The organism is Myxococcus sp. CA051A (assembly GCF_013336705.1).
Classification (GTDB): Bacteria; Myxococcota; Myxococcia; order Myxococcales; family Myxococcaceae; genus Myxococcus; species Myxococcus llanfairpwllgwyngyllgogerychwyrndrobwllllantysiliogogogochensis.
The window spans coordinates 1-57,671 of sequence record NZ_JABUMS010000001.1; the positions used below are offsets into that span (position 1 = coordinate 1).

Annotated in this window: 42 protein-coding genes and 3 pseudogenes (1 of these 45 running past the window's edge); 17 read left to right on the forward strand and 28 right to left on the reverse strand. The window is 68.8% G+C overall.

Annotated features, from left to right (window positions below; genetic code table 11):
• The 4 genes and pseudogenes from HUA74_RS00005 to HUA74_RS00020 all read right to left on the reverse strand — a co-directional run.
• A pseudogene (locus HUA74_RS00005) lies at positions 1-3,010 on the reverse strand (hypothetical protein); the annotation flags it as partial.
• Positions 3,011-3,150: 140 nt separating this feature from the next.
• Positions 3,151-4,584 carry a peptidase MA family metallohydrolase gene (locus HUA74_RS00010; RefSeq protein ID WP_174452934.1) on the reverse strand — a complete coding sequence of 478 codons (1,434 nt, stop codon included), beginning with the start codon at positions 4,582-4,584 and terminating at the stop codon, positions 3,151-3,153.
• 45 nt (positions 4,585-4,629) lie between these two features.
• A complete protein-coding gene (gene ilvA, locus HUA74_RS00015; protein ID WP_174452935.1) occupies positions 4,630-5,847 on the reverse strand; it encodes a threonine ammonia-lyase in 1,218 nt (405 codons plus the stop codon).
• A 130-nt stretch (positions 5,848-5,977) separates the two neighbouring features.
• Positions 5,978-7,207, reverse strand: a complete 1,230-nt coding sequence (locus tag HUA74_RS00020; protein WP_141640722.1) for a Glu/Leu/Phe/Val dehydrogenase — start codon at positions 7,205-7,207, stop codon at positions 5,978-5,980.
• Between the two features lie 96 nt (positions 7,208-7,303).
• On the opposite strand from HUA74_RS00020, the gene HUA74_RS00025 reads away from it, so the two are divergent.
• Entirely contained in the window at positions 7,304-7,801 is a 498-nt protein-coding gene (locus tag HUA74_RS00025; RefSeq protein WP_174452936.1) for a helix-turn-helix domain-containing protein, read from the forward strand.
• 118 nt (positions 7,802-7,919) lie between these two features.
• Here the strand turns inward: HUA74_RS00025 and HUA74_RS00030 are convergent, their stop codons facing one another.
• The gene (locus tag HUA74_RS00030; RefSeq protein ID WP_174452937.1) at positions 7,920-10,361 is read right to left on the reverse strand and encodes a DEAD/DEAH box helicase; all 2,442 of its coding nucleotides are present in this window, start codon (positions 10,359-10,361) and stop codon (positions 7,920-7,922) included.
• A 68-nt stretch (positions 10,362-10,429) separates the two neighbouring features.
• Between HUA74_RS00030 and HUA74_RS00035 the strand changes: the two genes are divergently transcribed.
• Together HUA74_RS00035 and HUA74_RS00040 are read left to right on the forward strand one after the other, a co-directional pair.
• Entirely contained in the window at positions 10,430-11,542 is a 1,113-nt protein-coding gene (locus HUA74_RS00035) for an RNA polymerase factor sigma-32 (protein WP_141640719.1), read from the forward strand.
• A gap of 77 nt (positions 11,543-11,619) precedes the next feature.
• Complete coding sequence (locus HUA74_RS00040; protein WP_141640718.1) at positions 11,620-12,189, forward strand: hypothetical protein; 570 nt, start codon at positions 11,620-11,622, stop codon at positions 12,187-12,189.
• Positions 12,190-12,208: 19 nt separating this feature from the next.
• Here HUA74_RS00040 and HUA74_RS00045 read toward each other — a convergent pair whose 3' ends face one another.
• From HUA74_RS00045 to HUA74_RS00060, 4 genes are all read right to left on the reverse strand, one after another.
• Positions 12,209-13,777, reverse strand: a complete 1,569-nt coding sequence (locus HUA74_RS00045; RefSeq protein ID WP_174452938.1) for a beta-ketoacyl synthase N-terminal-like domain-containing protein — start codon at positions 13,775-13,777, stop codon at positions 12,209-12,211.
• Between the two features lie 24 nt (positions 13,778-13,801).
• A complete protein-coding gene (locus tag HUA74_RS00050; RefSeq protein ID WP_174452939.1) occupies positions 13,802-15,271 on the reverse strand; it encodes a hypothetical protein in 1,470 nt (489 codons plus the stop codon).
• Between the two features lie 93 nt (positions 15,272-15,364).
• On the reverse strand, positions 15,365-16,075 hold the full coding sequence (locus HUA74_RS00055) for a hypothetical protein (RefSeq protein WP_174452940.1): 711 nt from the start codon (positions 16,073-16,075) through the stop codon (positions 15,365-15,367).
• 72 nt (positions 16,076-16,147) lie between these two features.
• Complete coding sequence (locus HUA74_RS00060) at positions 16,148-16,411, reverse strand: molecular chaperone DnaJ (protein ID WP_174452941.1); 264 nt, start codon at positions 16,409-16,411, stop codon at positions 16,148-16,150.
• A gap of 57 nt (positions 16,412-16,468) precedes the next feature.
• Here HUA74_RS00060 and HUA74_RS00065 point away from each other — a divergent pair, with 57 nt between their 5' ends.
• The 3 genes from HUA74_RS00065 to HUA74_RS00075 all read left to right on the forward strand — a co-directional run bounded on the left by HUA74_RS00065 (position 16,469) and on the right by HUA74_RS00075 (position 21,196).
• On the forward strand, positions 16,469-17,227 hold the full coding sequence (locus HUA74_RS00065; RefSeq protein ID WP_141640713.1) for a DUF4159 domain-containing protein: 759 nt from the start codon (positions 16,469-16,471) through the stop codon (positions 17,225-17,227).
• A gap of 27 nt (positions 17,228-17,254) precedes the next feature.
• The gene (locus HUA74_RS00070) at positions 17,255-19,534 is read left to right on the forward strand and encodes a glutamine amidotransferase (protein WP_141640712.1); all 2,280 of its coding nucleotides are present in this window, start codon (positions 17,255-17,257) and stop codon (positions 19,532-19,534) included.
• Positions 19,535-19,606: 72 nt separating this feature from the next.
• The gene (locus tag HUA74_RS00075) at positions 19,607-21,196 is read left to right on the forward strand and encodes a serine hydrolase (RefSeq protein WP_141640711.1); all 1,590 of its coding nucleotides are present in this window, start codon (positions 19,607-19,609) and stop codon (positions 21,194-21,196) included.
• A 58-nt stretch (positions 21,197-21,254) separates the two neighbouring features.
• Here HUA74_RS00075 and HUA74_RS00080 read toward each other — a convergent pair whose 3' ends face one another.
• The 4 genes from HUA74_RS00080 to HUA74_RS00095 all read right to left on the reverse strand — a co-directional run bounded on the left by HUA74_RS00080 (position 21,255) and on the right by HUA74_RS00095 (position 24,704).
• Positions 21,255-21,845 carry a superoxide dismutase family protein gene (locus tag HUA74_RS00080; protein WP_174452942.1) on the reverse strand — a complete coding sequence of 197 codons (591 nt, stop codon included), beginning with the start codon at positions 21,843-21,845 and terminating at the stop codon, positions 21,255-21,257.
• 116 nt (positions 21,846-21,961) lie between these two features.
• Complete coding sequence (locus tag HUA74_RS00085; RefSeq protein ID WP_174452943.1) at positions 21,962-23,545, reverse strand: class I SAM-dependent DNA methyltransferase; 1,584 nt, start codon at positions 23,543-23,545, stop codon at positions 21,962-21,964.
• A gap of 185 nt (positions 23,546-23,730) precedes the next feature.
• Positions 23,731-24,150 carry a DUF6691 family protein gene (locus tag HUA74_RS00090; protein WP_371745501.1) on the reverse strand — a complete coding sequence of 140 codons (420 nt, stop codon included), beginning with the start codon at positions 24,148-24,150 and terminating at the stop codon, positions 23,731-23,733.
• Positions 24,147-24,704, reverse strand: coding sequence for a YeeE/YedE family protein (locus HUA74_RS00095; protein ID WP_371817173.1), 558 nt, complete (start codon positions 24,702-24,704; stop codon positions 24,147-24,149). Before HUA74_RS00095 ends, HUA74_RS00090 begins: the two co-directional genes overlap by 4 nt.
• A 58-nt stretch (positions 24,705-24,762) precedes the next feature.
• Here HUA74_RS00095 and HUA74_RS00100 point away from each other — a divergent pair, with 58 nt between their 5' ends.
• Positions 24,763-25,350, forward strand: coding sequence for an RNA polymerase sigma factor (locus tag HUA74_RS00100; RefSeq protein WP_371745499.1), 588 nt, complete (start codon positions 24,763-24,765; stop codon positions 25,348-25,350).
• A gap of 91 nt (positions 25,351-25,441) precedes the next feature.
• Here the strand turns inward: HUA74_RS00100 and HUA74_RS00105 are convergent, their stop codons facing one another.
• The 9 genes from HUA74_RS00105 to HUA74_RS00140 form a co-directional block, all read right to left on the reverse strand.
• Positions 25,442-27,070, reverse strand: coding sequence for a sodium/solute symporter (locus HUA74_RS00105; RefSeq protein WP_174452946.1), 1,629 nt, complete (start codon positions 27,068-27,070; stop codon positions 25,442-25,444).
• Between the two features lie 13 nt (positions 27,071-27,083).
• Entirely contained in the window at positions 27,084-27,362 is a 279-nt protein-coding gene (locus HUA74_RS00110; protein ID WP_141640705.1) for a DUF485 domain-containing protein, read from the reverse strand.
• Between the two features lie 39 nt (positions 27,363-27,401).
• Positions 27,402-29,366 carry an acetate--CoA ligase gene (gene acs / locus HUA74_RS00115; protein ID WP_174452947.1) on the reverse strand — a complete coding sequence of 655 codons (1,965 nt, stop codon included), beginning with the start codon at positions 29,364-29,366 and terminating at the stop codon, positions 27,402-27,404.
• A 29-nt stretch (positions 29,367-29,395) separates the two neighbouring features.
• Positions 29,396-30,505 carry a hypothetical protein gene (locus tag HUA74_RS00120; RefSeq protein ID WP_174452948.1) on the reverse strand — a complete coding sequence of 370 codons (1,110 nt, stop codon included), beginning with the start codon at positions 30,503-30,505 and terminating at the stop codon, positions 29,396-29,398.
• A gap of 200 nt (positions 30,506-30,705) precedes the next feature.
• Positions 30,706-32,073 carry a sigma-54 dependent transcriptional regulator gene (locus HUA74_RS00125; RefSeq protein WP_174452949.1) on the reverse strand — a complete coding sequence of 456 codons (1,368 nt, stop codon included), beginning with the start codon at positions 32,071-32,073 and terminating at the stop codon, positions 30,706-30,708.
• Positions 32,070-33,392 carry a PAS domain-containing sensor histidine kinase gene (locus HUA74_RS45290; RefSeq protein ID WP_371817195.1) on the reverse strand — a complete coding sequence of 441 codons (1,323 nt, stop codon included), beginning with the start codon at positions 33,390-33,392 and terminating at the stop codon, positions 32,070-32,072. The genes HUA74_RS00125 and HUA74_RS45290 overlap by 4 nt, the downstream gene beginning before the upstream one ends.
• A gap of 215 nt (positions 33,393-33,607) precedes the next feature.
• Positions 33,608-34,984, reverse strand: a complete 1,377-nt coding sequence (locus HUA74_RS45295; RefSeq protein WP_254624853.1) for a hypothetical protein — start codon at positions 34,982-34,984, stop codon at positions 33,608-33,610.
• Positions 34,974-35,174, reverse strand: coding sequence for a hypothetical protein (locus HUA74_RS00135; protein ID WP_174452950.1), 201 nt, complete (start codon positions 35,172-35,174; stop codon positions 34,974-34,976). The genes HUA74_RS45295 and HUA74_RS00135 overlap by 11 nt, the downstream gene beginning before the upstream one ends.
• Positions 35,175-35,392: 218 nt before the next feature.
• Entirely contained in the window at positions 35,393-36,304 is a 912-nt protein-coding gene (locus tag HUA74_RS00140) for a LysR family transcriptional regulator (RefSeq protein WP_371745498.1), read from the reverse strand.
• A gap of 52 nt (positions 36,305-36,356) precedes the next feature.
• Here HUA74_RS00140 and HUA74_RS00145 point away from each other — a divergent pair, with 52 nt between their 5' ends.
• Both HUA74_RS00145 and HUA74_RS00150 read left to right on the forward strand, forming a co-directional pair.
• Positions 36,357-37,232 (forward strand): SGNH/GDSL hydrolase family protein, encoded by an 876-nt coding sequence (locus tag HUA74_RS00145; protein ID WP_371817174.1) that lies wholly within the window; start codon positions 36,357-36,359, stop codon positions 37,230-37,232.
• The gene (locus HUA74_RS00150) at positions 37,229-38,068 is read left to right on the forward strand and encodes an NAD(P)H-binding protein (protein ID WP_174452952.1); all 840 of its coding nucleotides are present in this window, start codon (positions 37,229-37,231) and stop codon (positions 38,066-38,068) included. The genes HUA74_RS00145 and HUA74_RS00150 overlap by 4 nt, the downstream gene beginning before the upstream one ends.
• A gap of 126 nt (positions 38,069-38,194) precedes the next feature.
• Here the strand turns inward: HUA74_RS00150 and HUA74_RS00155 are convergent, their stop codons facing one another.
• Positions 38,195-38,599, reverse strand: a complete 405-nt coding sequence (locus HUA74_RS00155) for a hypothetical protein (RefSeq protein WP_254624854.1) — start codon at positions 38,597-38,599, stop codon at positions 38,195-38,197.
• A 208-nt stretch (positions 38,600-38,807) separates the two neighbouring features.
• Here HUA74_RS00155 and HUA74_RS00160 point away from each other — a divergent pair.
• The 4 genes and pseudogenes from HUA74_RS00160 to HUA74_RS00175 all read left to right on the forward strand — a co-directional run.
• Positions 38,808-38,938, forward strand: a pseudogene (locus HUA74_RS00160) (IS5/IS1182 family transposase); the annotation flags it as partial.
• A gap of 148 nt (positions 38,939-39,086) precedes the next feature.
• Positions 39,087-40,463, forward strand: coding sequence for a hypothetical protein (locus HUA74_RS00165; RefSeq protein WP_174452954.1), 1,377 nt, complete (start codon positions 39,087-39,089; stop codon positions 40,461-40,463).
• 240 nt (positions 40,464-40,703) lie between these two features.
• Positions 40,704-42,413 carry a DUF1592 domain-containing protein gene (locus HUA74_RS00170; protein WP_246136946.1) on the forward strand — a complete coding sequence of 570 codons (1,710 nt, stop codon included), beginning with the start codon at positions 40,704-40,706 and terminating at the stop codon, positions 42,411-42,413.
• Complete coding sequence (locus tag HUA74_RS00175) at positions 42,410-43,834, forward strand: DUF1552 domain-containing protein (RefSeq protein ID WP_174452955.1); 1,425 nt, start codon at positions 42,410-42,412, stop codon at positions 43,832-43,834. The genes HUA74_RS00170 and HUA74_RS00175 overlap by 4 nt, the downstream gene beginning before the upstream one ends.
• 57 nt (positions 43,835-43,891) lie before the next feature.
• Here HUA74_RS00175 and HUA74_RS00180 read toward each other — a convergent pair whose 3' ends face one another.
• Complete coding sequence (locus HUA74_RS00180; protein ID WP_174452956.1) at positions 43,892-45,220, reverse strand: M12 family metallopeptidase; 1,329 nt, start codon at positions 45,218-45,220, stop codon at positions 43,892-43,894.
• Positions 45,221-45,678: 458 nt separating this feature from the next.
• Here HUA74_RS00180 and HUA74_RS00185 point away from each other — a divergent pair, with 458 nt between their 5' ends.
• Positions 45,679-48,117: an FG-GAP-like repeat-containing protein gene (locus HUA74_RS00185; protein ID WP_174452957.1), complete on the forward strand. Its 2,439-nt coding sequence runs from the start codon at positions 45,679-45,681 to the stop codon at positions 48,115-48,117.
• A gap of 184 nt (positions 48,118-48,301) precedes the next feature.
• Entirely contained in the window at positions 48,302-48,856 is a 555-nt protein-coding gene (locus HUA74_RS00190; protein ID WP_174452958.1) for a dihydrofolate reductase family protein, read from the forward strand.
• 71 nt (positions 48,857-48,927) lie between these two features.
• On the opposite strand, the gene HUA74_RS00195 is transcribed toward HUA74_RS00190, so the two are convergent.
• From HUA74_RS00195 to HUA74_RS46755, 3 genes and pseudogenes are all read right to left on the reverse strand, one after another.
• Positions 48,928-51,405 carry a GH25 family lysozyme gene (locus HUA74_RS00195; protein WP_174452959.1) on the reverse strand — a complete coding sequence of 826 codons (2,478 nt, stop codon included), beginning with the start codon at positions 51,403-51,405 and terminating at the stop codon, positions 48,928-48,930.
• A gap of 105 nt (positions 51,406-51,510) precedes the next feature.
• Positions 51,511-52,161, reverse strand: a complete 651-nt coding sequence (locus tag HUA74_RS00200) for a TetR/AcrR family transcriptional regulator (protein ID WP_174452960.1) — start codon at positions 52,159-52,161, stop codon at positions 51,511-51,513.
• Between the two features lie 25 nt (positions 52,162-52,186).
• Positions 52,187-52,288 (reverse strand): annotated as a pseudogene (locus HUA74_RS46755) (IS5/IS1182 family transposase); the annotation flags it as partial.
• Between the two features lie 209 nt (positions 52,289-52,497).
• Here HUA74_RS46755 and HUA74_RS00205 point away from each other — a divergent pair.
• Positions 52,498-54,429 (forward strand): hypothetical protein, encoded by a 1,932-nt coding sequence (locus tag HUA74_RS00205; RefSeq protein ID WP_174452961.1) that lies wholly within the window; start codon positions 52,498-52,500, stop codon positions 54,427-54,429.
• A gap of 259 nt (positions 54,430-54,688) precedes the next feature.
• Positions 54,689-56,239 carry a GspE/PulE family protein gene (locus HUA74_RS00210; RefSeq protein WP_174452962.1) on the forward strand — a complete coding sequence of 517 codons (1,551 nt, stop codon included), beginning with the start codon at positions 54,689-54,691 and terminating at the stop codon, positions 56,237-56,239.
• A gap of 116 nt (positions 56,240-56,355) precedes the next feature.
• On the opposite strand, the gene HUA74_RS00215 is transcribed toward HUA74_RS00210, so the two are convergent.
• Positions 56,356-57,671, reverse strand: the final stretch of a protein-coding gene (locus HUA74_RS00215) for an Ig-like domain-containing protein (RefSeq protein WP_174452963.1). Its footprint extends 2,026 nt past the window's final position; 1,316 of the gene's 3,342 nt are visible here — the last part of the coding sequence; its start codon lies off the right edge, out of view — the gene reads right to left on this strand; the stop codon is at positions 56,356-56,358.

Sequence of the window (57,671 nt, forward strand, 5' to 3'; positions counted from 1 at the left end):
CTTCGCCAGTGGACGTGGCCCACTCGGTCTGGACCGCGTCGGCGGGGAGTTCTTCCGTCGTGGCCCATTCGGGCTGCGCAGGGGTGGCTTCGCCAGTGGACGTGGCCCACTCGGTCTGGACCGCGTCGGCGGGGAGTTCCTCCGTCGCGGCCCACTCGGGCTGAGCGGTGGCGGGGGCTGCGTCACTCGTTGCTGCAGACCACTCGGTCTGGACTGCGTCGGCGGGGAGTTCTTCCGTCGCGGCCCACTCGGGCTGCGGAGCGGGAGTGCCGGTTGCGTCCGTGGTGGCCCACTCGGCCTGGACTGCGTCGGCGGGGAGTTCTTCCGTCGCGGCCCACTCAGGCTGAGCGGTGGCGGTGGCTGCGTCGCCGGTGGTGGCGGACCACTCGGTCTGGACCGCGTCGGCGGGGAGTTCCTCCGTCGCGGCCCACTCGGGCTGTGCCTCGGTCGTCGACCACTCCGACTGAGCGGCCTCGGGCGCGAGCTCCGTCGGCGCTGCCCATGCCTGCTCGGCATGGCCTTGCTCGGCCGTGGATGCGGCAGCCCACTCGGATTGGAGCTCGATGCCCTCGGAACTCGCCGGGGCGGAGTCCCCCGTGGACGCGTCGGAGGACACCCACTCGGGTTGCAGCTCGATGGGCGCGCCCTCTTCCGTTGCTCCGACATGCTCCGAAGCGAGGCTCGCGCTGCTCGCCAGGGGCTCCAGGTCACCCGACTGCGTGCCCCATTCGCCCTCGCCGGAAGCGTCGGCCGGAAGGTCCAGTCCTCGCTCATCCGAAGTCGAGAACTGTCCAGGATCGAGGAACTCGCCAGCACTCGCGAGAGGCACGGCCTCCTCGGGATTGCCACTCAGGTCGAATCCATCCTGCGAAGCCGCCGCACTGAGCGACGCCGCTGTCCCCGTGAAGTCGGTCGCCGCGTCGGTGTCGACCTCGATGGTGTCGGCCTGGAGATCGGGCCCGACCTGCACAGCGCGAAGCTCCAGTGAAGGCACCGTGTCCGTGCTGAAGGGCGACTCCACGGCAGACGAGGCTTCCGCCTCCACGCCAAGGTCCCCCACCTCGAAGGTAGGGGGCTCACCCTGAGCCGTCGTCTCCTCGAAGGAGGCGGCGCTCAATCCTTCCTCGGTGCTCACCGGCTCGGCGGAGAGGAAGTCCTCGGACGCTCCTTCGGTGCTCACATCGCCGCCATCGAGCGCAATCTCCTCGACGGCGGGCGAAGTGGCGACGTCGGAGTCTCCCTGTGCGCTCTCTACCGACGGCGAGGCGTCCCAGTTGCTGGAAGTCGCGTCGAGAGACAGCTCCCCGGCATGCGACTCCGGAGCCGTCGCCGCGAACTCCTCCGCCGAAGCGGGCTCGAGCATGTCGGACGCATCGAGCGAAATCTCCGCGCCAGCGGCATCGTGAGCCGCCGCCGTGGAATCCTCGGTGCCAGCCTCCCGCGGCGAGAAGGTGGACTCGCCCACGCCAGGGTCCTCGGACGACTCGTAGGCCGAGTCGCTCAAGATGCCCGTGTCCTGGGCGGCGAAGTCCAGGTCAGCTCCCGCGTCGTGCGCGGCAGCGTCGCTCGCCGAAAGCTCCTCCGTCACATCGCTCGAGTCGAGCGACATGGGTTCGGCGTTCTCCATCGCCCCGACGTCGATGACGTCATTGGCGTCGGCGAGGTCCGTCGCGGACGACTCCATCGGGTCCACGGCCAGGGGCGCGGAGGCCCAGGCTTCGTCGAGGGACGAAGGGGCCTGTTCCTCGGCCAGCATCGGCTCGCTGTCCGCCGTGGCGTCGAGCAGTTCGACCTCCGAGGAGGGAACCTCCACCTCGGACTCGGAGGCGGTGAGCGTCGTTTCCTCGGAAGGCTGTGCCGCGAGGAGCGTGGACGTCGAGGGCTCCTCGGCCGATTCGACCTCCAGGGAGAGGTCGGCGAAGGACGACTCGAGCGAGGTCTCCGGCTCACGTCGCGGAGCGGCCTGCTCCACCTGCGTGTCGAGCTCTCCGAAGTCCTCTTCCGCGGCCAGCTGTGATGCCTCGCTCGGCGCGACGTCCTGGTGGCTCAGCGGCGGCTGTCCGCTCTCGAGGTCGTCGGTGGCGTCCTCGAATGCGTCCGTGGTGGGCACATCCGTTTCCGAGACCTCCAGCACGTCCTCGAACGACGAGGCGTCGGACGTGGCCACGGTCGGCGCGCCAGCAGGGGGCGTGGGACTCGGGGCCATCCACGGGGCCGGCTCACTCAGGGCGGGGATGTCGATGTCGTCCGCGCTGAGGGCCAGGTTCTCCGGCTCCGGGGCGGGAGGCGTGTAGGGGGCCTGGGCCGGCTGCTCGTAGCCCGCGTAGTAGGACTGCTGCGCGGGGTCGGTGGCCTGGGCCTCTTGAGGCTCGGCGGCGGGCCAGCCCTGGGTCGGATCATGCCCCTGCTGCTGCGCGTAGGCCTGATTCGGATCGTAACCCTGCTGCTGCGCGTAGGCCTGGTTCGGGTCGTAGCCCTGCTGTGCGTAACCCTGGTTCGGGTCGTAGCCTTGCTGCTGCGCGTAGGCCTGATTCGGATCGTAACCCTGCTGCGCGTAACCCTGATTCGGGTCGTAGCCCTGCTGCTGCGCATAGGCCTGATTCGGGTCGTAGGCCTGGTTCGGGTCGTAGCCCGGCTGCGCGTAACCCTGATTCGGATCGTAACCCTGGTTCGGGTCGTAGCCCTGGGCGGGGTAGGCGTACCACTGGCCGTCGGCGCCGTAGTAGCCCTGGGGCTGCTGCTCGTAGCCAGCGGGGTAGGCGTACCACTGGCCATCAGCGGCGTAGTAGCCCTGGGGCTGCTGCTCGTAGCCAGCGGGGTAGGCGTACCACTGGCCATCAGCGGCGTAGTAGCCCTGGGGCGCCGCCTCCTGCTGCTGCCAGGTGGAGGCGTCGGACGCGGGGGTGTCCTGGATGCCGAGGAGGCCACGCAGCTCTCCCCAGCGCGCCTCCTCCACGGGAGACAGGCTGCCCAGCTTCCGCTTCTCGTCGAGGAAGCGAAATTCTCTCATTGCTGCACGCGTGTCCGACATCCGTCACCTTGCTGCGGACGGCGGACTGCCCGGTTACCGTCGCAGCGCAAATGGGGGGGCTGCGAGTGTAGGAGACTCCCGGGGAGGGGTAAACCAAATGGACCAAGCTTGCCCGGCCGCTACCTCTGCCGGACGATCTTCTCGATCTCCGAATCGAGGTCTTCCAGGGTCATTCCATAGTGGGTCTTCAGCGCCGCCTCGAAGGGCACCTGCCGCTTGCACACATCCCGGGTGAGGGTCAGCAGGCGGTGGGCGCCCTCCCGGCGCATCAGCTCCTGGACCGCCATTCCGGAGATGGCATACGCCATGGTCGCGCTGGGGGTGTTGATGGGGGAGACCTTCATCATCTGCTTGACGCTGATGAGGGACAGGGCTGGGTCGGCGAGCACCGTCCGCATCTGATCCACCATCTCCAGGTCGGGGCCCGGGACGTCCAGGTACTTCCACTCCACGAACATGGAAAGCCCCTCGTTGTACCAGAGGGGAAGGCGGACCATGTCGCCGTCGCCCCCTCCGCAGATGTCGGCGACCGTGGCATGGACGTACTCGTGGATGATGGTGGCCTTGGTCTCCTTCGTCAGCTCCTTGGCGTTGTTGATGGCGATGGCGTTCTCGAAATACTTCCCAGCCACGACCCTCGCCACGCGCGGACCGAAGGCCGTCGCGAACTCCTGGCCGGTGTAGAGCACGACGGACACGGGGGTCTCGCGTGCCTCGCCCAGGACGCCTCGGGTGAAGTGGTAGGCATCGCTGAGAATCTCGACGATGTGCCCCTCGTAGTCAGCGCGTTGGCCGAAGTCGCGATCATTGTTGAAGTAGCTGATGACGAACCGGCTGTTGGAACGCACCCGCATGCCCCTGGCGTCCACCCCGGACTCGAAGCCGAGCTTGGGCCCCCGGATGCTCATCCCCGGCCGCGTCTCCAGTGACACGACGGAGGCCTCCTCGCCCCCCATCGCGCTCGCGGGACGTGTCTGCCCGGGCTGAGGGGCGGAACTTCCAAGGCGCCGGGAGATGCGCGTGGCCTCGGACCGGGCCGCGTCTTCCTGAAGTGTCTGCTGGCGGGCCTTCTGGAGCAGTCGTTTGGCCTCGGCCGACTCCTTCGCGCGGGGAGGCACCTTCTCGAACGCCGCCTGGGCGCCCACGAAGTCCTGCTCCTCCAGCAGCAGCTTGCCGAGCTCCAGCGGGAAGCTCCCGTCCTTGGGGAAGAGCGTCACGCCCTTCACCAGGGCGGACTCGGCCGCTGCCCGCTGCTCCGTCTTGCGCGCGGCGCTCGCCAGGCAGCGGATGGCCGGCGCGGACTCCTCGTACAGGATGGCGCGCTCTCCCATCGAGTACGCCATCACCGTGTCGTCCTTCATCAGCGCCTGGCAGCCCTTGACCAGCGCGCCGGAGACCGTGGCCCGCTGCTCCGCCGGAACCGCCTTCGCATCCCCTGACGCGAAGGCCAGGTACAGCTCCTCCCAGGACTTCTGTCCGGAGAGTTCTTTCGCCTTCTGGGCGGGCGTTTGCGGCGTGGTGGCGAGCAGGAGCGCGACGAACAGGAAACGCATGTCCCCAGTATGGCCGAGCCCCGCCGCGTGCGCGCAAGACCCCAGCTACTTGCGGGCCACCTGCCAGCCCAGCTCCTCCAGGGCTTGCTCCAGCTCGCGGATGTGGGCCGGGCCCGTCGTCTCCAGCGTCACCTCCACCATGGCCTCGCCCAGCCCCGCCTTCGAGAAGGCGCGCTCGTGGTGGAGGTCCACCACGTTGGCCCTCAGGTCGGCGATGCGCGAGGTCAGCCGCGCGAGCATCCCAGGCCTGTCCGGCAGCCGCACCTCGAGCTGGACCAGGCGTCCGGCCTTCACCAGTCCGCGCTCGATGATGCGGCTGATGACGTTCATGTCGATGTTGCCGCCGCTCAGGATGATGGCGGTGCGCTTGCCCTTGGCCTGGGGGACGCGGCCATTGAGCACCGCCGCCACGCCCACCGCGCCCGCGCCCTCCACCACGCTCTTCTCCTGCTCCAGCAGCGTGAGGATGGCGGCGGCGATCTCCTCCTCGTCCACCGACACCACCGCGTCCACGTACTTGCGCACCATGGGGAAGGTGAGCTCCCCCACCTTCTTCACGGCGATGCCATCCGCGATGGTGGTCCCCGCGGCGGGCAGCTCCACCAGCTTCCCGGCTTCAATCGACGCCTTCATGCTGTCGATGGTGGACGTCTGCACGCCCACGATAATGATGCCCGGCTTGCTCTCCTTCAGCGCGCACGCCACGCCGGAGATGAGCCCGCCTCCGCCAATGGGCACCAGCACCACCTCCACGTCCGGCCACTGCTCCAGGAGCTCCAGCCCCAGCGTCCCCTGGCCCGCGATGACATGCGCGTCATTGAACGGGTGCACGAAGACGAGCCCTTCCTCCTGCTGGATTCGCAGCGCCTCCGCGTAGGCCTCGTCGTAGTTGGAGCCCTTGAGCACCACGCGCGCGCCGTACTCATCCCGCGTGCGCGACACCTTGATGAGCGGCGTGCGCTCCGGCATGACGATGGTGGCCTTCACCCCCAACCGACGCGCGTGGTAGGCGACCCCCTGCGCGTGGTTGCCGGCCGACGCGGCGATGACCCCGCGCTTTCGCTCCTCCGGCGTCAGCGTCAGCAGCTTGTTGAGCGCGCCGCGCTCCTTGAAGGCGCCCGTGCGCTGGAGGTTCTCCAGCTTGAAGTACACCGCCGCGCACTCCGTCCGCTCGGTGAAGTAGTCCGAGGCGGGGCAGGGCGTGGGGCGGATGGCGTCGCGCAGACGCTCCCGCGCGGCGAGGATGTCCTGGAGGGTGACCATGAGCGTGCGCGTGTAGCGGAAGCGCGCCCCGGGCGGAAGGGACAGTCGGCACCGGAGTGCCCGCCCTCCCGGGTTGCCGCGATGCGGCAGGCTCGCCCGGCGGGAGGACGGACGAGCACGCCCGCGCGCGTCAGATGCCGCGCAGCACGGTGGCCTTGCCCACTCGGCCGATGGCGAGGATGTAGGCCGCCGTCCGCATGGAGACCTTTCGCGAGCGGGCAATCTGCGCCACGCGCTCGTAGGCCTCCTTCATCGTCTTCTCCAGCTCCGCGTTGACGCGGTCCTCTTCCCAGGACAGGTGCTGGAGGTTCTGCACCCACTCGAAGTAGCTCACCGTGACGCCACCGGAGCTGGCGAGCACGTCCGGCACCACGAAGATGCCGCGCTTCTCGAAGATTTCGTCCGCTTCCGGCTGGGTGGGGCCGTTGGCGCCCTCGATGATGAGGCGCGCGCGCACCGCGTTCGCGTTGTCGCGGGTGAGCACGTGGCCGAGCGCCGCGGGGATGAGGACCTCGCAGTCCGCCCCGAGCACGTCCTCGTTGCTACACGCCGTGCCGCCACCGAAGCCCGTCACCGTGCCGGTGCGCTTGACGTGCTCGAAGAGGGAGGGGACGTCCAGGCCCTGCGGGTTGCGCACGCCGCCCAGCACGTCCGACACGGCGACCACCACTCCGCCGTCTTCCCACAACAGCTGCGCGGTGTGGCTGCCCACGTTGCCGAAGCCCTGAATCGCGAAGCGCGTGCCCTTCACCGGCAGGCCCAGGTCCCTGAGGATTTCGCGGCACACGTACAACAGGCCGCGCCCGGTGGCCGCCTCGCGGCCCTTGGAGCCGTAGAGCTCCAGCGGCTTGCCCGTGACGACGGCGGGCGAGTGGCCGTGGTAGCGCGAGTACTGGTCCATGATCCACGCCATCACCTGGGGGTTGGTGTTGACGTCGGGGGCGGGGATGTCACGCGTGGGGCCGATGACGTCCTGAATCTGGTCGACGAACTTGCGCGTCAGCCGCTCCAGCTCCTTGAGGCTCAGCTGGGAGGGGTCGCAGGCGATGCCGCCCTTGGCGCCGCCGTAGGGCACATTCACGACGGCCGTCTTCCACGTCATCAGCGACGCGAGCGACGCGGACTCGTCCTGGTCCAGGCCGGGGTGGTAGCGCAGGCCACCCTTCATGGGGCCCCGGCTGTTGTCGTGCTGAATCCGGTAGCCCAGGAAGGTGCGAATCTCGCCGGAGTCCATCTCGATGGAGACCTGGACCTTCACCTCGCGCAGCGGCGTGGCGAGCAGCGTTTCGATGGGGGTGCCCACGTCCATGATCCGCGCGGCCTTGCGGAAGAAGTAGTTGGTACCCTCGACGGCGCTCATGTTTCGCAGTGCTCCTGGTGGCTGCGGTGGGTCCAACCGGTCCCGCCCCGCGCGAAAGACCTTAACAGAAGGGGTGCGCTACCATAGGAAACTGCCATGTCTCCCGGCCCTCCGGATGCTTCCGCGGTGAACGGACACCTGCAGGGCCTGGCCCGGCGGATTCGCGCGCTGCGAGAGCGACGCGGCCTCACCCAGGAAGACTTCGCCGCCCGGTGTGGCATCTCCGTGTCCTTCGCGTCACTGCTGGAGCGCGGAGAACGAGGCCCCAGCTACGAGACGCTCCTTCAGGTGGCCGTCGCGCTGGAGCTGCCCTTGTGGGAGCTGCTCCGGCTGGATGACGTGGACGACGCGGGAGCCCACCGGCTGGAGGGCTTCGCCCGGGCCCGTCGGCTGTCGCGACAGGACGTGGACCGGCTGCTGGAAGTGGCGGAGGTGATGTTCAGCGCGGGCCCCATGCCGTCGCGGCCCACCGGGCCCGAGCCCGCGCGCTGCGAGGAGCCCGAGTGCGAGCGGCCCGTGCTGGCCCGAGGCCTGTGCACCGCCCACTACCACCGGGCCCGACGCAGGAAGGCCGCGGAGCAGGAAGGCGCCTGACCCGAGAGGGGCGCATCCCCGAGTCATCTCGGAAGCGCCCAGGCCAGCAAGACGCCTGCTCCGAGTCCTGGCTCGCGGCGGCCCCGGGAAGCACGTGCCTCCCGGGGAACGCACCGGATTACTTCTTGCGAGCGCGCTCGACCTTCAGCGTGCGCTCACCGTGCTGCTTGCCGTGCGTGGTCTCGAACCCGGCGGCGTCCTCATCCGCGACGAAGACGTACGCGTAGGTCGGGCGCAGGTCCATCCGCGCGACCTTGCCGGCCGGAGCGCCCGCGGCCTCGAGCGCGGCGGTGACGCCCGCCTCATCCAGCCCGTCCTGCCTGCCCAGGCCCACCCACAGGCGCACCTGGCCCGGCAGGTCCGGCAGCGCCTCGTGACGCGGACGACGCTCCTCGCGCGAGCCGCGCGGGCGGTGCCGCTCCAGCTTCAGCGGCTTGTCGCCATGCAGCTTGCCGTTGAGCGCCTCGAAGGCCGGAGCGTCCGCCTCGGCCACGTAGGCGTAGCCGTAGGTGGGGCGCAGCAGCGCCTTGAGCACCTTGCCGGCGGGCGCGCCCGCGGCCTCCAGCGCGGCGGGCAGCTTCGCCTCGTCCATGCCGTCATCCATGCCCAGGTTGGTCCACAGCTTCACCTCGCCAGGGCCCGCGTCCGGAGACGGGGGCGGACGGGTGCCGGGCTCGCGCTCGGTGCGCGGCTTGCTCTTCTCCACGCGCAGCGTCTTGGTGCCGTGCTGCTTGCCGTTGAGCGTCTCGAACCCCGGGGAGTCGTCCTCCGCGACGAAGACGTACGCGAAGGTGGGGCGCAGCTCCGCGCGCACCATCTTCCCCAGCGGCGCGCCGGCGTCTTCCAGGGCCGTGGCGATGCTGCCCGGCCCCAGGCCGTCCGCCGTTCCCAGGTTGACCCACAGCTTCACCTCGCCAGGGCCGGCCTCCAGCGCCGCGGCGCCTCGGCTCGCGCCCGGGTCTCTCTCCCGACGGGGCTCGTCACGACGCGGACGGCGCTCGCGGTCCGGGTGCTCCGGGCGGGCCATGGGCTTCTCCGCCCGCTCACGCCGGTCCTCTCGCTCGCGACGCTCCCCGCCGCGCTCGCGCTTGTCGTCGCGCCCGCCGCGTCCACGGCCCTCGCTCCGGCTCTCGCTCTTGCGCTCGGGCGCGGGCTCGCGGCGCTCGGTCTCCTGGGCCTGCTGGGCCTTCTCCATGCGCATGCGGCTGAAGAAGTACTTGAGCAGGAAGGCGACCAGGTCGTCCGCGTTCGGCTTGTTCTTCAGTTGCGCGGCCAGGGGCAGGAAGCCCTCGAAGATGGAGGAGCCGGAGGCCTCCTGGATTTCGCGCACGTGGCGCTCCGTCCACAGACGCATCGCCTCTTCGGGCGCGGGCATCTCCTGCTTCTCGAACTTGATGCCGTACTTCTTCTCCAGCACGGTGTACGTCGCCAGCTCGCGCCCGGAGAAGAGGTTGATGGCGGTGCCCTTGTTGCCGATGCGGCCGGTGCGGCCGACGCGGTGCAGGTACACGGCCGGGTCCTCGGGCAGCGAGTAGTTGATGACGTACTCGAGGCCGGAGATGTCGATGCCGCGCGCCGCGATGTCCGTGGCGACCATGAAGGCCACCTCGCCGCGCTTCACCTTGCCCATCACCCGCTCGCGCTCCTTCTGCGGCAGGTCTCCGTTGAGCAGCTCCGCGTCGAAGCCGTTGCGGTTGAGCACCGCGGTCACCAGCGCCGTGTCATCCCGCGTGTTGCAGAAGATGATGGCGTTGGGCGGCTCCTCCTTCTCCAGGATGTAGATGAGGTTGCGCGGCTTGGGGAAGGCGTCCGACACGTCGTAACGGACGTGGTGGATGTGCTCCACCGTGAAGACGTCGCCGGACAACAGCAGCGTCTCCGCGTTCGTCGTGTACCGGGCGATGAGGTTCTGGATGTCCGTGGGGACGGTGGCGCTGAAGAGCAGCACCTGACGCGCCTTCGGAAGACGGTCGAGGATGCGGGTGACCTCCTCGTAGAAGCCCTGGTTGAGCATCTCGTCGGCTTCGTCCAGCACCGCGTGGTCGCAACCGTCCAGCTTCAGGTTGCCCCGGTTGATGTGGTCGAACACCCGGCCGGGCGTGCCGACGATGATGGGCGTGCCCTCCTCGAACGCGTCCTCCTGCTGCTTCATGGAGGCGCCGCCGTAGATGGCCGCCACCTTCACGCCCTTGTTCTTGCCCAGGGACCGCAGCTCGTCCGCCACCTGCATCGCCAACTCGCGCGTGGGGCAGAGGATGAGGGCGCGCACGCGCTTCTCGTCCGCGGGAATCTTCTCCAGCAACGGCAGGCCGAACGCGGCCGTCTTACCGGTGCCAGTCTTGCTGCGGACAATCAGGTCCTTGCCCTCCATCACCGGCCGGAACGCCCGGGCCTGGACAGGGGTGGGATGGGTGTAGCCGCGCTCCGCCAGCGCGCGGCGGAGGGGCTCTGACAGGTTCATTTCGTCGAAGCCGATGTCCGCGATGTATTCGGCGGGACGGGTCGGGGCTTCTTCGGTGGCCGGGCTGCCCGGCGCGGTGGGCTCTTGGATGTCGCTCATCAAGCAGGGGCATAGCTCCTGCATTACCCTCTGGCAACAATCGCGGCACTTTGGGGTATGGAGCGCCCATGGCGAGTGGAGGGAAAAGAACCAAAGGAACGACTTCCCGGCCCCGAGCGAAGCGGGCGGCGGGCAGCGCGCCCGCCCAGGCGGAGGTCGTCGAGGCGGAGGTGGAGGAGCCAGGGGCCCAGACAGCGTCGGACCCGGATTCCTTGGAGCCGGACGTGGCCGAGCTGGTTGACGCGGAGCCCGAGGTGGAGGTGGTCAGGCCCGTGCCCTCCCGGGCCCTCGTCAAGTCGAGCGAATCAGCGCTCTCCAACCGGGACCCCCTCCAGGCCTACATGACGGAGGTGCAGCGCCACCCCCTGCTGACGCGCGAGGAGGAGCTGGAGCTGTCGCGCCACTACCGCGACACGGGCGATGTGCGCACCGCCTACCGGCTGGTGGCCTCCAACCTGCGGCTCGTGGTGAAGCTGGCCCACGAGTACCACCGCAACCCGCTTTCCCTGTTGGACCTGGTCCAGGAGGGGAACATCGGGTTGATGCAGGCGGTGAAGAAGTACGACCCGGAGCGGGGCGTGAAGCTGAGCAGCTACGCGGCCTGGTGGATTCGGGCGTACATCCTTCGCTACATCATGGACAACTGGAAGATGGTGAAGCTGGGGACGACGGAGGCCCAGCGGAAGCTCTTCTTCAAGCTGCGCCAGGAGCAGGACAAGCTCGTCGCCCAGGGCTTCGAGGCCAGCCCCAAGCTGTTGGCGGAGCGGCTCAACGTCACCGAGCAGGACGTGGTGGAGATGGACCAGCGGCTCGGCCACGACGAGCTTTCCATCGACGCGCCGCTGGGCGGGGACGACGAGGGCTCCCGAGGCACCCGCGCGGACCGCTACCTGCCGTCGGGCGCCATCCCCGCCGACGAGCGACTGGGCGCCGAGCAGCTCAAGGCCCTCTTCCGCGAGAAGCTCGCCGAGTTCTCCCGCACGCTGGAGGGCAAGGAGCGCTTCATCTTCGAGAACCGCCTCACCTCCGATGAGCCGCTGACGCTCCAGGACATCGGCGACAAGTACGGCGTCAGCCGGGAGCGCGCGCGGCAGATAGAGGCGGCGCTCATCCAGCGGATGCGCGAGTTCATGCGTGAACACATCCCCGACTTCGACCTGGTGGCGTCGCCCAAGGCTTGAGGGGGCGGGAGCGCGCGGCGAGGGCGGGGAGCGCTATGCTGCCCGCTGTCGTCACCGCTTCCTCCTGGGGGTTCTCCATGGGCCGCATCTTCCGCGCCTCGGGCGTGTGTCTCGTCGTCGCCGCGTTGCTGACGCTTGTGGGTTGTGCTGGCTCGCTTCGGCAGAACTACCTGCGCGACAAGGCGGCGGACCATGTCTACCGACGGCCGCTGCCGGACTTCTGGCCCGACGTGAAGGCGCTGCTCAAGGAGCAGGGCTACTCGTGGAAGGAGATGCCGGGCCGCTTCGTGCTGGAGACGGAGTGGCGCGACTCCGGAGGCGGCACCCTGGGGCCCACCTCCTCCTCGCGCTTCCTCGTCGAGGGCCTCACGCTCAATTCCGGGGGCGCCATCCTCCGGGTGATGCGGGGCAACCGGGTGGCCCAGAACATTGGCGTGGGCAACGTGGACCAGCGAATCGCCACCGGCGGCTCGCAGCGCGCCCAGGAGGAGCAGGCCCAGGCCCGCCTCGACTCCACCACCAGCGGCGTGCTGCCCACCCAGCAGAACTACGCGCGCGACTTGGAGCTGGAGCTGATGTTGCTCCAGCGAATCGACCCGGCGTCGGCCGCGAAGCTGGAGGCGGACGCGGTGAGCGCCCACCCCTGAGCCTCGCGGCGGCGCGGCGTCACTTCTTCCAGGGCCGGGAGATGACGCAGGCGTTGATGCCGCCCACGCCCATGGACAGCTTGCCCGCGCAGCCAGCGGGCGCCGCGACGGCCTCGTCGAACACGAAGCGGCCGTGGACGCGGGAAATCTGCTGGTTGAGTTCCTTGGGCTTCAGCGGCGTGGGGAACACCTGCCCGCGCCCGTAGCCCAGGTACTGCGCCGTCAGCTCCCAGCCGCCGCCCGCGGACATGCCGTGGCCGAACGTGCCCTTGCGCGCGGTGATGAGCACCGACTCGGGCAGCACGTCCCGCAGGTTCTGCACCTCCAGGTAGTCACCCGGGGTGGCGGTGGCGTGCAAGTCCCAGCTCCCCACGTCGTCGGCCGAGCAGCCCGCGGCGGCCAGCGCCTCGCGGATGGCCAGGGTGGGGCCTTCCTTGGACGGGGTGATGATGTGGTCCGCGTCCGCGGTGACGCCCACGGAGACGGGCTCCATGCCCAGCGGCTTGAAGCCCTTGGACGTGAAGTAGTCGTAGTCGCCCAGCACCCAGACCACCGCGCCTCCCGCGATGTGCGTGCCGCGCAGCGCGGTGAGGGGCTTGGAGATGGCGGCGTCGGCGGAGATGACGCGGGCGTTGTAGAAGCCGCCCACGACGAGCGGGTTGGGCGCCGCGTCCGTCATGCCCATGACCACGGCCTTCGCCTCGCCCAGCTGGAGCGAGTTCATGGCCAGCTTCAGGCCATAGCCGAAGGACGAGCACGCGGCGACGGGAGCGAACGTCATGCCGGTGATTTGACCCAGCATCGAAATCTGCGAGGCGGGCGTGTTGTGGATGTTCCACAGCACGTTGGAGGAGACGGCGTTCCAGGGCGGCTCCGGCGCGCTCCACTTCTTCTGCAGCCGGGCGTTGCGGGTGCGCTTCTCCTTGATGACGGCAAGCTTCGCGGACTCCACGTCGGCGCCGTCCGGCACGCCGATGGCCTCGATGTCGCGCAGCTCCGCCAGGTACTCGCGCAGCTCCGTGGACTGGGCTGTCCAGAAGTGCCACCACGCGTCCTCGGCCTCGTCGCGGATGCCTTCTTCCACCGACGACGGCTCCGGCGGCAGGCCCGCCAAAGGCTCGCGCGTCTCCAGCCACTTGCGCATCACCGCGTTGCGCTCCGGCGCGGACCAGAAGCGGTCCCACCGGCGCTGGGCGCGGTACAAGTCCAACGAGATGGACTGGATGGTGGGCAGGTCGCCCAGACCCGTGCCCACGTAGACGTGCGCGCGGGGCCCCAGGGCCTGCAGCTCCTGCTCCAGGCCGGGGTTCTGCGACAGCGACTGGATGAACGCGCCAATGGCGAACTGCGTCGGCTGCCCCATCTTCCGCTCCAGCTGCGAGAAGCGGTTGGCCGGGAAGCGCTCGTCAATCCAGGGCTTGTAGTCGGCCAGCTCGAACTCCGGCGTGCCGACGAGGAAGTTGTCCGGCCCGAAGCCGTTGAAAGGGGACAGCCAGCTTTCGGAGGACGTGAGGTTCCTCTCGAACGCCTCGATGTTCCTGGACCGGGGGGCGACGACGCCCCAGCCGAAGATGCCAACTCTGCGCACGGTGTGACTTTCCTTGGCCGCTACTCAGGGGGCGAGCGGCTCGATCTTCAGATTGTCGAAGTGGACCCGGCTCTTCCAGCCGGAGAAGCCGAAGTACTGATTGCGCGTCCCTTCCAGGGGCGAGGGGTCCTGGAGGGTGAGGAACGGCTGCCCGTCCAGCTCCCAGGAGAGGGTGCCTGCGCGTCGGGTCAGCTTGAAGTGGTGGCGCTTGCCGGGCACCACGGAGGCCCCGTCGCGCGTCACCCGGTCTGGCGTGTGCTCGCTGCGTCGGGCGATGGCCGACTGCGTGTTGCGCCAGCCGCCGAAGATGAACACGTAGCCCGTCGCCGTGTACTGCAGGCGCAGGTCTCCGGCGTAGAAGGAGCGACCGTCACCCCACGCCTCGATCTTGATGTCGCCGTCCGGGCTGTCCGTCCACGCGTCGAACTCAATCGTCGCGTCGCGGGGGATGGGCCGCTTGAGCCACACGGGGCGGTTGTGGACCATCTCCACCACCAGCGCGCCGTCCACCAGCTTCGTGGCGGAGGGGTTGGTGACGTTCCACGCGTCTCCCAGCGTGTCGCGGTTGAAGTCGTCCGCGTACGGGCCCGGAGGAATCACCGGCGCGGGGGGCGCGACGCGGGCGGGCATCCGGTCCGGCGAGTCCACGCGCAGGTTGTCGTAGAAAATCTGCGACTCGAAGCCGGAAAGGCCCAGCCGGTCATGGCCCTTGCCCTTGAGGGGACGCGGGTCGTCGAACTCCAGGAAGGCTTCTCCGTCGATGCTCCAGCGGATGAGCGTGCCTCGGCGCTCGATGCGCCAGTGGTACGTGCGGCCGGCCTGCACCGGCGTGCCGCGCGCTTCCACGCGGACGCGGGTGTCGTCCTTGAACACGGAGGCGATGTCCGCGGCGTCCGTCTTCGCGCCGTCGTCCGCCTTGTCACCCTGGGCTCCGGCCTTGCGCGCCGCGCGGCGCTTGAGCGCGTCGATGTTGGGCGCGCCCATGTCCAGCCGGGCCAGCACGGACATCGAGTTGTTGAACCCGCCCTGCACCAGGACGTACCCGGAGCTGGGGTCCACGCCGTTGCCGAAGACCTCCACCCGGATGTCACCCTCGGGCAACTCCGAGCGCACGGCGAACTCGATGGCCACGTCGTCCGGCAGCGGCGCCTGGAGCCACAGCGGGTTGTTCTTCACGCCCGGTGCCAGGAGCTCGCCCTGAATCACCCGCCAGTAGCCACCCACGGAGAAGAAGTCCCGCTTCACCACGCCCGGGTCCGCGAAGTCCTGGGTGTAGGGCACTGTCGCCGTCACGTCCGCGTCTCCGCGGAACAGGGCGTAGTGGATGAGGGGGAACTGGATGACGAGGACCAGCGCGGCGAGCACGGCCCAGCCCCGGCGCGACATCCCTTCCGGCTTCACCCACGCGGTGCTCGCGGTGGGCTCCTGCCGGGGGGCGGGCTCCGAGGGGGACTCCTGCTTCTTCTCCGACTCCTTGCGCCTGACCTGGCCCATCAATCCTTCGGGGGTTTTCCGGGGGGAAAGGCGGCGGAATGTACGCGCCACGACGCTGGAGGTAAAGCGCGGCCGGCGCCCGTCGGAGGTCGGCTACTTGACCCCCCAACGTTTCTCGAGCGCCCGCTGCTCCGCCTGCCGCAGCTTGGCGCGCTCCTTTTCCCCGCGTTGTTTGTCGGCTTCTTCAGGGGAGGGGCGCATGGCGAGCTGGTACACGGCGCCCGCCACGGCGAACAGGCCGGCGGCGACGATGACGCCCCAGGGCCTGCTGGCCACGGCGGCCACCAGCCCGCCGAACTGGTGCAGCGCCGCCAGCGCGCCGATGACGAGCACCCAGCCGCCCACCGCGGAGGCCACCAGGGCGCTGACCACCCGGTGCAGCAGCGCGCCGACGAGCCCGCCGATGATGAACCCCGGCGCGAAGCCGAGCAGGAAGTCCTGCGGCCCGGCGATCTGCCCGGCCAACAGGCCCAGCGGCACGCCCAGGCCCACGAAGGTGATGGCGGGCGGGAAGAGGAAGCCCAGCGCCAGGAGCACGGCCGCGACGATGGAGGGCGCCCGCGGGTCCAGATCCGGCAGGCCCAGCTTCGCGGTGACGGCGCCCGTCCACACCAGCCCCAGGAGCGCGCCGATGGGCCCGGCCAGCACCCGGAACACCCGGGGGCCTCCGCCCACCAGCAGCAGCGTCACCCCGGCGACACAGCAGACGATGCCCGCCCACATGGGGAGCAGGCGGTAGATGCCGACCCAGCCCGACGGGTTGAGCTCCTGATAGGCCTTGAGGGCCTGGAGGAGGCCTTCCATGGCTCCAACTCCTTGCATTGCGGCGCACCCGACGTTTGCCCCCAGGGGGCACGAGGGCGCCGACGATGTAGCTTAAGCGTAGCGGGTCAAGGCCAATAGCAGCAGGACGACGAAGACGGCGGCGGCGAGCAGGGCGAAGCCAAAGAGGGCCTTGGGGGTGGAGGTGCGGCGCAGCAGTTCCTCCGCCTCGGCCCGGTCCTCGGGGGTGGGACTGCCCGCCAGCAGACGCTCGGCCTCGCGTCGCGCGCCGGCGACGTCGCCTGCCTCCTTGCGAGCCCAGGCCGCCCGGACCTCGGGAGAGCCGGGCTGCTCGGGCGTCTGTCCGCCTTTTGCCATGGGCCCGCTCTATACCGGGGAATGCGAGTACCCGTCGACGGTATATAGATGCGCTCTATGTCCGTGCGGCGTCTGACCCGTCGAAACCTCCTGCTCGGCTCCGCCGCGCTCGCTCCGTTGCTGGCGGGGCGTGCGCACGCGTTCGGCGAGAAGAACCGCTTCATCCCCGCGGTGGCGAAACACGGCGGCCGTTGGGATGCGCGGCTGTCCGGCCTGCGGCGAATCGCGTGGGAACTCCAGCGCCGCACGTCCGTGGAGGTGGTGCCGGACGCGCGCCCCTTCGCGCTGAGCAGTCCGGACCTCTTCGAGTACCCCTTCCTCTACTTCGGCGGTGACGGGGCCTTCCCTCCGCTCAACGAGGCGGAGGTCTCCAACCTGCGGCGCTACCTGACGTACGGCGGCTTCATGCTGGCGGACGCCAACGACGGCAGCGACGGGGACGGGTTCGACGCCAGCTTCCGTCGGGAGATGGCTCGGGTGCTGCCGCAGAACCCGCTCGCGGAGGTGCCCTCGGGACACGTGGTGTTCAAGTCCTTCTTCCTGCTGGACGCGGCGCCGGGCCGGCTGCTCAACAAGCCGCAGATGATGGCGGCCAGCCTGGGCAAGCGCGCGGCGGTGCTCTACTCGCAGAACGACGTGGCCGGGGCGTGGAGCCGCAACGAGTCCGGGGACTACGAGTTCGACGTGAGCCCCGGCGGCGAGCCGCAGCGGGAGCTGGCGGTGCGGCTGGGCATCAACGTCTGCATGTACGCCCTCTGCCTGGACTACAAGGACGACGCCGTCCACCTGCAGCTCATCCTCAACAAGCGGCGCTGAAACACCGGCCCTACGCCAAGAGCCTGGATGAATTCCCCCACCTTCAACGCCTGGAAGCTCGTCAGCCTCTCTCCCCTGCCTTCGTGGGCGCTGGTGTTCCTCGCGCTCGGGTTGCTCCTGGGAGTCGCGCTGGCCGCCTGGGGCGTGCGCCGCGAGCCCTCGCGTGGACGTCGCGTCCTCTTGTGGGCGCTGCGCGTGGGCGCGGGCGTGGCCGCGCTCTTCTTCCTGCTGGAGCCCGGCATCCGGCACTTGCAGGTGGCGCGGATGAAGAACCGCGTCGCGGTGCTGGTGGACCGCTCCGCGTCCATGGGTTTCCCCTCGGAGCCCGGAGGCCCCACGCGCGCCGCGGAGGTGGCCACCTTCCTGGAGAAGGCCTCGCCGGCGCTCGCGGGACTCCAGGACCGCTTCACGGTGGAGATGTACGGGTTCGACCCGGAGCTGGCGCCGGTGACGCCCGCGTCGCTGGCCAAGGAGCCGCCTCGCGCGGGAACCACGGACCTGCTGGCCGCGCTGCGTGCGGCGGCGGGCGCGGGGCAGGGCGCGCGCAAGCTGTCCGGCGTGCTGCTGTTCAGCGACGGCGCGGACAACACGGAGTTGAAGTCGGGCGTGGTGGGCCGGGCTCGCGCGGCGCTGGCGGACCTGGGCGTGCCGGTCTCCACCTTCACCGTGGGCCAGGAGGCGCTGAAGGACCTGTCGATTGAAGGCCTGAAGGTGGATGACTTCGCCTTCGTGCGCAACTCGCTCACCGTGGAGGCGGAGATTCACGGCCGCGGCTTCCGGGGCCGGGAGATTCCCATTGTCCTCAGCCAGGAGGGCAAGACGGTGGCGACCAAGACGGTGCGCCTGGAGACCAACGACGACGTGAAGCCGGTGTCCTTCACCTTCACGCCGGACCAGACGGGGCGCTTCGTCTACACGGTGACGGTGCCCACCTTCCCGGACGAGGCGGTGACGGAGAACAACAGCCGCTCCTTCACGCTGAAGGTCATCCGGGACCGCGTGCGCGTGCTGCTGGTGGTGGGCCGGCCGTCCTGGGATGAGCGCTACCTGCGCGGCCTGTTGAAGCAGGACGCCAACGTGGACCTCATCTCGTTCTACATCCTGCGCACGCTGTCGGATGACCCGGGCGTGGCGAACGAGCGCGAGCTGTCCCTCATCCCGTTCCCCATGGAGGAGATTTTCGACACGAAGCTGGACACCTTCGACGTCGTCATCTTCCAGAACTTCGGGCACGCGGACCCGACGCTCTCCATCGCCGAGTACGAGCGCAACCTGGAGCGCTACATCCACAACGGCGGCGCCTTCGTGATGATTGGCGGCGACAGCGTGCTGGGCGAGGGCCGCGCCACCATGCCCACGCTGATGGAAGCCTTGCCCGTGGCCGCCGCGGGCCCCGCCAACGTGGAGCCCTTCACCGCGCGACTGACGCCGGAGGGCCTGCGCCACCCGGTGACGGCCATTGGCACGGGTGCGTCCAGCACCGAGGCCGCGTGGGGAGAGCTGCCGCCGATTCCGGGCGCCAACCTGACGTATGCGCGCCCTGGCGCCACCGTGTTGCTGGAGCATCCGCATCTCACCGCGAATGGGAAGAACGCGCCGCTCGTCGCCGTCTGGGACTATGGCCGGGGCCGGGCGCTCGTCATGGCCACGGATGCGTCGTGGTATTGGGCCTTCGCCGCGCACCGGGATGGCTCGCCCAGCCGCGCGTATGACCGCTTCTGGGGCAACGCGCTGCGGTGGCTGGTGAGGGACCCGGACCTGACGACGCTGAAGGTGACAGCGGACCCGCCGTCGGTGGAGCCGGGGCGTCCGGTGGCCGTGGTGGTGCAGGCGCGCAGCTCCGACTACCAGCCCGCGCAGGACGCGCAGGTGCGCGTGGAGCTGTTCTCGGTGGCGACGCAGAAGCCGGTGGCGGTGCAGACGGGCGCCACGGGGCCGGACGGCGTGGTGCGGCTGGAGTTCGCGCCGCCGGAGCCGGGGCCGTACAAGCTGCTCGCGACGGCGAAGAAGGGCGAGACGGACCTGGGCAAGGGCGAGGACGCGGTGGCGGTGCGCGCCGTGGGGCCGGAGCTGTCGGACGCCTCCGTGCGGCCGGAGTTGATGGAGCAGATCGCCAAGGTGACGGGCGGCAAGGCGTACAAGCTGCCGCAGGACGGGCTGCCGGACATGCCGCTGTTGGACCCTCCCGTGGTGGAGGTGGGGCGCGCGAAGGACCAGCCGCTGTGGGACCGCTGGTACTACCTCGTCGCGCTCATCGGGCTGCTCGGCGCGGAGTGGTTCGCGCGGCGCCGCTTCGGTTACGTCTAGGGGGCGCTGGGGCGCGTCCACGAGGTGGGGTAGACAGGGGCTTTCCGACCCGCACCCCATCTCGGAGTCCTCGTGCGTCACGTCCTCGCGCTCCTGCTCGTCTTCCTTCCGCTGTCCCCGACGTTCGCCCAGTCGCTGCCCCCGGACCTGGACGCCACGATTCAGAAGGCGATGAAGACCTTCGACGTGCCGGGCGTGGCCCTGGCCGTGGTGAAGGACGGCAAGGTGGTGCTGTCCAAGGGCTATGGCGTGCGCAGGCTGGGTGACGCTGCGCCGGTGACGGCGGACACGCTGTTCGGCATCGCCTCCAACAGCAAGGCCTTCACGGCGGCGGCGCTGGCGATGCTCGTCGACGAAGGCAAGCTCCAGTGGGACGACCGCGTCGTCGACCACCTGCCGTCGTTCCAGATGTTCGACCCGTACGTCACCCGCGAGCTGACGGTGCGGGATTTGCTCGTCCACCGCAGCGGGCTGGGGCTCGGCGCGGGAGACCTGCTGTACTTCCCGCAGTCCACCTTCACGGAGGACGAGATTGTCTCCAAGCTGCGGCACATCCGCCCGGCGACGAGTTTTCGCAGCCGCTACAACTACGACAACATCCTCTACCTCGTGGCCGGCAAGGTCATCGAGAAGGTGAGCGGCCGGCACTGGCGGGACTTCGTGCGCGAGCGCATCTTCACGCCGGTGGGCATGCGCGACAGCAGCACGCTGTCGAAGGCGCTGCGCGTGGGCAGCAACGTCGCGACGCCGCACGCGAAGGCGGATGGCGTGCTCAAGACCATCCCCGCCATGGGCTTCGACAACAACGCGCCCGCGGCGGCCATCAACTCCAGCGTGAACGACTTGTCGAAGTGGATGCTGACGCAGCTGGCCCGGGGTGTGATTCCCGGCACCGAGGGCAAGAAGCGGCTGTTCAGCGAGGGCCAGTCCCGCGAGATGTGGGCCGCGCAGACGGTGATGACCGTCACCGAGCCCTCCAAGCCCCTGGCGGCGCTGCGCGCGAACTTCGCCGCGTATGGACTGGGTTGGTCGCTGCGGGACTACCGGGGCTACAAGCTGGTGGGCCACGGCGGCGCGCTGCCGGGCTACTACTCGCGGGTGATGCTGGTGCCGGAGCTGGGGCTGGGCATCGCCGTGCTGACGAACCAGGAGGAGCGCGGCACGATTGAGGTCCCGGTGTGGACGGTGCTGGATGCGTTCATGGGCGCGCCCGCGACGGACTGGGTCGCCGCGTTCAAGGCGGATGACGACGCGAAGAAGGCGAAGGCGGAGGGACAGGTCGCCAGCCTGAAGGAGGGCAGGAAGCCCGAGAGCAAGCCGTCGCTGCCGCTCGAGGCCTACGCCGGGAAGTTCCGCGACGCGTGGTACGGCGACGTGACGCTGACGCGCGAGGCGCAGAAGCTGGTGCTGCGCTTCAGCAGGACGCCCGGCCTCGTCGGCGAGCTGGAGCACTGGCAATACGACACCTTCGTCGCGCGCTGGAAGGACCGCTCGCTCAACGCCGATGCCTTCGTGTCCTTCTCGCTGAAGCCGGATGGCACGGTGGGCGAGATGCGGATGCAGCCTGTCTCGCCGCTCACCGACTTCAGCTTCGACTTCCAGGACCTGCTCTTCACGCCCGTGAAGGAGGCCCCGAGCGCCGTCGCGCTGCCGGTGCACTGAGGTCGGGAGCCGCCCGCCTGGCCGAGATGCCAGGCGGGGCCTCCTCGCGGACGACGCGTTACGGCTGCTGCTTCTCCACCACGCCGCACGCGATGCGGCCGCCGGCGTCACCGGTCGGGTCCGTCTGGTAGTCGTCTTCCTTGGTGTGGACGACGACCGCGGAGCCGTCCTTGTCGAACAGCGACTTCACGGTGAGCCCGTTCTGGGAGAACGTGTCGAACTGCACCTTGCCGTCCTGGCCCACGTGGAGGTTGGGCAGGTCGCCCACGTGCTTGCCCTTCGGCGACATCATCCCGTGCGCCTTCTTCGTCGGGTTGAAGTGGCCGCCCGCCGTCTTGAAGTCCGGCGCCTCGCACTTGCCCGTCTCGTGGATGTGGAAGGCATGCTGACCCGGAGGCAGGTCATGCAGCGTGCCCTTGATGACCACGCCCTGCTTGGTTTGCTCGAAGGTGACCTCACCCACGTCCTTGCCCTGCGCGTCCTTCACCGGCGCCTTCGCCGTCTCACCCGGCGGAATCACCTTCTTCGCGGGTGCGGGAGCGGGAGTCTCCTGCGCGGGCGCGGCGGGCGGCGGGGCCGCGGGGGCCTGGGCCAGCACGGGAGCAGCGGCGGTGAGAACGGTGGCGGTGAGCAGCGCGCGAATCTTCATGAAGTAGGTCCTTCCTTCAGAGGGGAAATCAGCTCGGCGAAGGTGGACACTAGCGGTTGTTTCCGCACCCCGCTGGGAAACCGTGCGGGCGGGCAGACGCCCCGCCACACACAGGCTCACTCCTGGCCCGGAGGCGGCACCAGCAACGGCACCGGCACCACGCGCGACGCCCCGAAGGCTGGAGCCCAGACGCGCTGCACGTCGGGTCCATTGAGGAAGCGCACGATGGCCTGGAAGGCGGGCAGGGGACCGCCCAACGTCTCCGCCCACTCCAGCCCCCTGGGCGACAGGTTGGGCACCAGGGGACCCAGCTCCTCCGCGGACGTGGAGGAGCGGGTGACGCGCAGCCCCTCGTCCCTCAGTCGCTTGGGGACATACAGGGGCGCGAACCGCGCGTGCCGGTGGTCATGGACGCAGCCCTCTTCCTCCAGCAGCGCGGCGGACAGGGGCAGCTCGCGCACGTTGAAGAGGAGCTTCACCGCGCCCACGTGAGGGTCATACGGGCCGCGCAGCCGGTGGTCTCCCCGGGGAATCAGGCGCCGGTCCAGGTAGCAGAACGCGCGAGTCTCCGGTGGCAGCGTGCCCCGGTGCCGGGCCCCTCCGTACCGGTAGAAGGGCCGCAGGTGCTTCGCGTCCACCTCCAGCGGCGTGCCCACCTTGAGCGCGCGCAGCTTCGGCAGCAGCTCCTCCGACAGCCCATGCACCCGCGCGAACTCCGGCAACTCCTCCAGGGGCGACGCGGCGAAGGCGCGGATGCGCGCCAACAGGCGCTCCGGGTCCGCGTCCACCAGCAGCTCGTCGAAGCGCGTCTTCACCCCGGGCAGGCTCACCGGCACCAACGTGGTGAGGGCCTCGCCTTCCGCGCTCCACCGTGCATCCAAGGCGCTGGCCTCCGGCGTGGTAGGTGCCAGGCGCCACTCGGGCGCCTCCGGCGTGAAGTGCTGCCATTCGCCACGGCGCTCGAAGCGCGGCGGGTCCACGTGGCCCGGAAGCGAGGACCACACGGTGATGCACGTGCGCACCTGCGTGCCGGCGAAGGCGCCAGGGCCCAGGTCCACCACCTCGCGCAGCGTGAGCATGCGCAGCAGCGACTGGCGCAGCGGCGCGTAGAGGAAGGCGTCCAGCAAGCTCGCCGGGGTGATGAAGGCGAGCACGCCGGGCCGCGTGGAGAGCCGGTGCGCGGCGACCAGGAGGAAGAAGGCGAAGTCGTCCCGCAGGCTGGTGCCCGGTGGGAGCGCCAGCGGGAGCAGGGCGCGCAGCTTCGCGTAGGCGCTCGGGTCCTTCAGGACGGGCGAGGTGCCGTTGTAGGGCGGGTTGCCCACCCACAGCTCGCGATGCTCCGGAGGCGTCGTCGCGAGCATGGGCTCCATCCCACCTCGCAGCGTGTCGCCTTCGCGCACGTCGGCTTCCGGGACCCGGGCCTGACAGAGTCTGGCCACGGCGGGGTCCAACTCCAGCCCGCACAGCCGTGCTCCAGGCCAGAGCTTCGAGGCCGCCGACAAGAAGGCTCCTGCCCCACAGGCGGGGTCCACCACCGTGAGGGGTCCAGCTCCCAGGTGCGCCATCGCGAGCGATAGCGTGCGTTCCACCAGGGGCGCGGGCGTGAAGAACGCCCCCACCGCCTTGCGGTCCAGCCCGGGGAACTGGTGGACGAGCTTTTCTTCGTCGACGTCCAGCATCCTGTTCGCGGCGCGTGGCATCGAGGACTCATCCTAGCCAGCACTGACGCGGAGGGTGATCCATCCAAAGCTTTGCAAACGCACTCAAAGCCCACGATGTGATGTCCCAATCAATTCACATGCCCGGAAGTCTGAGATTCGCGGCCCCGCAATGCGTGACGCAAGCCCGCACCGCCCTCGCGGCGGGTTGTGCGCAAGTCGCCAGCCTACCCAGGTTGCCTCGACATTCCGCGAAACGCGCCCATTCCCACCAGCATCGCCCCGACGAAGAGCAGCACCGTCGTGCCTCCCACCGGGAGCGACACGAGGGCGGGGCCAGGGCAATAGCCTGACAAGCCCCACCCGATGCCAAAGAGCGCCGAGCCCGCGACGAGGCGGCCGTCCACGTCGGCTTGCGGCGGAGCAGGGAAGCGGTCCGCGAGCACGGGCCGCGCCCGTCGGAGGATGAGCCGGCGGAGCAGCGCGTAGGTGCCCAGCGCACCGGCCATGACGAAGGCGAGGCTCGGATTCCAGCTTCCCGCCACATCGAGGAAACCCACCACCTTCGCCGGGTCCGTCATTCCGCCCAGCCCCAGCCCCAGCGCGAAGAGCAGCCCCGCCACTCCCGCCATGAGCGCGGCCTTCACGAAACACCTCCCAGTACATGTCGGGAGATGAAGACGGCGATGGCGCCCGTCGCCATGAACGTCAGGGTGGCCACGAGTGAGCGCTTGGAGCCTCGGGCGAGGCCACAGACGCCGTGGCCGCTGGTGCAACCGCCGCCCAGCTGGGTGCCGAAGCCCACCAGGAGCCCGGCGACGAGCGTCGCGCCCACGCTGGTGAGGACCGGGGGACCGAGCGACTCCGGGCGGAAGGTCGCCAGCAGCACGCCCCCCACCGCGAGCCCGCCGAGGAAGGACGCGCGCCAGCCCCGGTCGGCCGGCGCGGCGGACAGGAGTCCTCCGGTGATTCCGCTGATGCCCGCGATGCGGCCGTTGAAGAGCAGGAGGAGGGCCGCGCTGAGTCCGATGAGGACGCCCCCCAGGAGGGGAAGGAGGACCGTATTCATGGTGAGTGCACCTGACGAGAAGAGAGAAGTCCGAGGAGCGAGGGTGACACGCCGCGTCCTGTCGGTGAGAGTCGCGTGGGCGGAAAAAGGATTCAGGGCCCGGTGTTGTTCGTGTCGGATGCGGTGGGCCACGCTCGCGGCGCGCGAGGGCCCGGCCGCTCATCACCCCTGGACAAGAGGGAGCAGGCGCGTGGCTGTTTCGAGCAGGGCAACGAAGCGCATCCGGAGCGACGCGACGCTCGTCGCGGCGGCGCGCGAGGGAGACCGTGAGGCGCTGGAGGCGCTGCTCGCCCGGTACGCCTCGCCGGTGTACCGCTTCGGGCTGCGGCTGTGCGGCTCCGAGGAGGAGGCCCGCGACGTGCTTCAAGAGACGCTGATGACCGCCTTTCGCGGCCTCCATGCGTTCCGGGAGCAGGCGCGCCTGTCCACGTGGCTCTACCAGGTGGCCCGCTCCCACTGCTCGCGGGAGCGGCGGCGGGAGGCGCGGGGCGGGGAGCGACTTCCCTTCGACGCCGAGGCCGTGAGGGCCGTGCCCTCCCTGGAGCGTGCTCCCGACGAGGTGGCCCACGCGCGGAAGATGGGGGCGATGCTCCGGGACGCGCTCGCGGCACTGTCCGCGTCGGACCGTGAGGCGCTGCTCCTCCGGGACGTGGAGGGCCTGTCGGCCGAGGAGGCCGCGCGGCTGACGGGCATCGACGTGCGCGCCCACAAGAGCCGGCTTCACCGCGCGCGCATGCGGCTGCGGGAGCGACTGGCGCGAGGGGACGGGGACTCCTGAAGAGGGGCGGGACCCAGGCTCCTTGGAGGCCCAGGCCCCACCCCCGCCCTCCTCCCCAGGAGCAATGACGGAGGAGGGCTACTCGGTGGCGTTACGCCTTGCTGGGCGTGGGGGGCGGTGTCGCCTTGGAGGTCGCCGCGGCCACCTTCGCCGCGACGGGCACGGGGGGCTGGACCGCGCCCATGTGCATCCGGTGCTTCACCTCCGCGAAGCGCTCGCTGGACTCGCGCTCCGGGAACAACAGCGACACGAGGACTCCCACGACGAAAGCCAACGGCATGGTGATGATGCCTGGGTTCTTCAGCGGAAACAGCGCGCTCGTGTTCTTCAGCAGGTCCACTTGTACGGTGGGCGACAGGAAGATGAGCAGCACCGCGCTGAACGAGCCCGTCAGCATGCTGGCCACCGCTCCATACGTGGTGAACTTCTTCCACGCCATGGACAGGAGCAGTGCGGGGAAGTTGGCGCTCGCGGCGATGGCGAACGCCAGGCCCACCATGAAGGCCACGTTCTGCCCCTTGAAGGCCACGCCCAGCACCACGGCCAGCACGCCGAGGAAGAGGCTGGCGAGCCGCGCCACCTTGAGTTGTTCGTGCTCGGGCGCCTCGCCCTTGCGCACCACGCTGGACCACAAGTCATGGGACAGCGCCGCCGCGCCGGACAGCGTCAGGCCGGCCACCACCGCGAGGATGGTGGCGAAGGCCACCGCGGAGATGAAGCCCAGAAAGCCCGTGCCGCCGACGACTTCCGCCAGCATGGGCGCCGCCATGTTGCCGCCCTTGTCCACGCTGGTAATCGCCTGCCGGCCCACCAGCACCGACGCACCGAAGCCGAGGATGAACGTCACCAGGTAGAAGTAGCCGATGAGGCCCGTGGCGTAGAACACGCTGCTGCGCGCCGCCTTCGCGTTGGGCACCGTGTAGAAGCGCATCAGGATGTGCGGCAGGCCCGCCGTGCCGAACATCAGCGCCAGCCCCAGTGAAATCGTCTCCAGCGGGTTGCTCACCAGCGCGCCCGGCGCCAGCGTCTGCGCGCCGTACTGCGTGGCCGCCTCGTTGAAGAGCGCCAGCGGGTTGAAGCCGAACTTGTACAGCACCGCTCCGGCCAGCGCGGACGCGCCCGCGAGCAGCAGCACGGCCTTCACGATTTGCACCCACGTGGTGGCAATCATTCCGCCGAACAGCACGTAGAGAATCATCACCGCGCCGACGATGACGACGGCGACCTCGTAGGACAGGCCGAAGAGCAGGTGGATGAGGTTGCCGGCGCCCACCATCTGCGCAATCAGATAGAAGCTCACCACGGTGAGCGTGCCCAGCGCGGCGGCCAGTCGCACCGGCGTCTGCTTGAGGCGGTACGCCACCACGTCCGCGAAGGTGTACTTGCCCAGGTTGCGCAGCGGCTCGGCGATGAGGAACGTCACCACCGGCCAGCCCACCAGCCAGCCCACCGAGTAGATGAGCCCGTCGAAGCCGGACATGGCGACGAGGCCGGCGATGCCCAGGAAGCTGGCGGCGCTCATGTAGTCGCCCGCGAGGGCGAAGCCGTTCTGCAGGGCGCTCACCCCGCCGCCGGCCGCGAAGAACTCCGAGGTCGTCTTCGTCTTGCGCGCCGCCCAGTACGTGATTCCCAGGGTGACACCGACGAAGAGGAGGAAGAAGAAGATGGCCGTGCTGTTGGGCTGGCCCAGCTGCGTGCCCGGTGTCGATGTGGGGTTCATTCGAGGCTCGCTCTCAGCGACGCAGTTGGCTCAGGGCTCGGTCGTACTTGCCGTTCGCCCAGATCATGTAGATGCCCGTCAGCGCCCAGGCGGTGACGATGACGACAGCGCCCAGGAGGATTCCCACCGACAGGCCGGGGGCTATCTGATGGCCCATCAGCGGCTTGTTGAAGGCCACCAGCAGGATGAAGCCGAAGTACGCCACCAACGTGGCCACCGTCAGGACGGCGGCCACCCGCCAGCGCGACGCGGCGAGTGCTTCCAGGGCGTCTTCTTGGGATTTCGAGGACATTTCTTGCCTCCAGTGTGACGTCGGAAGACCGAGGGGGAATCAGGGCTTCGCCCGCACGGGCGCGCCCTTGGTGAGCAGTTCATCCAGCACGGCGGGGTCGGCCAGGGTGCTGGCGTCACCCAGGTTCTCCGTCTCGCCGGACGCAATCTTGCGCAGCATGCGGCGCAGAATCTTGCCGGAGCGCGTCTTGGGCAGGCCATTGACCACGACCACACGGTCCGGCGTGGCGATGGGGCCGATGACGTGGCGCACCTGCTCCTTGAGCGCGCCCACCATCTGCTCCGTGGACGTCTCCAGCCAGTCCGGCTTCACCGTGACGAAGGCGCACACGCCCGTGCCCTTGATGTCATGAGGGAAACCCACCACGGCGGCCTCGGCCACGGCTTCATGCGCGACGAGCGCGCTCTCCACCTCCGCGGTGCCCAGGCGGTGACCGGAGACGTTGAGGACGTCATCCACGCGGCCCGTAATCCAGTAGTAGCCGTCCTCGTCGCGGCGGCAGCCATCGCCGGTGAAGTACAGGTTGGGGAAGCGCGAGTAGTACGTCTCCACGAAGCGCTGGTGGTGGCCGTACAGCGTGCGCGCCTGTCCGGGCCAGGAGCGCGCCAGACACAGGTTGCCGCTGACGCCGTTGCCCTCGATGACTCGGCCCTCGTCGTCGAGCAGCACCGGCTCCACGCCGAAGAAGGGCAGGGTGGCGGAGCCCGGCTTGCACGGCGTCGCGCCCGGCAGCGGGGAGATGAGGATGCCGCCCGTCTCCGTCTGCCACCACGTGTCGATGATGGGGTTGCGTCCCTCGCCCACCACGTCATGGTACCAGCGCCAGACCTCCGGGTTGATGGGCTCGCCCACGCTGCCCAACAGGCGCAGCGACTTGCGCGAGGACTTCTTCACCCACGCGTCGCCCTCCCGGATGAGCGCGCGCAACGCGGTGGGCGCGGTGTAGATGACGGTGGCCTTCACGTCGTCCACCACCTGCCACAGCCGGCCCGCGTCGGGGTACGTCGGCGTGGACTCGAACAGGACGGTGGTGGTGCCGTTGATGAGCGGGCCGTAGAGCAGGTAGCTGTGGCCCGTCACCCAGCCCAGGTCCGCCGTACAGAAATGCACGTCGTCCGGCCGCGCATCGAAGACGTAGTGGTGCGTGGTCGCCGCATACACGAGATAGCCGCCCGTGGTGTGCAGCACGCCCTTGGGCTTCCCGGTGGAGCCGGAGGTGTAGAGGATGAAGAGCGGGTCCTCCGCGTCCATCCACTCGGCGGGACAGACGCCGCGGTGGCGCGCCATCTCCACGTCCAGCCAGAAGTCGCGCTCCTCGGACATGGGCACTTCGCGCGACGTGCGCCGCACCACGAGCACGGACGTCACCTGGGTGAGGCCCTCGACCGCTTCGTCCGCGATGGCCTTGGTGGGAACGGCCTTGGGCCCGCGTGGACCCTCGTTCGCGGTGACGAGCACCCTGGCGCCGCAGTCGAGGATGCGCTCGCGCAGCGACTCCGAGGAGAAGCCCGCGAACACCACCGAGTGCACCGCGCCGAGCCGCGCGCACGCGAGCATGGTGTACGCCAGCTCCGGAATCATCGGCAGGTAGATGCAGACGCGGTCGCCCTTGCGGACGCCGTGGGCCTTGAGCACGTTGGCCACGCGGCCGACGTGGTGCTGGAGCTCCCGGAAGGTGATGGTCTGGTATTCGCCCGGCTCGTTTTTCGCCCAGATGATGGCGGCCTTGCCGGGGCGCTCCCTCGCGTGGCGGTCCACGCAGTTGTAGGCGGCATTGAGCTTGCCGCCGCTGAACCAGGAGAAGTCCACCTGCTCCGCGTCCACCTCGCGGATGGCCTCCGGGGGATGGAACCAGGTGAGCCGCTGGGCCTGCTCACCCCAGAAGGCGTCGGGCTCATTCAGGCTCTTTTGATAGAGGTCGCGGTAGTCCTCCAGCGTCTTCACGTGGGCGTGACGGGAGAAGTGCTCCTTGGGCGAGACGAACGAATCCTTCGCGGCAGTCATCGGAGGTGACCTCGGGGAGAGCAGGGGCGTCAGTAGAAGAACTGGAGCTGCGCGGTGCCTGTGATGCCGGTGTCCGCCTCGGAGATGTCGCCCAGGCGGGAGATGGCGACCTCCGTCTTCAGGTTGAAGGTGTGCTTCTGGAACCAGAGGTTGAAGCCGGGCCTCAGGACGAATGCGTCCTGCGCCACGACGCGCGAGTTGAAGTACTCGACGGACACCAGCGGCTCCACGTGGCCGATGCGATAGCCGAGCTCGGACAGGAAGCCCGTGCCGCTCTGCGGGCTGTCCATCCCCTGGCGGTAGGTGTACACGCCCGTCTGGAATACGAGCTCCTGGTCATTGCCCATGGGCCAGTCCAGGAACACGTCCGCAGAGAAGGCCACCGAGTCGTGCACGCCGCTGGCCGTCGCGACGGCGGAGGGCTGATAGTCCGCGCCCGCGCCCACGGAGAGGTGGGGCTTCTCGGTGAAGTAGATGCCCTGGAAGAAGAGGTCCTCCTCGCGGGTGAGGAAGTTCCACCGCACCATCGCCACGCCTCGGGGGATGTCATCCGGGTTGATGGCGGGCGCGTCCTCCCGGACGGTGCCCTCCGCGCCGTTGAGGATGGCGGCTCGGAAGCCGAGCGGACCCACGAAGCCGCGCAGCTGCACGCCCATGTCGCGCCAGATTTTTCCGACGCCCGGCGTGAAGCGGATGAGGTTGGAGTGGAAGTCGACGGTGTTGAGCGCGATGGCGCCCTGGAGGTTGTGGCGCGACAGCGGGGCGATGAGGAACCCCACGTCCACCCAGAGCTTGTCGACGAACTCGTAGGAGGCGAAGGCATCCTGGACGAAGAAGTCGACGTTGTAGTTGCCGTCCTTGCCGAAGTTGGGCTGGTCCGTCTCCATGAAGAACGACAGCCGCTTCGTGACGTTGCCGAAGACGAGCAGCCGCACGCGGCGCAGGAAGAAGTCGGTGCCCACGTGCCCGACGGGCGCCCCGTCCTTGATGAACTGGGCCTGGGGCTGCAGCAACAGGTTGATGTTGAGGTTCGCCTCGTCGTTGATGGTGATCTTCCCGGCGACCGCGGAGCCCAGGGGCAGCAGGGCGACCGCGAGCGTCAGCAGCAGCGGCAACGGACGCGTGGGGGGGAGGGGCATGCCCGTCGCCCAGAGCAACACTCCGGCCAATTGCCGCCACGCGAAGATTCAAGACCTTGCAGGTTGGCTCGCCGCGTCAGGATGTTACGGAAGGTGACGTGGGCGTTACCTCGGTAACGATTCGTGCAATGCGTCGTAACGAAGCGCGCGCGACGGAAGACGTTGGCCGGTGACAACGCGCCTGCCCTGAGGGCGGTGCGTCAGGCGCGAGTGCGCGGGAGGCCGAGTTTCTGGCGCTTTTCCCACAGCGCCTTGCGGCTGATGCCCAACCGCTTCGCCAGCTCCGTCTCGCCCATGTGCTCCTGGTGCTCGAGCACGAAGCGTCGGAAGTACTCCTCCATGGAGCCGCCCGCCTCCTCGGCTTCTGGCTCGACGGGCGCGGGTGCGTCGGTGGTGTGGGGACGCGGCTCGCCGCCGGGGAGCTCCAGCGCGAGCAGGTCGGGGGTGATGACGGGGCTGTCCGCGAGGATGACCGCGCGCTCCAGGGCGTTCTCCAGCTCGCGCACGTTGCCGGGCCAGGGATGGACGGTCAGCGCCAGCAGGGCTTCCGGTGACAGCGTGGCGGGAGCGCGGCCGAGCTTCCGGCAGGCCTTCTCCAGCAGGTACTTCGCCAGCACGGGCAGGTCCTCGCCGCGCTCGCGCAGGGGCGGAGTGCGGATCTCCACCACGCGCAGCCGGAAGTAGAGGTCCTGCCGGAAGACGCCCTCTTGCACGCGACGCGGCAAGTCCCGGTGCGTGGCGGCGACGATGCGCACGTCCACCTTGCGAGGCCGCGTGGAGCCCACGCGCCGCACCTCGCCGTCCTGGAGCATGCGCAGGAGGCGGGCCTGCGCGGCCGCGGGCAGTTCGCCCACTTCGTCCAGGAAGAGGGTGCCGCCGTGCGAGGCTTCCACGAGCCCCGCGTGCGCGGTGAGCGCGCCGGTGAAGGCGCCCTTCTCGTGGCCGAACAGCTCGCTCTCCAGCAGGCCCTCTGGAATCGCCGCGCAGTTCACCGACACCAGCGGGCCGTCCGCGCGAGGGCTCTGCGCATGGAGAGCGCGGGCCACCAGCTCCTTGCCCGTGCCGGACTCGCCGAGCACCAGCACGGTGGCGGGGGAGGGCGCGACCTTGCGGATGCGCTCGAACACGTCGCGCATCGCGGGGCTGCTCCCCACCATTCCGCTCACGGGATAGGCCTGCTCCACCTCGCGCTTGAGCGCGGCGTTCTGTCGGGTGAGCTTCCCCTCGCGCAGCACGCGCTCGACCTGGAGCAGCAGCTCGTCGTGGTCGAAGGGCTTGGCGATGTAGTCCACGGCGCCCAGCTTCATCGCGTCCACGGCGGACTTCACCGTGGCGTAGCTCGTCATGATGAGCACGGGGACGCCCGGGCATCGAGCGATGACGTCCGTGCCCGGCGCGCCCGGCAAGCGCAGGTCCGACAGCACCAGGTCGAATGAGTCGAGCGCGTAGTCGCTCGCGGCTTCCTGCACCGCGCCCGCTTCCGACACGTCGTGTCCCGCGCGCACGAGCAACCGCCGCAGCTCCGTGCGGATGATGGGCTCGTCCTCGATGACCAGGATGCGACTCATGCGGTGGCTCCCGGACCTGGACGCGAGCTCGACTCCACGCCGCGCGCGTCGGGCAGGCTCACCGTCACGGTAGTCCCTCCACCCGTCCGACTGTCCACCTGAATGGTGCCGCCGTGCTCCCGGACGATGCCCGCCACCAGCGCGAGCCCAAGGCCCGTGCCCTCGCCTGGCTGCTTCGTGGTGAAGAACGGCTCGAAGACCCGCTGAGAGAGCTCCGAGGGGATGCCGTGCCCCCGGTCCAGCACGCGCAGATGGATGCGCCCGTTCGCGGACTCCGCTTCCAGCTCCACGCTCGCGCCTTCAGGGGACGCGTCCACGGCGTTGGTCAGGAGGTTCACGAGCACCTGCTCCAGGCGCTGCGAGTCGCCTTGGACGACGAGTCCCTCGGGGCTGTGGTGCTCGAAGCGCACGCCGCGAGACTTCGTCGACGCGCGCGCCAGTCGAGCGAGCTGCACGGCCTCGGTCAGCAAGGGGCCGACCTCCACGCGCGCGAACGGGCGAGCCTCCCCGCCCACCGTACCCGCGTGGCTGAAGCCCACCAGCGCGCGCACAATCGCGTCGATGCGGCGGCACTGCTGGAGGATGAGGAGGGTGCGTTCCTTCACCGCGTCCGCGTCATCCAGCTCGTACTTGAGGTTCTGCGTCAGGCTGGCGATGGCCGTCAGTGGATTGCCAATCTCGTGCGCCACGCCCGCCGCCACGCGCCCCAGTGAGGCCAACCGGTCCTGGTGCGCCAGTCGAGCATCCACGGCCTTGCGGGCCGTGAGGTCCTCCACGAGCAGCGCCATTCCCTCCGAGGCGCTGCCACCTTCCTCGTCGGGCGTGAGCCGTGAGCGGTGGAGGCGCAGCGTTCGCTCACCGTCGCCCACCGTGACGCGCGTCTCGGTGTCCGCTTCGGCGCCGGTCGCGAAGCCGGACAACAGCGGACCCCAGGGAGAGGGCAGGGCGGCCAGGGGATGACCGCGCGCCGCGTGCTCCTCCACGCCAGACAGTCGCTCCAGCGCCGCGTTCCAGATGACCACTTCTCCATCCGGGCCCACCGCGCACACGCCGAGCGGCAGGTCTTCCAGGATGCGCCGCAGATAGCGCCGTACGGCCTCCACCGCGTGTACCGGGCCCTGCATGCCCCGGGCATCGCGCAGGCGTTCCTCCACGAAGCGAAGTTGCTCGGCCAGGGCCGCGCGTGTGCCGGGACCCAGTCGGAGCGCTTCCTCCACCGTCAGCCGCGCCAGCACAGGGCCGAGGAGTCCGGACAGGTTTCGCTCCACGCCGTCGCGCAGGCGGCGAAGCTCCGCGGGGCGACGCTCGTCGGGGGACATTCCCAGGCCGGCCAGCGCGCGGTCGACCTCGGCTGATGCGGCCTCGGCGCCGAGCAGGGGCGCGAGTCGCTCGCGGAACTCCCGGGGCGAACCTGCCTCCACTCCGCCGGAGACGAGTCCCGGGGCTTCACGCGTACACGCTCGCGCGGCCTCGGCTTCCGATTCGGACTGTCGCGTGGCCAGCGACACGGCGACGAAGGCCAGCGTGTTGAGGGTCAGTGAAGCGAAGGTGGAGAAGCCCCAGGGTTCGTCGCCAGGGAAGCCCAGCAGCACCGCCACGCGGTGGGTCCATGCGACCACGCCTGGCGAGGCCCACAGCGGCACCACCAGCGTGAGCAGCCACATCGTGGCCCCAGCGCCCAGGCCCGTGAGCAGGCCCGCGCGAGTGGCCCGCTTCCAGAAGAGCAGGCCGAGCACTCCCGGGGCGAACTGCGCCACGGCCACGAAGGATACGAGCCCCAGGTCCACGAGCCCGAGGCCGCGAGTGTCCAGCAGCCGGTAGAAGCCGTAGCCCGCGAGGATGATGAGCGCGATGAGCAGGCGGCGTGCCCACAGGAGCCAGCCGTACAGGTGGGGTTGTCCGCGCGCGTACCCCAGGGGCAGCACCAGGTGCGTGAGGCACATGGGGGCGAGGGCCAGCGTGGTGACGATGACCATGGCGCTGGACGCGGACACGCCGCCCAGGAAGGCCACCAGCGCCAGCCCCGTGGCACCGCGAGCACCACGGGCACCGCCAGGTTCATCACCAGCAAGACGAGTGGGAAGGCCCACGTCGCGGTGGACAGGGCGTCGCGCTCGGGGGCCTCGGTGAAGGCGACGTGGTAGCTGCGCGGAGTGAGGAAGGCGGCCGCGCAGGAGAGCACCAACAGCGGAGCCCAGGACGCTTCACGGGCGGGACGGCGCAGTTGCTCCACCGCCTCCGGGTTTGCCTCCAGCCACTTCCACAGTCCGTCCACGCCGCCGAAGACGGACGACACGGCCCAGGCACCCACTGCCACGAGGGCCACCACCTTCACGGCGGACTCGAAGGCGATGGCCAGCATCAGTCCTTCGTGTCGCTCGCGCGGGGTGAGGTGTCGCGCGCCGAAGAGGACGGAGAAGACGATGAGCACCGCGCAGAAGCCCATGCCGACGAGCGTGGGCGAGGCCGAGGGACTCAGCACCTTCGCGGACTCAACGACAGCGCGCACCTGGAGCGCGAGGTAGGGGAGGCTGCCGGCCAGCATGAAGAGCGTCACCGCGGTGCCGGTGCTCTGGCCCGGGTAGCGGAAGGCGAGCAGGTCCGCCAGCGAGGTGAGCTGGAGTTCACGCGTGAGGCGCAGAAGCGGGCGCCACAGCACGGGCACGAGCAGGCAAGCCAGCGTGACGCCCAGGTAGATGCCCAGGTAGCGGAAACCGTGTCGGGCCGCGTAGCCCACGCTGCCGAAGTAGGACCACGACGTCGCGTAGACGCCGAGCGCGAGCGCGTAGACGAGCGGGTGCTGGGTGATGCGCGAGGAGATGAGGCCACGCTCGGCCGCGTAGGCGACGAGGAACAGCACCAGCAGATAGGCAACGGATGCGGCGACGAGCGAGCCCAGCTCAAGCGTCATGGCCACCGCTCCGGTAGGCGGCCCAGGCTCCGAGGGCGATGACGCCCAGCCACACGATGAAGGGCATGTACCCGGGTGCGTCCTCCGCCAACCACAGACGCCGCAGCGGCGAGCCAAAGAGCAGCACAGCGATGGTGAAGACGAGCAGCGACGGCATCGCGGGCGCGTCCTGCTCCGGGGGGCGCTTCATGGTGGTGAGGATAGCAGCGGGGCGACGGCTGGGTGACAATGCGGTGAAGTGCTGTCCCCATGCCGGGGGGAACTGTAGATGGCCGCGGTTGAAACCGTCGCGTGGGTGAAGCCACCCGAGCCGATCCGCGGCCTCGACCACCTCGTCCGCGCGAGCTTCAGGGGGCGCGAAGAGCTGCACGCAGCGACGGGGAGACGGTTTCCACGAGCCACTCCCGGTCAGTTCTCCCGAGCGCTGCGGACCAGATGAATGGTGGGAAGCTCCGCGAGCAGATGGTCGATGCAGGTCCGTACCGCCGCCGTCAGCGACCGATGGGCGCGGTAGAGCAGATAGACACCGGCAGCCTCCCCTTCCCAGTCTTCTAGGACTCGAGCCATGTGCCTCTTGTTCACATCCTGGGCGCACAGCGACTCGGGGAGCATCGCGATGCCGACACCCGCGAGCACCGCGCGATAGGCAGCGGAGAACTCGCTCACGTAGAGGCGCGGCGCGAAGGTGAAACGTCGCTTCGTGCGACCTTGGGCGAGCGTCCACGTTGCGTGGCCGTCCGTGGCGCGCGTCGTGATGCAGTCGTGAGAGGCGAGCTCCTCGACTCCGCGAGGCGTGCCGTGCGCCTTCAGGTAATGCGGGCTCGCGAACAGCAACTTCCTGGTCATCGGGCGGACCTCGCGCGCAACGAAGTCGTCGGTGTCTTTCAATTTTTCCGTCGCGATCGCGATGTCGAAGCCGCTGTCGGGGTCGGGGCGACGTCCGTCGATCTCCAGGTCGATCGACACCCCCGGGTGCCTGGCGAGGTACAGGTAGACCACGTTGGCGACGGCGGGGCCGAAGGCGCTCGGCGCGGCGATGCGAACGCGGCCGCGAGGTTCATCCTGGAGCTCGCGAACCTGCCCGGTGCCTTGCGCGAGGTCGTCCATCGCGCGTTCGGCATGGTCGAAGTACTTACGCCCCGCGTCCGTCAGGCGCAGCGTCCTCGTCGTGCGCTCCAGGAGCCGCAGGCCGAGCGCCGACTCGAGCCGGGCGATGCGGCGGCTCACCGTCGAGACGGGAACCCCGCGCTCACGAGCAGCGGCGGAGAAGCTCCGCCGTTGCACCACGCGCACGAGCAGCGCGACGTCGTTGAGGTCCACGTCTATTTTTGCATTCATGATAAGAGTCCGTTTCCGAGGAGCATACTAGTGCGTGCCCGTTCCGTCCGGTATCTCGTTGCGCATGACATGGTCGACCGAACAGACGCGCTGGCTCATGAAGGTGCTTCAGCCAGAACAAACCGTGGCATCGCTTCCCGGGGCCGCGGCGCTCACCGAGCCGATGCGTGCGGCCCTGCTCGGCCTCGCTCCTGACGCCTACTCCGCCGAGCTTGGGCGCCTGCGGGCAGGCGCGAAGGAGGCCGCGCGCGAGCTGCTCGCGGATCCCGCGGTGGGCGCGATGGTGGACCGCCTTCCCTTGCGGCCCGGGGCGAGGGTTCTCGCGTTCGGCGATAGCCACACTTCCGATCCGCAGTCGTGGGCGGTGATTCTGAACGAGATGTTGGCCGCGCGCCGTCCCGCGGATGGAATCTCGATCGAAGTCAGCGCCGTCGCCGGTGAGACGACAACGCACAGCCTGATTCGAATCGGCGGGGTCATCGCGAGGAATCCAGACTGGATCTTGTTCTTCATCGGCGTGAACGACGCTCGAACACAAGGCCCGACGCCGAGCAAGACGCTCGTCGCTCCCGAAGAGACGGCGCGCAACCTCGCGGAGCTCCGCAAGCGCGTCTCCCGGGAGACGAAGGCGCGGTGTCTGTGGGTAACTCCTGCCCCGGTGCTCGAAGATCGCGTGTCGAAGCATTGGGGGTTGTCCCGCTTCGGGGTTCGCTTCCGCAACGAGGACATCGCCCGCGTCGCCGAGGTCATTGCCGCCTTCGACGAGCCGGCGATCGAACTGTTCGCGAGGCTCGGCCTGCCACCCCCGCAGGAGCTGCTCATGGAGGACGGGCTTCACTTCACGCAGGAGGGGCAAAAGAGAATCGCGCTCGAAGTCGTGCGCGGCTGGGCCGACGCGAGGGCGCGATGAAGTATCTGGTCACGGGTGCGACCGGTAACATCGGCTCGGGAGTAACCCGGTGCCTCCTTGCACGGGGCGATCGCCCGTGCGTGTTCGTGCGTGACGCGAAAAAGGCGCGAGCGCTTTTCGGGAATCGAGTCGAAGTCCGGGTCGGCGATCTGGCTGGTTCGCGCGCCTCTCTCTCCGCCGCCCTCGCGGGGATCGATGCAGTGTTTCTCCTGAGCAGCGGTCCCAAGCTCGGTGTCTGGGATCGCGCGTTCGCGCTCGCCGCCAGGGCTGCCGGGGTCAAGCACCTGGTCAAGCTCTCGACGCTGGACGTGAGCACGGGCGTGGGGACCGGCCCATGGCATGCGCGCGGCGAGACCGCCGTTCGAGAGAGCGGCCTCTCGTTCACGTTCATCCGGTCGGCGGCGTTCATGTCGAACGTGCTCGGCTGGGCCGATTCGATCGCCTCCGAGGGCGTGCTCCGGTCCTCCACGGGCGAGGGGAAGATAGCCTTCATCCATCCGGACGACATCGCCGAGGTCGTCACCAGGGCCCTGACGACGCGCGAGTACGTCGGGGAGTCTTTGGTGATTACAGGGCCGGAGGCGCTGAGCTACGGCGAGATGGCCACCCGGATCGGCGCCACCCTCGGAAAGACGGTTCGCTTCGAGCCGATCTCCGATGAGGAGGCCCAGGCGGACGTTGGCAGAGGCCCGTACGCCGCGGCGCTCGTCGATATCTGGCGCGCGGTCCGCGAAGGGCGGATGGCGCTCGTCAACGAAGGAGTGGAGCGCGTCCTCGGACGAAGGCCGCTCTCCTTCGACCGCTGGGTCGCGCAGCACGCCGAAGCGTTTCGCTGATCGCTCAGCTTCGGTAGGAACCCTGTGCCTCCCCAAAATTCGAGGGCTGCATCATGCGCGCGTCAAAGCCGCGTCACGACGTGCCAGGCGCGGTGGGCTCGCGCACGCGCCCTTGGCGGAGAGGGTTCAGACATCTTGGTAGACATAGGACACACGCGGGTCGTGCGGTCGTGCATGGCCCGCGAGGTACACGTCTGTGCCGGCCATGCCTGTCTCTTCAACGGAGTTGAGCACGAAGCCGGGACCTGCTGGGAGGCCATCGTCGAACCAGCGCAGCAGCAGCTCGTGGGCGAAGAAGGCAAGTATCCGAGGAGCCGCAACCGGGTCAACGAGTGCACGTGCTGGCTCGAGCCATTCAAGAGCACGCAGGGCCTGGTCCAGCGGGTCATCCGGCGCGGGAAACCGCTGGTAGTCGCTCACCAATCCAGGCCAATCGCGTTCGAGCAGCGCCACTGCATATTGCCCAGGCAAGATGACTTCGTAGCGCACCTCGGTGATTCCTGGAGTGCGCCAAGGTTGGTTGAAGTTCATCGTCCGCACTCGCAAGGCATCCACCGACACGGGGCGGCCACCTGCGAGGCAACTGGCTCTATGGGGCGGTATCGGAAAGCGGCGACGCCACTCGTTTTGATAAACCATGTCTCGCTTCCCAAGCACCTCTGGGTGGACAGAGGCCCTGTCTACGACGAGGTAAAGGAGTGTGCACCAAGACGAGCCACGCTCGACAGAAGGCGCGACGGTGGAGCGCGGGCACTCCTGGCTGAATCGCTTCCGACGACTGCTGGTGCGATGGGAGAAGACACCTCTCTGGGAATGCCGCGCCTCGCGGCGGCCATCATCATCTGGTTCCACGCGCTCCTGCCGAGATAAGCTCCGGGATGTTGGCCCCTCAATTGCTTCGGGCAGAGGCAGCCCCTCATCTCGTCACTGGAAGCCGAGCACCCATGCGTTCCCGCCCCTTCGTCTCTGTCCTCCCAGCCGCTTCCACCTCGTCTGTCCGCGCCAGGGAGGTGGCCCTGTGAGCCGCGTCGCGGGATGGGCGTTGCTGGTGCTCGCGCTGGTCGTGTCGTACCGCCCGGCCGAGGCCGCGCAGGCGAAGAAGACTCAGGCGAAGAAGACCCAGGTGGCGGTGCTGCGCCCGGAGGGCCGCCAGGCGGATGCGCTGCGCAGGGTGCTGACGCAGGAGCTGGGCAAGAAGGGACGCGGGCGAGAGGTGCTGCCCGCGAAGAAGGTGGATGCCCAGGTGAAGCTCATCCGCGGCGGTCCGAAGACGGATGAGCAGCGGCAGGCGCTGGCGAAGAAGCTCGGCGCGGACGTGCTGATCCTCGCCTCGGTGAAGGGGACGAAGCGCTGGGACGTGGAGGTCCGCGCCTACTCCGGCAAGGACGGCACCCTCCTCGCGGAGGAGCGCTGGGCCGTCCGCACGAACCGCGCCTTCCCCGATGTGCGGCGAGAGCTCGAGCCCAGGCTGGGCGCGGCCCTGACGGAGGGCTCGGAGCAGAGCCTCCCGCCTGCCGCCGTCACGCCTCCGACTCCTGTCGCCGAGCCCGAGCCCGAGGTCGCGCCCCCGGCCCCCGTCGCGGAGGCACCGCGCCCGGCGGTGGTGAAGCCTCCTCCGCCCACCGTGAAGAAGGAGGAGCCGCTGGTGGAGCCCGAGCCGAAGGCCGCCGGCCCGCGCGACCTGGACGGCCCCACCCTGGAGGTTCTGCTGTCCGGACAGGGGCTGTTCCGCCGCTTCAACTTCTCGGGCAACAACGCCGACGAGCTGCCCGACTACAGCCTCAACAGCGCCGCGGCGGCGAGCCTCGCGGTGAGCTACTTCCCGCTCTCCCACTTCACGGATGGGGTGGTGCACAACCTGGGTATCGTGGCGCGGGGCTCACGCGCCTTCGGGCTGTCCACGCGGCTCCCGGATGGCTCCAGTCACGCCACCACCGCGCAGCTCCTGGAGGGAGGCCTGCGCTTCCGCCTGCCGCTGCGGTGGCTGGAGGTCTCCGTGGGCGCGCTGTACGGCACCCACTCCTTCGCGGTGGAACTCCCGCCGGAGAGCACCTTCACCCTGCCCGACGTGGACTACCGCTTCGCGCACGTGGAGCTGGGCCTGCGCAAGGCGCTCACCGAGCGATGGGCCATCGCCGCGCGCGTGGGCTACCAGCACGTGCTGAGCGGCGGCGAGCTGTCCTCGGACGACTACCTCCCGGAGCTGAGCGGCTCCGGACTCGATGGCGAGCTCGCCGTGGAGTTCGCCCTGACGCGCATGCTGGGTCTGCGGCTGGGCGGAGAGATGCGGAGCTACTCCTTCACCGCCAACGCCGCGGAGGGCACCCCGGTCTTCGCCGGCGGCGCCAAGGACCTGTACTTCAGCGGTCAGCTCGGCGTGTATCTGAGGCTGTAGCACCGGCGCATTGAGGGGGTCTGTCCCCCACGCATGTGGCGCGTCCTCCACACTTTTGCGCGAGGCCCGCACGAAAAGTCGGGTCTGATGAAACGCGTATGCACGTGTGACACGAGTTTTTCAGTATCCGTGTCATCGGGCCATTTGACCGACGCGCGTGCGAGTCGCGGCTACATTGACAGGAACGCGTAATCCATCCGATTGGTATGTCTCCCAATGATGGAGGCGCTCGTGCCGAGGATGCGGTCACAACGGTTGTCACGAGAGCCAGCGGAGCGGGGACGGTGGTGGCGCCCGGTGGTGCTCGGGCTGGTCTTGAGCGGGGCTGCTGGCTGCGAAGGAAACATCTCCAACCCGGAGGGCCCCGGTGGAGGACCCGGCCCCGGTACGCCCACCGCCATCGAGAAGCCAGCCCCGTCCGTGCGGATGGCGCGCCTGACGCACGTGCAGTGGACGAACAGCGTGCAGGAGCTGCTCAGGCTGGATGCACCGCCCACCACGCTTGCGGGCACCTTCCGCGCGGACCCCGCCCAGAGCGGCTTCCTCTTTGACAACGATGCGCGCGCCCTCTCCGTCGACGAGGCCCTCTGGGGCGCCTACCAGCGCGCCGCCGCGGAGCTCGCCGGCCAGGTGACGACGGACGCGACGAAGCTCGCGCGTGTGCTGCCTCCGTCGGCCGACACCGGCGAAGCGCGCGCCCGTGCCTTCGTGGAGTCCTTCGGCCTGCGCGCGCACCGGCGCCCGCTGACGTCCGAAGAGGTGGAGAGCTACCTCGGGCTTTACCGCAGGGGGCCCCAGGCCTACGCGGACATGGCGGCCTTCGAGGGGGGCATCCGGCTGGTGATTGAAGCCTTCCTCCAGTCGCCCCACTTCCTCTACCGCGTGGAGCGCAGCACCCAGGCCGTGCGGGACCGGGTGCCGCTCGACGACTACGAAGTGGCTTCGCGGCTGAGCTACGGCCTCTGGAGCGCCATGCCGGACGACGCCCTGTTCGCCGCCGCGAGCGAGGGCACCCTGCATTCCCGCGAGGGCGTCGCCACACAGGCACGGCGCATGCTCCAGGACGCGCGCTCGAACAAGGTGGTGGAGGCCTTCCACCGCACCCTCTTCGACGTGCCCCGCTATGCCGCCATCCGCCCCTCCCTCACGCGCTACCCGCAGGTGTCCGAGCGCCTCGGGGAGCACGCGGCCCGGGAGACGACCCTCTTCGTCCAGGACGTCGTCTTCTCCCGCAAGGGCGGCTACAGCGACCTGCTCACCTCGCCAGCCACCTTCGTCAACGACGAACTGGCGCGGGTCTACGGGCTGAGTGGCGCGTTCACCGCCGACTTCGTCCCCGTGACGTTGGACTCGCGCGAGCGAAAGGGCGTGCTCACCCAGGTGGGCTTCCTGGCCGCGCACGCGACGTCGGTGGACCCGGACCCCATCCACCGCGGCGTCTTCGTGTCCGAGCGCATCATCTGCCGGAAGATTGGCGCGCCGCCGGCCAACATCCCACCGCTCCCCGCCCCGCAGGGCCGCACCAATCGCGAGGTCGTCGCCTCGCACACCGAAGTGCCCGGGAGTGCGTGCGCCAGCTGCCACTCGCACCTCATCAACCCGCTCGGCTTCCCCTTCGAGAACTTCGACGCCATCGGCGGCTACCGCACCACGGACAACGGACATCCGGTGGACGCCAGCTCGACTCCCAACATCAACGGAGAGACGGTGCCGGTGCGCGACGCGCTCGACCTGGCGGACGCACTCGCGGCCAATGAAGGGGTGCATGCGTGCTACGCGCAGCACTGGGTGGAGTACCTCCACGGGCGCCCGTTCGCCCACGAGGATGGGCCGTTGGTGGAGCGGCTCGGAAAGCTGTCGAAGGCGGGCAACCTGCCCATCGTCGACCTCGTCGTGGAGGTCGTCACCAGCGAGGGCTTCGTGAATCGCCACCCGGAGGAGCTGCCATGAAGCTGAGTCGCCGGATGGTGTTGAAGGGCCTGGGCGGGACGATGCTGAGCCTGCCGTTTCTCGAGGGGCTGGTGCCGAGGACCGCCCGCGCGGCGGATTTGGGGGCGCTGCCGTACGCCATCTTCTTCCGGCAGGCCAACGGCGTCGCCTCGGCCCAGACGACGTCGGAGCTCGGCGCGGAGCCGGAGCGCTTCTGGCCGCGCACCCTGGGCGCGCTCACCGCGGCGAGCAGCGCCGGGCGGGCCGTGGACGTGCTCAAGGACCACCTCGCGGACCTGCTGCTGGTGCGCAACATCAACATGAAGGACTACAACTACGGGGACGGCCACGCCCGCGGCGCCATGCAGGGGCTGACCGCGCGGGGCCCCGTGGTGGAGGGCGCGGGCGGCGGCTCCGAGTCCGGAGGCGAGTCCATTGACCACCGCATCGGCCGCGAGCTCAATCCGCAGCAGCGTGACTCGCTCGTCTTCTACGCGGGCCGGCGTGGCGGCTGGCTCGGGGGGCCCTGCCTCTCCTACCGGAGCAGCAACGTGCGCCGGGCCGCGCTGCATGACCCGTGGAATGCGTACCAGACGATGATTGGCGGCCCGGGAGGACTGACTCCCGAGGCTCGCGAGCAGCTCCTCGTCCGGCAGCGCAGCGTGAACGACCTGGTGAAGGCCCAGCTCCAGTCGCTCCAGCAGCGTCCCGAGCTGAGCGCGTCCGACCATGAGCGCTTGGACCTGCACCTGTCCAACGTCCGGGACCTGGAGGTCGCCCTGAGCTGCCGCATGCGCGCGGACCAGGAGCTCATCCTCCAGCAGCAGTCACCCGGCTATGACAGCACGGACGGCACCGAGGTGCTCGCCACCGCCAGGCTGCACATGGACATCGCGGTGATGGCGATTGCGTGCGGCACCAACCGCGCGGCCGTCATCCAGGTGGGCAATGGCAACGACGGCGACACGCGCTACCGCGACCCGGACACGGGGCAGTTGATGGAGAACTTCCATTACGTGTCCCACCGTCGCACGTCGCACGACTCCAGCGGCGGCATCATCACCGGCTCGGACCTGCTGCACCACCACGTGGACGTGCAGTTCGCGCGCGCCTTCAAGCACCTCCTGGACCGGCTGGCGGCCTACCAGATGCCGGACGGAAAGCGACTCATCGAGCACGGCGTGTCTGTCTGGTACAACGACCTGGGCAACGGGCCGGCTCACTCGGCGCGCAATGTGCCCTTCGTCCTGGCGGGCAGCTGCAATGGCTTCCTCAAGCAGGGCGTCTACGTCGAGGCGTCGGGCGGCGGCAATCCCAACCACAACCGGATGCTGAACACGATTGGCACCGCCGTGGGGCTGAGGAACGCGGCCGGCGGGAGCCTGGACGACTTCGGCGACCCGGCGCTGACCAAGGGCGTGCTCTCCGAGCTCATCGCCTGAGTAGACGATGGCGACCTGCTCCAGTGTTCGACGCTGGAGCAGGCCCTACCCCGTGCCTCAGTAGAAGGTGATGGTGAACTGCTCCCATTGCCCCACGGAGGCACCGGCGGCATACACCCCGCCGTCGCCCCCGTTATCGGCATACAGGTAGCGGGGGGTGAGGAGATTGTTCGTCGACAGGGCCACGGTGTCTCCGGTGCCGATGGTGAGCAGGCCCGTGCCGGATATCTTCGAGATGCGGAAGGTTTCATAGCTGCCAGGCGCCGTGGGGGTGGCTGTCACCTCCGAGCCGCCACCGTTCACGGCCATGAGATAGTTGCCGTTGACCGTCTGCAGGTGGATGAGGTCGCCGGTCTGCAGCTCGAAGCCGTTGCGGTCCACCAGTTGGAACTTCTCCCAGGGACCCACGGCGGCACGATTGGCGTTCACCGCGCCGCCGCCGCCGCCCTCGGCCACCACGTAGTGGCCGCGCAAGGCACGCAGGGAGATGGTTCTTGAGTAGAGACGCGCCACGGTGGCCGCGTCCGTGATGCTCAGCGAATCGCGCTGCCCGATGGCCTGCCCCCCCAGGGGCTCGATGGTGGGCAGCCCATTCTTCGAGAACGCCGTCCTCGGGTAGTGCATGATGGAGCCGTAGTCATAGGCGAGGATGTCGTCACCGTCGGCGATCTGCTGGTTGAAGTTCTGCTCATAGCCCGCGGTGATGTTCTCGGGCCGGACGAGCACGTAGTTATTGCGGTCCTCGCGCGACTGCTCGTGCCACAGCCCCAGGGCATGTCCGATTTCATGGATGGTGTTGCCCGTGGTGCACCCGGCCTCCAGCGTCACCACCTGCCTGCCACCAATTCGTCCCACGTGGGCACTGCACCCGGCGCCCGTCTGGAAATTGACGTAGTTCGGGTACAGCGCCGCGTTGAGCACGTTGCGTTGCACGAAGCGCAGGTGCGTACGCTGTTGCCAGTGGTTGATGGCGTCCGTGATTCGCGCCTGGTTTGGCACAGCCGCGTCGATGGTGTAGGGCACCTCGGAGTTGGTCCAGCGGAAGTTTGCTCCGGTGATGGCCACGCCCTGGGCGTGGACTCCCGGGGCGTCGAGACCTCCCCGGGCCTTCACCTCGCGCACGCGCGCCTCCATCTCCTCCACCGTGCCGAGAATCATGTCTCCATCGAGGATGGCCAGTCCATCCACCTCGGCGTACTTTACGGGCACCAGCTTCCCTCTCGCGGCGTTCCAGGCGTAGCCCTCGCGAACCGGGGCGCCAGCCGGCACCCGGGCCATCTCCGGGTCCAGGGCGGGACGCGACTCCAGTCCCTCACCGCAGGCGGTGAGCAGCAGGCTGGGGATGAACAGTGCAACCAGCGCGGACTTCAATGTAAGTCGAAGCATGGTGCCTCCTTTCCGGAAGGCATTCCGGAAAGCAGGAGACAACCACATCACTCTGACATTTGTCGTTTGGAATTAAGGGCCCGCACCAATTCACGGCATGCCCCGGCGCCTCCGCCGAATGGAAGAGATGCACTGCATATGCATTCATGGGCGCCAAGGCGAACGGGTACCTGTGGATTCCCCGTATGGGTTATAGCGCCAGGACTCGGGTTCCAGGCGTAACCACACGAGTAGACCCCTTCTACTTTGCGGACATGCGGGAACAGACGCGGAGACGATCAAATGCATGTGATGGACTCTGTGTCCATGGTCCTCAAGTGCTTTCTGGCGGGTCGCCAGAGGACGCTGGCCATTCACATGTTGCTGGCCGAATAGGAGGGGGAAAGGAATAGTGTCTTTCATTCCATGGGGGGCTGGTCCATTCCGGGTTCCATCCTGCTCCTTGGGGGAGAAACAAGATGCGAAGCCGTCAAGGTATGCTGTGGTCGTGGGGGCTGGGCCTGACACTGGCCTTGTCACTGGGGGCGTGTGGTGTGGACTCCCGTCCTCCCGCGGATGGGGTGTCGCAAGAAGACCCCGGGGCGTTGACGAGTGAGCCGCTGGAAGCCTCGTTCACATGGGACCCGTATGCGGACGCGGTGGCGTCGGGCACCAATGCGGCGGTGCTCAACGCGAGCGCGGCGCTGGGCGCTCCGGATGGACAGGTGGCGACGCTGCTGGGCCTGCTCAACGCGGCGCTGGTGCTGGATCTGGGTGCGGGCGAGGAAGGCACCGGCGACCTGCGCGTCTACTACAAGGGCTTGTCGTTGGCGCTGGTGGCCCAGGTGGACTTCCTGAAGGCGGATGGGACCTACATCGGCTCCAGCTCGTTGCATCTGGTGGAGCTGGGCCTGGGGACGCATATCGCCGTGGCGACGTACCCGGGGAACGTCCCCTATCGCTACGTGCGCCTGAAGGGCGCGGTGGCGCTCTACCTGGTGGACGCGGTGGAGACGTCGCTGCGGGCCGTCTGTGGTGATGGGGTGCTGGGCGGATTCGAAGTCTGTGACGACGGCAATCAACTCTCGGGAGACGGCTGCAACAGCGTCTGCAAGTTGGAGCCGGGCTACACCTGCACGGGACAGCCGACAGTGTGTACCGACATCGACGAGTGCGCCGCCGGTACCGACAACTGCGACGAAAACGCCACCTGCACCAACATCGGGGGCTCCTTCACCTGCGCCTGCACCGCGGGGTACGAGGGCGACGGCGTGACCTGCACCGACATCGACGAGTGCGCCGCCGGTACCGACAACTGCAACGACAACGCCACCTGCACCAACATCGAGGGCTCCTTCACCTGCGCCTGCACCGCGGGGTACGAGGGCGACGGCGTGACCTGTACCGACATCGACGAGTGCGCCGCCGGCACCGACAACTGCAACGAGAACGCCACCTGCACCAACACTGGGGGCTCCTTCACCTGCGCCTGCAAGGCGGGGTACGAGGGCGACGGGGTGACCTGCACCAACATCGACGAGTGCGCCGCAAGCCCCTGCCTGAACGGTGGCACCTGCATCGACGGCGTGGGGAGCTACACCTGCAAGTGCGCGCCCACCTACGAGGGGAACATCTGCCAGTCTTGCTCCGGCACCCTCGCGGACTGCAACGCGAACTCGTCCGACGGCTGCGAGGTGAACCTCCAGAGCGACGCCGAGAGTTGCGGCGCCTGCGGCATCGTGTGCTCGACGGGACAGATCTGCTCGAACGCCACCTGCCAGGCCATCCCACCCGGCCAGGTCCCCGGCACGCCGGTCAGCTCCCCCGCGAACCACAGCCCGCTGGCCCCGACGGTCGCCGATGTGAATGGCGACGGCAAGCTCGACATCCTGGTGGCCAACGCCGAATCCGGTTCGACCCAGACGCCCTCTGGCTCGCTCTCCGTCTTCCTGGGGAATGGCGACGCCAGCGTCCAGCCAGAGGTCAACTACGGGAGCGCCTCGCTCTCCAGCAACGCGGTCGTGGCCGTGGACGTGGACGGTGACGGGTGGCTCGATGCCGTCACCGTCGACGGCCAGACCAACCTGCCCCTCATCAACGGAAACATCAGCGTCTACAAGAACCTGGGCTCGAGCGCGCCCGGGACCTTCGGCGCGCCGACGAGCTTCACCACTGGCACCCCGGGCTCCGTCCACCTCTGCACCGGGGACTTCGATCACGACGGGGTGGCTGACATCGCCACGACAAGCGTGACCCAGAACCAGGTGAGCGTGCTCTTCGGCACCGGCGCGGGCAACTTCGGCGCGCCCACGTTCATCGGCATCCCGAACACCGGCGGCGCGCAGTCGACCACCGCCTGCCGTGACCTGAACAGCGATGGCTTCTCCGATCTCGTGGTGACGAGCCCCGCCAGCGCACGCCTGTCGGTCCTCATCAACCAGGGCGACGGCTCGTTCGCCGCACCCGTCGCCTACAGCAATTCCGCCAGCGGCCAGACGGCGGGCATCGCCTTCGGCGACGCCGACGGCGACGGCACACTCGACATCCTCTCGAACGGCGCGGCCGGCCGGTACCTCTTCTTCTTCAGAGGGAACGGCAACGGCACCTTCGCGAGCGGCGCTCAGTCAATCGCCGCGGCCAATACGGCCACCAACTCGGCGCTGGGCGTCGTGGCCGGTGACTTCAATGGCGATGGCAAGCTCGACGCCTACATCCTCGTGACGGCGGCCTCGGGCGGCGTCCGCCCGATGACCGGCAACGGCAACGGAGGCTTCAGCTCTGGCGCCGTCGTCACGACCGGCGCCTCGCCTGGCCTCAACGCCATCGCCACCGCGGACATGGACGCGGATGGGTACCCCGATCTCATCCTGACCAACAGGGGATCCAGCACCGTGACCGTGGTCCCCAACGGACTCTAGGTCGCTGTCCGCGATACCGCGATGGGACAGTGTGCTCTGAGTTCAGCGCGGTCTCGGTAGGAGGATCGGTGCGCCGCGTGCTTCGCCGCGCGGCGCACCGAAAGACACGCAGGCGCCTGACGGGCATTACGTCGCGGGCTCGGGCTGCTGCGCGCCGGGCGCGCTTTTCGTAGAGTCCTACGCCATGAACCTCCTTACCTTCGGTCTCAACGTCACTTTGGACGGGTGCATCGACCACACCCAGGGCATCGCGGACGACGAACTGCACGACTATTGGACGCAGCTCATGGACCAGAGCGGGGCGATGCTCTTCGGGCGCAACACCTACGAGCTGATGGAGGGAGCCTGGCCCGCGGTGGCACGCGACGAAAAGGCGCCGCGCGCGATGCGCGAGTGGGCACAGAAGCTCGAGGCGAAGGCAAAGTACGTCGTGTCGGGTTCGCGGAGCGACTTTCCGTGGCGGAACACCATCAAGGTGGAGGGTGACCTTCGCGAGGCGATCTCGGCGCTGAAAGCGAAGACCGAGCGGGGTGTCCTCGTCGGAGCGCCCAAGCTCGCGGCTGCACTGGAGGAGTTGGGGCTCATCGACGAGTACCGCATCGTCATTCATCCCATCATCAGTGGCCGCGGGCCGACGTTGTTTCAGGGCCTGTCGAGTGCGCGGCAGCTCGAACTCCTATCGACGCAGCGGTTCAAGTCCGGCGTACTGGCGCTCCACTTCCGTCGCAAAGCGGGATGAGTTGGAGTCTGTAACTCCGCGCCAGGCCCCTCCCGACGCACGGGAGCGGGCCTGGGGCAGTGGGCCAGACGTCAGTCCAGGAGGTTCGCCAGGCCCGCGTACGTGTTGGGGCCGGGGATGCCGTCGAGCGGCCCGCTGTAGCCGCCCCGGTTCGCCAGCGACTGGAGCACCTTGTACGTGTTCGTCCCGGGGGCCCCGTCAACGGGCCCCGTGTACCCGGCGCCGCTCAGGAAGGTCTGGAGGCCCCGCCACGAGTTCACGCCCGGGGCCCCATCGGGGGGGCCCATGTACCCGCCCAGGCGCGCCACCCGCTGCAGCGCCGCGTAGGACTGGGTGCCCATGACACCGTCGATGGGGCCCGTGTAGCCGAAGCCCCGCAGCACGGTCTGCACGCCCTTCCAGGACTGGGTGCCCATGGCACCGTCGATGGGGCCCGTGTAGCCGCCCTTCGCGGCGAAGCGCTGGAGCGCCGCGTAGGACTGGGTGCCCATGACGCCATCCACGGGTCCGGAATAGCCATACCCCCCGAGGACCTGCTGGACGCCCTTCCACGTGTTCGTGCCGGGGACGCCATCCACCGCGCCGGTATACCCGCCCGCGCTCGCAATCCGTTGCAGCGTCACGCCCTGGGCCTGGGTGACGGGCGGCACGGGACCGGAGGACCCGTCCAGGTACGCCTGGATGCCGTTATAGGTATTGGGGCCGGGGACGCCATCGATGGGGCCCGTGTAGCCACCGTCCTGGGCCAGCAGTTGCAATCCCTTGTACGTGTTGACGCCCGGGACGCCGTCGGCCGGCCCCGAGTAATACCCCAGCTCACGCAGGACCTTCTGGATGCCCGTCCAGGTCTGGGCCCCCGGCACGCCGTCAATGGGGCCGGTATAGCCCCCGCGGCGCGCCAGGTTCTGGAGGAGGGTTCCCTGCTGGGCGGTGATGACGGGGGTGCCTCCGCCGCCACTCCCTCCGGGGATGGCCGTGGGCGGAGGCGCCGTCGCGCCCAGCGGGGGCTGGGCCAGTCCGGCGAACGCGGACAGCTTCGCGACGTTCAGGTCGAGCGGAATCCCGTTCTGGTTGCCGGACGACGTGTACTGGTGGATCTCCCACGTGGGATAGGCCGTCCCCACGGACGGGTTGCCCGGCGTGCCCGTGTAGTGGGCAATCCAGAGCTTCGAGCCCACGGCCTGCGTCTGGGGCCAGGTGTGGGCCTTGAGCAGACTCGAGTACGTGTACAGGAACGGGGCCTTGCCCAGCCGCGTCTTGACCGCCTGCATGAAGCTCGCGGTCAGGGAGTCGTTCCAGAAGATGCCGTTGTCGATGGCCTCGTTGTCGAGCACCAGCAGGTCACCGGGCCGGTGGTCGTAGAGGTGGTCCACGAAGTACTGCGCGTCACCGGCCGGGGTGTACGAGCCCGCCACCCAGTAGTGCCCCACGAGCAGCCCGGCCGCGCGGGCCCGGGCGACCTGCTGGGTGTAGTAGGGCGCGACGTAGAGGGGAGAGACATTGGAGCCGCCGGCCTTGACGATGGCGAACTGGTAGCCGGCGCTCTTGATGGCATTGAAGTCCAGGTCCCGCTGCGTCGTGCCGACATCAATCCCATACACACCGCTCATCCCGGACGGGGGCGGCGTTCCGGGGTCCTGGGCCAGCCAGGTGGTGAGCCCCGCGTAGGTGTACTGCCCCGGGAAGCCATCCACGGGGCCCGTGTACCCGCCGAGCTGGGCGAGCCGCTGGACTCCCTTCCAGGTGTTCTCACCCGGCACGCCGTCGATGGGGCCGGAGTAGAAGCCCTTGCCGGTGAGGACCGTCTGGATGCCCTTCCACGTGTTGACGCCGGGCACGCCGTCCACCGCGCCCGTGTAGCCGCCCCGCTGGGCCACGCGCTGGAGGATCTTCCCCTCGTCGATGCTGATCTGGATTCCCCCGGAACCTCCACCGCTGCCGGTGCCTCCGCCGCTGCCGGTGCCGAGCACGTTGCGGATGAGCGGCGCGGGGTCGCTGACGTTCTCGCCGAACGCGGCGTTGTTGGTGGTGCCCCGGGTCATATGGAGGTGGGGCCCGGTCCACGCCGAGCCGTGGTCGTCTCCCGCGCCCGCCACGTACGCGATGATGTCTCCCTGCTGGACGGAGTCGCCCACCGCGAAGCGCGTCCGGATGACGTGGGCGTACCCGGAGAAGTCGCCCGGAGCGGACTCCACCGCGAGGGTGTGGCCCACGATGGAGGAGTACTGCACGCGGCGAACGATGCCCGAGCGGAGCGCGGGGATGGCCTGGCCCGCGCTCGCGTAGAGGTCCAGCCCCCGGTGCCCCAGGGGACCGTAGTAGGGGCCCTTGACGCCGAAGCGGGTCCCCCACCGGGACTCCGCGTAGAAGGCCTGCACGTTGGACGGTGCGAGGGCCTGCGCTTCCTGGACCACGTCGGTGGGGCTCCCGGAGCCTCCCGTGTCCGGGCCTCCGCAGGCGGTCAGGACGACGAGCAGGCCCCACAGCAGCTTCGTCGGGGTCGAGAGGCGGCGCGGGTTGAAGCGCCCTGGACGGGCTCGGGTATTCATGTCGCTCCCTGGTTGGATGACTCGAACCAGAGCAGATTTAGCATGAAAACGTGAAATTCTTGCGATGGAGGTGTCCTGCTCCCCTGCTGGACGCCTGGGCCTGAATCAGCGCAGAGGCAATCCCAGCCGCATTGCCAGGAATGAAATCATCACGTCGGCCGCGGCCTGGGTGTATTCGTTCGTCATGCGGCCATGAAGGTAGAAGGACATCCGCAGGCTCGCGGTGCCGAACTCCACCGCCAGCGCCGCGATGTCCGGCGAGCCCCGCGGGATGTCGATGCCGTGCGTCGCGAGCAGGTTGCGCGCGAGCGTGCCGAGGCGCGCGATCGTGGACTCGAGCGCGCGAAAGCTCACATCCGAGACCGGTCCGGTCAGCAGGACGACCTGCGCCGCCGGATGCGTGCGGTAGAAATCCGCCGCCTCCTGAACCATGCGCGTGAGCGGTTCCTGCCAGTCCTTGGCCCCCAGGAGGCTTTGGGCATAGTTCGTCAGGTGCGCTTCCAGCGCCGCCAGTTGGCGCTCCGCGAGCTCGTTGAGCAGGGCTTGGGGGGTCGGAAAGAACTTGTAGATCGTCGAGCGCGGGTACTCGAGACGCTCCGCCAGCGTCGGGATGGAGAAGGCCGAGAGCCCTGATTCGAGCAGCAGCTCCTCCGCCGCCTGGAGCACGGCATCGACCCGGACCTTGGCGCGCTGCTGCTGCGGCTTGCGCGCCACGAAGTCTGGGTTGGGAGCGGATTGACGCGCATCGTCAGCCATGGCGCTTGACTCCATTGCGTCCGTCGCGGACTCGCAGTCGGCCAAGCGGGTTCTTCCACGCCAGGGTTCGCTCGACAACCTGGCGGTGGCGGCCGAGTCCTTCCTTGGACTCGACGCCCGGACGGGCACCCGCCCAGCCCTGACTTTCGCAAGAGGCGGTTAGGCGACAAATGTCGCCTACGGCACTTTGGCGACAAATGTCCCTTTTCGGGGTGCGCGTGAAGTGCGCTCATACCGAGCGTGCGTCTCGGAAACTGATGTCTCCGAGCACGCGCCCAGCCGGTCGGACCGAAGCCCCATCCGACCGACCCACAGGCTGTCAGGAGGAGGGACGTCATGGCGGCACGTCTGACTCGAAGCGTTCTCGTCGCGATGTGTTTTGTCTGTGTCGGCGGCACACCGGCGGCAGCACAATCGGACCTGCTCGGCAGCAAGCGTGGAGGGCACTACTGGTTCGATTTCTGTACGGGCAAGTCCGATGCGACGCTCCTACCGCCCGACCCACGGTCACTCGTGACGCCGACGGCGAACAAGAACGTCGTCTTCAACGTGGGATGGAACTCGTGCATGAACCGGGCTCCGCTGACGTGTGGCGAGCTGCGGTCGACCAATGCGGCTGGAGGGCGGCTGCTCGGCGGAAACGGAAATCCCGATGCCGGCTGGGAGTTCAGCGGCCATTCCGCCTGGAGTCTCTGGTCGATGTCGGCGTCCCAGTACAACGCGCTGTGGCTGAGGTGGGGCCTGCCGTTCCGCCCTTCCGACTTCGACAACCTCGTCGCCGAGCGCTACGGCACCCCGCTCAGCGCGCAGCGCAATCCGTATCCTCTCCCGTTCGAGGATCCGAACCGCACGAACGGTGGCTCCGGCCAACTGCCGATGGCACTGACCCAGACACGCAACGCCGACGGCTCGTGGAGCGGGCAGATCGGCGTCACGTGTTCGGTCTGTCACAGCGGTCAGATTGGCAAGGCGAGCGACGGCGCGGGCCTGGGGGCGTTGCACGGCACCAACGGCCTCACCGACGCGTCCCTGTTCCTGGGCGAGCTCGGAGGCCTCAACCCCGCCTTCACGATTGCCTCCCTGAACCGCATCCGCGGCACGGGGAACATCACCAACTTCCAGCTCTTCGCCCTGCTCACCATCTTCGACCCCGACGGGACCATCCCCGGCGTCATCCTCAATCCGGAGATCTGGGCGGCCGGCTCGACCGGCACGGAAGACCCGCCGAACTGGTGGAACCTCGGGCACCGGCCGGTGAAGTTCTTCGACGCAGGAATGAGCAGCGACGCCACGCGCATCGAGCTCTCGTGGTACATGCCGGGCGCCGCGCTGCCGAACTACGAGGGCGGCTACGACTGGATCCTCGAAAACGAGTACGAGGCGAACACCTGGATGCTCGGCCTGAAGTCGCCGGCCTACCCTCTGCCGGTCAACACGGCGCTCGCGCAGCAGGGGTCGGTCTTGTTCCACACGCTCGACCTGTGGGCCGCGAACCGCAACAACCCGGTCGTGAAGCCGCAGCAGGCCGGCAATGGCTCGTGCGCGAGCTGTCATGGAGCCTACGCGCCGCGCTACGTGAACGATCCAAACTTCCTCGCCAATCCCTTGTTCGAGGGCATGGCGGCCAACGTCACGGCGATCAACGTCATCGACACCGATGAAGCCCGACTGCTCGCCAACGACGGAGCTGTCGAGACCCAGGCCAAGAACAGCTTCTTCGGGTACAACGGTCAGGACGGGTGCGCCGAAAAGTACAACATGATCGGCTATCTCGCGCAGCCGCTCTACGGTGTCTGGGCTTCCGGCCCCTACTTCCACAACGGCTCGGTGCCCAACCTCTGGAGCTTGCTCAAGTCGTCGGACCGCCCGCGCATCTGGCGTCGCAAGTCGAAGTCGCCGAGGTTCGGCGTTGTAATGGGATTCGAGACCGACCTCGCGACGGCCTATGACCAGACCAAGGTCGGGTGGAAGTACGACACGATTCCGTGCAGCCACCTGACCTTCTCGCCGTTCAACCACTGCAATCCGTGGGATCCGAACGAGACGCCGCTCATCGAGGGCGGGCTGTCGCTGCTGTACGGCAACGGCGCGCTGGCCTGGAACCTCCTCGGCAGCATTGTGGCCCCGAGTTTCTCGAACTCGGATATCGAGGATCGCAAGATCTACAACACCCGGATGTTCAGCCAGTCGAACTCAGGCCACACGTTCACCGACGTGCTGACCGATGCGGAGCGCACCGCGCTGATCGAATACATGAAGACGTTGTGAGCCGTCCCCCGGAGCGTGGCGGGGATTCGCTCGCCACGCTGTGGGGAGCTGGGCGAGGCTGGGGCCATGCCTTGAGTTCGATGGCCATGAGCCGCTGCATGGCTTCAGTGCGGCCCTGACGGTATCGCCGTCCTGTCGGGCTGGTGCTCCCGACGGAAGCGCCGCCAATTCTCGATGGGGGACCTTGGCGCGGGGAGGGTTTCCTCCCCCGGAGCGGTGATGGTCAGGCAGACGCGAGGCTGATAATCCCTCCTCCGCCATGTCCGAGGACGCCCCCGCCTTCGCAGAGCTCGCGCAGTTCACCCTGGACCGGGCCTCGCTCCGGTTGCTCCCCGAGTCGTTCTGCCGCCGCAACCAGGTCGTGGTGCTCGGCACGGTGGACCCAGAAGCCCCCGACGTGCCGGTGACGGTGGGCACGACGAACCCGGACAATGGGCCGATTCTGGAGCTCGTCACCGAGTTCCTCCGGCGCCCCCTCAACACGGTGCGCCTGAACCCCTACGAAATCGAATCCGCGCTGGAAGTCGGCTTCGGCGCGGGCCCGCGTGTCACGGCGGATATCGTGCTGAAGCCCGGCCTCAAGCTCACCCACTCGCCGACCACCGTGGAGCTGGTGGAGCACGTCCTCTTCAGCGCCGTGGAGATGAAGGCTTCCGACATCCACGTGGAGAGCTACTTCGACGACGTGGACCTGCGCTATCGCGTCGACGGCATCCTCCATCAGTCCTACACGGACATCGACCCGCGCTCGTTGCCGGGCGTCGTCAGCCGCGTGAAGGTGCTGGCCGGACTGGACATCACCGAGCGACGCCGCCCCCAGGACGGTCGCCTGCGCGCCCTCGTCGAGCGCCCCGAGGGCCGCAAGGTGGTGGACTTCCGCGTCAGCGTGGTGCCCAGCCCCGCGGGCGAGGACGTGGTCATCCGCATCCTCGACGCGAGCGTGGGCCTGGTCCCCGTGGAGAAGCTGGGCCTGTCGCCCGCCATGCAGGCCGTCTTCCTCCAACTGCTCTCCAACCCGGAGGGACTGGTGCTCGTCACCGGCCCCACGGGAAGCGGGAAGACGACGACGCTGTATTCGGCGCTGGCGCGGCTGAACGATGGACGGCGCAAGATCGTCACCGCCGAGGACCCCATCGAGTACTACGTCCCCAAGGTGAACCAGAAGCAGGTGACGCCGCAGATGCCGTACGCGACGTTGCTGCGCGCGCTGCTGCGCCAGGACCCGAACGTCCTGCTCGTGGGCGAGATTCGAGACCTGGAAACAGGCAGCATGGCGCTGACGGCCGCGGCCACGGGGCACGTGGTGCTGGGCACCCTGCACACCGCGGACGCAGTGGGCGCGGTGGCCCGCCTCCGTGGATTGGGGCTGGATGACGTGGACGTGGCGGATTCGCTGCTGGCGGTGCTGACGCAGCGACTGGTGCGGCGCATCTGCGAGCAGTGCGTGGAGGACACGAAGCCCACGCCGGAGCAGACGAAGCTGCTGGGGCGGCTGCTGGACGGAGTCCACACGCGCGCCGGACGAGGGTGCCCCGCCTGCAATCACACGGGCTATCGAGGTCGCTCCGGCATCTTCGAGTTGCTCGTCGTGGACCCGGACCTCCAGGACCTCATCGCGCACGGTGAGCCCACGGTGCGGCTGCGCCGACACGCGCGGAAGCACGGCCTGCGAACGCTGATGGAGGACGGGCTCGACAAGGTCAACGCTGGCACCACCACGGTGGCGGAGCTGGTGCGCGTGGTGCCCTATCGCCACATCCTCACCACCCGGGATGAGCGCTTCGGCGCGGAGTCGGACGAGGAGGCGTAGGCCCGAGCCCGAGTGGAGGGCGGGCCTCGCCAGGCCAGGAGCACCTCCGAGCACGGCTCTCGGAGGTGCAAGCCTGGGGGGACTGCTTCAACTCGCGACGGGCCCGAAGCCTTGCGTCACAGGACCTGACAGAACAGCAGCGCGGGCTCGGTTGAGGCCGTGTCGACCGGACACGCGAGGCTCGTGTTGGAGGTGTTGCCCCATTTGTCCGTGGCCAGGAGCGAGAAAGGCAGCTGGGTGTCGAAGGAGTAGATGTTCGGGATGGACCACGTCAACGAGTACGGCGCCTGCGTCAGCGTGGCGGTGAAGCCCGGGATCAGGCCTCCGCTGAGGTCGACGGACTGGATGCCCCGCGGGTCGCTCACCGTCCCCGCGGAGACGAAGTAGGTACGACCGGCACCAAAAACGGTGAACGTGTACGTGGGGCCGGTGTTGTCCGCGGTCACCGTGCGCGTCACGGGCGTGCTCGCCGCGCCCTGGAGGTCGCTGCACTGGAACAAGAGGATGGAGTCCCCGTCCTGCCGGGCCGAGGTGTCGACGATGAACTCGTAGGGTGCGGTGGTGTCTATCTGCATCACGACGCCGTTCTCGCGCATCTCGACGTGGTGAACGCCCTCCGTGTCCACGCACTGCACGGTGAACTTCGGGGACTTCGGCTGGGAGTCGTCACGGGTGATGCCCGTGATGACGGGAGGCGTGATTCCCTTGAAGAACACGGTCTCGAAGTTCGTCGTGTTGCCGCAGTTGTCATGGACCACCGCGTGGAAGGCGTGCGGGCCGTCGGCCATGTTGGCACCGAACTCCAGCACGTACCCCGGGGTGGTGGGCAGCGCCACCAGGGTCCCATCCACATACAACCCATAGGGGTAGACCAGGCCACAGACGTCCGAGGCTCCAAAGGTGAGCCTCACCAAGGAGCCCAACTGGGTCTTCTCGAAGGTCACCGCCGGGGGCGTCACGTCACGAGGCGCGGCCAGGGTCCTCACGCTCTTGTTGCCAAAGGCATCCGTCACCTCCACGGAGAGGTTGTGGGCCAGCGGATCAATGGGCGTGTACTGGACCACATATGACGTGGCGGAGTTCGTGCGAGTGGCGAAGACCACCCCGTCCACCTTGAAGTCGACCCGTGTGATGGTCGAGATATCCGACACGCTCGCGTTGACGATGAAGGGCGGGGCACTGCCTCCCACTGTCATCGAGACATTGGGAGGCGTGTTGTCCACATCCAGGGCGTGGTGGACCATCGTGACATTCAAGAAGCGGTCGAATGCCTTGATCAAGATGTCGTGGGTGCCGTCAGGCCAGGTCGACGTGTCGTATTCGTTGTCGAAGGGCGCCATGGATACGGTTGACCTCCACACGGAGTTGTCGAAGTACTCGACCCGTTCGATACCGGAGTCGTCGGTCGCCGTGACGGAGAAGTAGGGCTGCT

What these genes read in the sequence shown, in the direction of transcription:
- HUA74_RS00010 (WP_174452934.1), bottom strand. Translation starts at nt 4,584, where the DNA reads ATGCGTTTCCTGTTCGTCGCGCTCCTGCTCGCCACCACGCCGCAAACG.
- ilvA (WP_174452935.1), bottom strand. Translation starts at nt 5,847, where the DNA reads ATGGTCACCCTCCAGGACATCCTCGCCGCGCGGGAGCGTCTGCGCGAC.
- HUA74_RS00020 (WP_141640722.1), bottom strand. Translation starts at nt 7,207, where the DNA reads ATGAGCGCCGTCGAGGGTACCAACTACTTCTTCCGCAAGGCCGCGCGG.
- HUA74_RS00025 (WP_174452936.1), top strand. Translation starts at nt 7,304, where the DNA reads ATGTCTCCCGGCCCTCCGGATGCTTCCGCGGTGAACGGACACCTGCAG.
- HUA74_RS00030 (WP_174452937.1), bottom strand. Translation starts at nt 10,361, where the DNA reads ATGAGCGACATCCAAGAGCCCACCGCGCCGGGCAGCCCGGCCACCGAA.
- HUA74_RS00035 (WP_141640719.1), top strand. Translation starts at nt 10,430, where the DNA reads ATGGCGAGTGGAGGGAAAAGAACCAAAGGAACGACTTCCCGGCCCCGA.
- HUA74_RS00040 (WP_141640718.1), top strand. Translation starts at nt 11,620, where the DNA reads ATGGGCCGCATCTTCCGCGCCTCGGGCGTGTGTCTCGTCGTCGCCGCG.
- HUA74_RS00050 (WP_174452939.1), bottom strand. Translation starts at nt 15,271, where the DNA reads ATGGGCCAGGTCAGGCGCAAGGAGTCGGAGAAGAAGCAGGAGTCCCCC.
- HUA74_RS00055 (WP_174452940.1), bottom strand. Translation starts at nt 16,075, where the DNA reads ATGGAAGGCCTCCTCCAGGCCCTCAAGGCCTATCAGGAGCTCAACCCG.
- HUA74_RS00060 (WP_174452941.1), bottom strand. Translation starts at nt 16,411, where the DNA reads ATGGCAAAAGGCGGACAGACGCCCGAGCAGCCCGGCTCTCCCGAGGTC.
- HUA74_RS00065 (WP_141640713.1), top strand. Translation starts at nt 16,469, where the DNA reads ATGTCCGTGCGGCGTCTGACCCGTCGAAACCTCCTGCTCGGCTCCGCC.
- HUA74_RS00070 (WP_141640712.1), top strand. Translation starts at nt 17,255, where the DNA reads ATGAATTCCCCCACCTTCAACGCCTGGAAGCTCGTCAGCCTCTCTCCC.
- HUA74_RS00080 (WP_174452942.1), bottom strand. Translation starts at nt 21,845, where the DNA reads ATGAAGATTCGCGCGCTGCTCACCGCCACCGTTCTCACCGCCGCTGCT.
- HUA74_RS00085 (WP_174452943.1), bottom strand. Translation starts at nt 23,545, where the DNA reads ATGCCACGCGCCGCGAACAGGATGCTGGACGTCGACGAAGAAAAGCTC.
- HUA74_RS00105 (WP_174452946.1), bottom strand. Translation starts at nt 27,070, where the DNA reads ATGAACCCCACATCGACACCGGGCACGCAGCTGGGCCAGCCCAACAGC.
- HUA74_RS00110 (WP_141640705.1), bottom strand. Translation starts at nt 27,362, where the DNA reads ATGTCCTCGAAATCCCAAGAAGACGCCCTGGAAGCACTCGCCGCGTCG.
- acs (WP_174452947.1), bottom strand. Translation starts at nt 29,366, where the DNA reads ATGACTGCCGCGAAGGATTCGTTCGTCTCGCCCAAGGAGCACTTCTCC.
- HUA74_RS00120 (WP_174452948.1), bottom strand. Translation starts at nt 30,505, where the DNA reads ATGCCCCTCCCCCCCACGCGTCCGTTGCCGCTGCTGCTGACGCTCGCG.
- HUA74_RS00125 (WP_174452949.1), bottom strand. Translation starts at nt 32,073, where the DNA reads ATGAGTCGCATCCTGGTCATCGAGGACGAGCCCATCATCCGCACGGAG.
- HUA74_RS45290 (WP_371817195.1), bottom strand. Translation starts at nt 33,392, where the DNA reads ATGTCCCCCGACGAGCGTCGCCCCGCGGAGCTTCGCCGCCTGCGCGAC.
- HUA74_RS45295 (WP_254624853.1), bottom strand. Translation starts at nt 34,984, where the DNA reads ATGACGCTTGAGCTGGGCTCGCTCGTCGCCGCATCCGTTGCCTATCTG.
- HUA74_RS00135 (WP_174452950.1), bottom strand. Translation starts at nt 35,174, where the DNA reads ATGAAGCGCCCCCCGGAGCAGGACGCGCCCGCGATGCCGTCGCTGCTC.
- HUA74_RS00150 (WP_174452952.1), top strand. Translation starts at nt 37,229, where the DNA reads ATGAAGTATCTGGTCACGGGTGCGACCGGTAACATCGGCTCGGGAGTA.
- HUA74_RS00155 (WP_254624854.1), bottom strand. Translation starts at nt 38,599, where the DNA reads ATGAACTTCAACCAACCTTGGCGCACTCCAGGAATCACCGAGGTGCGC.
- HUA74_RS00170 (WP_246136946.1), top strand. Translation starts at nt 40,704, where the DNA reads ATGCGGTCACAACGGTTGTCACGAGAGCCAGCGGAGCGGGGACGGTGG.
- HUA74_RS00175 (WP_174452955.1), top strand. Translation starts at nt 42,410, where the DNA reads ATGAAGCTGAGTCGCCGGATGGTGTTGAAGGGCCTGGGCGGGACGATG.
- HUA74_RS00180 (WP_174452956.1), bottom strand. Translation starts at nt 45,220, where the DNA reads ATGCTTCGACTTACATTGAAGTCCGCGCTGGTTGCACTGTTCATCCCC.
- HUA74_RS00185 (WP_174452957.1), top strand. Translation starts at nt 45,679, where the DNA reads ATGCGAAGCCGTCAAGGTATGCTGTGGTCGTGGGGGCTGGGCCTGACA.
- HUA74_RS00190 (WP_174452958.1), top strand. Translation starts at nt 48,302, where the DNA reads ATGAACCTCCTTACCTTCGGTCTCAACGTCACTTTGGACGGGTGCATC.
- HUA74_RS00195 (WP_174452959.1), bottom strand. Translation starts at nt 51,405, where the DNA reads ATGAATACCCGAGCCCGTCCAGGGCGCTTCAACCCGCGCCGCCTCTCG.
- HUA74_RS00200 (WP_174452960.1), bottom strand. Translation starts at nt 52,161, where the DNA reads ATGGCTGACGATGCGCGTCAATCCGCTCCCAACCCAGACTTCGTGGCG.
- HUA74_RS00205 (WP_174452961.1), top strand. Translation starts at nt 52,498, where the DNA reads ATGGCGGCACGTCTGACTCGAAGCGTTCTCGTCGCGATGTGTTTTGTC.
- HUA74_RS00210 (WP_174452962.1), top strand. Translation starts at nt 54,689, where the DNA reads ATGTCCGAGGACGCCCCCGCCTTCGCAGAGCTCGCGCAGTTCACCCTG.